Source organism: Enterococcus sp. 4G2_DIV0659 (genome assembly GCF_002140715.2).
GTDB classification, from domain to species: Bacteria; Bacillota; Bacilli; order Lactobacillales; family Enterococcaceae; genus Enterococcus_L; species Enterococcus_L mansonii.
The window spans coordinates 2317672-2375342 of record NZ_NGLE02000001.1 but is presented as its reverse complement, the minus strand read 5'-3'; the positions used below and the strand labels follow the sequence as shown (position 1 = coordinate 2375342).

Genomic DNA, 57671 nt, shown 5'->3' with positions numbered 1-57671 from the left:
ACTGAACCGCCAGCCAAAGTCAAAATCCCATTAGAATACCCCAAACGGTCTCCCCGATCCATATACATATGAGGCATAAATTTATCTTTGGCTAAATTATACGCTAAAACTGGAAACGCTGAAAAACCAGTATTCGCAGCTACAGCCAAAATCAAAGCAGTTGTAAATTGAAGCACATAATACATCACGTTTTGACCAAAAACAGCTTGACCAATTTGAGCTAGCACTGTCATTTCTGTTTTCGGAACAATTCCATACCAGTAATTGATAAAAGTAATTCCTACAAAAAAGAAACCTAAAATCACTGCCATCAATGCTAGAGTACCTGCTGCATTTTTTGCTCTAGGCTTTTTAAAAAAAGGCACCGCATTACTGATTGCTTCAACTCCAGTTAATGAAGAAGAACCAGATGAAAATGCACGTAAAATCAACGCGATCGTAATTCCAGGGACAACAGTTCCTGGTATCGCTGTCGCATGTAGAGGTACAGCTCCGGTAATAATTTTAAACACTCCTGTGACAATCAAAAGAGTAATCACTGCAATAAAACTGTAAACAGGAAACATCAGAAAACTAGCAGACTCTCTTAGTCCCCTCAAATTCATCAGCATGATCAACAAAACAATCCCAATTGAAATGCCTACTTGATGACCATATAAAGCTGGGATTGCTGAAATAATTGCTTGTGCCCCAGCAGAAACAGAAACAGCTACAGTCAACATATAGTCCACTAATAATGAACCTCCAGCAACTAAACCAGCATTTTTCCCTAAATTCTCACTGCTGACGACGTAAGCCCCACCGCCATGAGGATAGGCATGTATAATTTGACGATAAGATAGCGTTAATGAAATAAGTAAAATAATAACAAAAGCAGCGATTGGCAATGAATACCAGATGGCAGCAGCGGATAACGTTACAAGTACAACAACGATTTGTTCTGTCCCATATGCAATTGAAGATAACGCATCCGATGACAATAAAGCCAACGCTGCAAAACGGCTTAATTTATGTTCATCATTTTCAGCCGATTTTAGGGGTTTTCCGATAAACAATCGTTTTAAATAGTCCACTTTTTCATCTCTCCTTTTCAATTATATTTCAGAAAAAAATAGTTTTTTTCTATAAACAATCACATATGCTACGCCTCTAGACTATTATTGTCAATTATTTACCTATGAAACTATTGAAATATTCATTCCTTCCTCTTCAACAATTAAAGAAATTCTCAACTCATTAACTTTCTAACGATTACTAAAAAAAATAAGGATTTAGCAGAAGTGTTCTTGTCACTAAACATTTCTGTTAAATCCTTACTGTTGCTTACTCTAATTTTTTCCACGTACGGTATTCATCAAAATAGGCAGCTTCTTTCTTTGCTTGTTCCACCACACTTTTTGGGTAATTTAGAACATGTAATAGTTCAATAGCATTCCTTGTTACAGACGGCCCTTGTCTTAAGCAGTAATCGAATGTTACACCGTTTTCCTTCGTTACTTGTTCTTCAAAATGGACGTTGGTACAAGAATCTTTCAAAATTTCAGTCAATTCGATATCGTGAGTCGCAACAAACGCTAAAGATGGATAATCCCCTAACCAGTGAACCATGCTTGATGAAGCCGCGATTCGTTCGATTGTATTTGTTCCTTTCAATATTTCATCAATGAAACATAGGCAAGGAACTTTAGTCTCTGTTAAATCAAGTACTCGTTTGACTGATTTTATTTCTGCTACAAAATAACTGTCGCCTTCAAAAATATCATCTTCCACCGCCATTGAAGTCAAAATATGACCAAAAGGCAATTGAAATTTCGTGGCTAAAGCCGTATGAATCGTCGTAGAAAGAAGGCAACTAATTGCTACACTTTTAACATAAGTTGACTTTCCAGAAGCATTGGAGCCTGTAACCAATGTATTCTCGGTCCAGTTCACATCATTTGGCACAGGTTTTGCTAATAAAGGATGGTATACTTGTTCACCAATCACTTCCACTTGTTTTGAAAAAACAGGTTGGCTAGTATCAGGCATTATTTCACGAAAATTCAAGACCGCAGCCCCAACTTCTAATTCCCCTAATAAACGCCATAGTTCCTTTGCCTGCGCTTCATGTTTGGCTAATTTTTTTAATACAAAATTATACGAAATAAATGGCAACATAAAAATCATTGCCAAATAATCAAACATCAATTCCACCTCACTATTGGTTTTCACTCGAAAAGAAATACCAAAAATAGTCATAGAAGCAAGCGGCTTTAGATTCGATGCTATTTCACGTTGAAGCGGGGTTTCTATTTTAGCTAGTTTTTGAGCACACGCTATCGTTTGAACCAAATACCCCATACACGATAACTCTCGTTCTAACTTTTCTTTCTTCACTAAATAGTAAATAACGTTAAATAAAACGGAAGCTAAAAGCAAAGTGATTGTCCATTTTGTTGGAAACACCATAAATAAAATCACCTCTAAAACAGGTAAAAGACTGCAAAATAGGTAAAATTTTCCATTCGCTAATTCCTGCTCTCTCGTTTCAGTCAAATAGCTTTCTACGTAATTATTGTCTTTTTTTCCTAAACAAGCGAATTGATATTGGATTTTTTCTCTAATTTTTGGATTTTCCTTATAAAATCCAATTAATTTTTCAAGTCGTTCATGACTTTCTGTTGAAAAATGAACGTTTCGTAATCGCTGATATAATGCCTCAGAACCAATACTTGAATAGGTTGCATTGATTTGTTGAAATAAAGAGAAACCATCTAGGTCATACCAGGTAATCTCATCAATCTCACTATCATAAGCTCTATACTCTTTCGCCTTTTTCCAAGCCTTTTTTAAACTGTCTTCTTTATCTAAAAAACGATTAGTAGGTAACGTTGCCCAGTTCCTTTTAATTTTTGCTTTTAGTTTTAAGCGGTTATTCATTTCTATTGCAATAATTACTAACATAATACAACCAATAAACCCTAACACAATCCATTGTATACTCATTCAACATGCCTCCTTTTCTTTTTAGTATATGACTTTGAGTGTGAAGCTTCAATACAAACATTTATTCACTCAACAAAAAAACTGACTAGAACGTCTTTCAACAGCCCCGTCAGTTTCTATGATTATACTTCGTAATAATTTTCCTGCATACTCTTTATATTATCTAAATGCCATTCTTGTGCTCCATCTTCTTCCAGAAAAGAACCCGCAGAATATTCTAACCGTTTAGAATATTGGGTATTAGAAGTTAACATATGGGCAATCGTTTCATCTTGCATCTTTATTATATGTTTTAAACGGACACGCTCCAACTTTAAGTTTGTAATTTCCTCTTGTTGCATATCTTTTTTAGCGAGTAAATGCCTTAAAAATTGTTTATCCCTCACCATAACCAACGCTAAAACAACAATCACAACCACTAGAAAATATAGAATAATTAATAAATTTGTTCCCATTTTATAATTCCTCCTAACAATTCATCCTAATGATAACATGTTAGGAAAGGAATTTTTTTCATTTTTTTAGCAAAAACAACTGAATTAATAGATATTTTTGATAAACCCAACTAAATTAATCTTTTTTTAAAATTATTTTAGATATAATTAGAGTAAATAGTTATGATCAAAGATGATTTCAATACTAAATTCTCCCATCTTTCTATACACCTGTTCCTGGATTCGAATCTTTAATTCTTGATCTGACGCCTTGAAGTGATTTGGAACAACTAAATCAAATAAAATACGCGGCTTGTCCCCATGATCAATAAAACGAATATCATGAGCCTTTAATTTACTATTGATTCCTTTAATAATTTTTTTCAGTTCTTGATGGACAAATTGCTGCATCTGATCATGTAAATTGACCGGATCAATATGACAAACCAAGTCCACGCCAAGTTGTTCTTTAAATTGTTTTTCAATTCCATCAATGGTTTCATGTGCATGATTTAAATCCCACCGATCATCTATTTCGATATGCACTGAAGCAAACGTTTTATTGGGTCCATATTGATGGATCAACAAATCATGGTAACCGACTATTTCTGGAACAGATGATAAATACCCCTTCATTTCATCAATCGCTTCCTGATCCGGTCTTAGCCCCATCAATTCATTGACAAATTCTCGAATCAATTGTAATCCGCTAAAAATAATATAACAAGCAATCAACAATCCCACAAAACCATCGATTTTCAAACCAGTAATCCCTTCAACGGTTGCTGAAACTAATACTGCAATCGTTGTGTATACATCGTTTAAACTATCTTTAGCTGTTGCAACCAATGTGTTAGAATCAATTTTTTTAGCTACTCGTTGATAAAAAACACCTTGCCAAATTTTGATCAAAATAGAAACCAATAACACAACCAAAATAATCGGAGTTACATTGATACTTTGCGGATACTTGATTCGATCAATCGAAGTCATGAAAAACTGAAATCCCACAAAGGTAATCAACAACGAAACCAACATCCCACTAATGTATTCAAAGCGCTCATGTCCATAAGGATGTTCTTCATCTGCTGGTTTTCCAGCGATATGAAATCCGACTAATGTCAAAATAGAAGAAATCGTATCTGATAAATTGTTCATCGCATCTGCCATAATTGAGACACTCCCAGACACCAAACCAATCAATAATTTACTAATAAAAAGAACTAAATTCGACAATAATCCGATGATTCCTGCAAACACACCAAAAGCTGTCCTACTATCTGCTTTTCGCCGTTGTTTTCTTTCAAAACGATCAATTAAAAAATTTATCATAATAATCCCTACCTCGTTTTCAGCATATCCTAACACTATAAAATGATTTCAAGTATTTGTATAGTAAAATACTGCTTTTTTTAGCGAGTTTTTATTGTTTAGAATGTCCCAATTTGATTGATGGGGGCTCTTTGTTTTTTTGTTAGGGATGCCTTGAACGATAGAATAAACTCAAAAAGTGGCTGAGACACAACTCTACGAGTCATATCCCAGCCACCTGAAAAAACAATAAACGGTGGGAGCAAAAGTAACTACTACACTTTGCTTTGATCACATAAATTTCTAAGTGTTAAAGTACCAAGAGTTGAATACTTTGTAAATACGCTTTTGTTCCTACCTAGTTTAACAATCCATTATTTTAATGGAAGATATGACTTTCATGAGAAACTTTTGCTAATTTCTTCGTTTTCTCCTCAATATAAGGGTACAAGAATATCCCTAATAGACAGAAAACAATAGTGATCCCTAGCATAATAAGAATTGCTTTCCAAGCATTCGGCCAGAAAATTCCGCCCGCTGATTCTCGTAACAGATTAACCGCGTGCGTGAATGGTAAAAATGGATTAATAAATTGGAAAAATTTTCCAGACACTTGGATTGGATAATTCCCTCCACCTCCAGATATGGAGAGTACCAAGATAATAATCGCAGCACCTTTACCAACATTGCCAAATAATGCTACTAATACATACACCATCATCATAAAGGCTAAGGCGATCAATAACGCAAACAGCACACTATAAAATGGTTGTCTAACGTCAACTCCCAGAAGATAATAATTTCCTAAAGTAACAATCAATGCTTGCGCCAATCCCATTACTAAGAATGTCAACATTCGTGCAGAGAATTGTTCTCGTTTAGTATATTTCCCGCGATCCTTTTCGTCTAAATAGTAATCAGTTGTTGCAACGCTTGAAAATAATACTGCACCAACCCATAAACAAAGAGCTGTATAAAATGGTGTACTGGCAGAACCATTATTAGCAATTGGGTAAATCTGATTTTCTGAGATTTCTATTGGTTTAGTGAAGAAGTCACTTTCTGCGTTAGCATCCAATTTAAGCAATTTTATAACTTGTCCAAGGTCAACATCCTTTTCACCTTTTCGAATCGCTTCAGCGGCCTTATGCAGCCCTGTTTTGATATTCGGCCAGTCGTTTTGAATTAAATCATTCGCTTTATTCAACGCCGCTTCAAGATCTGGCATTTTTTTATTGACTGTATCTAAGGTATTTGTGATGTTGTTTTTAATTCCAGGGTAATCATTTTGGATAAAAGCAGCCGCCAATCCAAGTTTTTCTTCTACAACAGGCAATTCATTTGTATATAAATCGGCACCTTTGTTGATGCCATTTACGATTGTATCCATGTGACTATTCAACATAACGTTCGCATCATGAATTTCTTGCTTAATTGCAGGTAATTCTGCTTGGTATTTTTCCAAAATGCCAATTGCATTGGACACAGTTGCTTCAGTTGCGCTTAACAATGCAGCAAAATCAATTTGTTTCGCTTGATTAAGCAAGCCTTGAGCTGTTGAGATGGTATTGATCAGTTTAGTTAAAATATCATTGACCATTGCTGACACTGCATCTACATCGATACTTCCAGCTGTTGCCGCAATTTGATTGGCTCCATCTTGAATCGCTTGTAGATCAGCATCAGTAATCGCATTGACATCTAAACTATCTACTTTATTTTTCAACGTGGAGATTAGCTGATTTACGGTTGTCAGTTTATCAATCGTTGGTTGTAGCTCTTGATTTCCAGCAGCTTCTTGAATTTGAGTCAAGGTTTGGATCAATTGTTCAATCACTGCTTGTTGACGACCTAAACTTTCGGATAATTGTTGTTTTAACATTTCGCGTTCAGCAGGTGTTAATCGATTGTCTCTGAGTTGCTCAACAACTGATGCTACACTTGAGCTGATTGTTTGAATTGCTTGTAATGTTACTTTCATACTGCTGGTGATTCCAGGCAGTGCTTCTTGTAATTTTGCAGCACCCTCAGAAGTTGCTGTTGCTAAACTATCTGCTTGATCACCTAATTTTTGGATCTCTGGCAATGCTGTTTGAACGCCTTGAATAATTGTCAATCCTTGTTTTGCTTCATTGATTCCTTCATTCATTGTTTGTTCCACAGAAGCAAAATCTTCATCAATCATTGCTAATTGTTTACCAGCATTTTGGATTTCTGGAATTTTTTGTTGCAAAGTTAAAATAACTTTGGCTTGTTCTTTGATAGTCGGCATTTTATCATTTAGCTCAACCAATTTTGTTCCAAGCGCATCTACTTGAGGCAAATACTCTACAAATTCATTTGCTTTAGCTAGTTTTGTTTTCAACTCTGGCATTTTGCCATGAAGTGCGACTACCTCTTGTGTATATTTATCAATTTGATCAATATTTTCATCAGTTGAAAGAATCATATTTTTTACCTTAGTGATGCTAACTAAATTAGAATCTAGATTATAGCCAATCTCATTAAACACTTTGATCAATGTACTACTAGCTGTTTTGGTAAATTGATCTGTGATTTGTGCTTGTAAAGAGGTTGCTCCTTTATCCGCAATTTTTGGCGCAATCGCATTGATTTTTTCATTAATCGAATACTCTATTTTGGGTTTGGTGATTTCTCCTGTCGTAAAGCTTAATAGATCTTTAGAAAAATCTTTCGGCAAATAAATTCCTGCATAATACTTACCAGACTTTACCCCTTTGTCTAATTCTTGTTTTGAATCAACGAATTTCCAGCCTAATTGCTTGTTTTCATGAAGGTTTTTAAGCACTTCATCGCCAATGTTCACTTCTTTGTCTTTGAAACTCGCAGCCTTATCATCGCTATAAACTGCAATGGGTAACTCTCCTGTATTTGCATAAGGATCCCACAGTGCCTTGATATTAAACCATGCATAAAGTGATGGAATAATCATCAGTGCAATAATCAAAAATGTAGCGATTGGGTTTTTAAAAATGCGTTGCCAATCTAATTTAAATAAGTTTAATGTATTTTTTATATGTTTCATCCTGCTCACCTACTCTTTTTAATGACTGATATACTTTAGCATAATTTTTTTATCAATAACAAATGAAAAAATCCGTTTTTGTCTATTTCTACGACAAGTTCTTTGAACTGTCGCACAGATTCACCAGATTTATTTCTTTTACACCTAAAAAAAGACAAACTCATCCAAATGAATCAGCTTGTCTCTCGTCTGTTTCCTTATAGTTTTGCTGAAAACTCTGATACTACTTTTTTCACTTCGTTTACTGAATCAGGATCTAAATAAGAAAGTGCTCTTGGAACCACGCTCATAAGATACATCTTATCAAGTTTATCCGTTGCTCTTCTTTCCATCAATTCTGCCAGCAAATGTTTCATGTCTTCTTGATGAGCAGCGGTAGTCCGATCCATAATGAAGTCATAAAATTGCTTTTCTTCTGCTTTCATTCGCTTTGCCTCCTAGAATTTTATTCTATTATAAGCTTAAATGGAAATAAGTAGAAGTAATTTGCATTTATAAAAAAATAATAACATTTAATCAACATTATACCTATTACTTAGTCTTACGATGTTGTTTTACTTTATACTTTTCAATCAAAAATTCGTAGGCTGTTCGACTGATAATCCCCATAGGTTGATTGATGCTTGGATTAAAATAAAAGTCCATAGTAACCAGTTCTTCTAACGTTGTTCCTTTGTCAATCGCAAGTGACAACGTATTGATTGACTGGGTAATATCTCTTTCAGACATCAGTTGACCACCTACCAATTTATGGCTTCCTTTTTCAAAAACCATCTTGATATATACTTCTTCTTGCAACTCAAGATAGGGCAATTGACAGGGTAACTTCAAAAAAATCCCTTCTACATCGATCCCTTCAAATTTTGCTTCAACTTCAGTTAGTCCTGTACTAGCAACATAATAGCCAAAAATTTTGGTGGCTGTTGTTTTTTGAGTCATATGATAGTTCATCTGATGCCCCACTACATTCATCGCAGCAACTGTCGCACTTCGTACAACGTTATTGACTAAAGGAATAAATGATTTGCGATAACTGTTACGTACAGGGTATGAAATGACATCTCCTATCGCAAAAATATCTGGATCACTTGTCTGCATCTGTTTATTCACTCTAATCGTACCATTCGTATTTAAATCTAAAAAGTCTTTGACAAGCGCAGTATCTGGTCGAGCATTGACCGCAAGGATGACATAATCATTCCTAATTTTTTCACTTGTTGTCTGTGTTATGAACGTTTCTTCTTCCACATCAGAAAAGCCAATTACACTTTCGTTAAGATGGAGGTGCACACCAGAATCCTTAATTTTTTGTTCTATGATTGAAGACATTTCCTTACCTATATACCGAAATAGGAGCGAATCTGCACTTTCGATTAAATGAATTTCTTTGCCTTGTTTTTTTAATGCATCACACAATTCCACACCAATATAGCCTCCACCTACAATTGAAATAGATGCTGACTCTTCCAAACGCTTTAACACTTCTTGTGAGCTAGGATAACTTTTGAACACAGTCACTTTTTCTTTGTCCGGTAAAGTTAAATTAGTAAGAAATTGATTGGATCCAGTTGCAAGCACTAGTTTTTCATAAGTTAATTCATGCTCAAGCTCTTGACTATCCTTATAAACAATTTTTTTCTTGTCTGGATCAACTGCCGTTACTGTTGCATCAAGCAATACAGTGATATCTTTATCGTTTAGCTCCTCCATCGTAATATATCTAGCATGATCTAATTCATTGACCAATTGATTCATTTTCAAAATAATTCCACTTGAAACAAAACTGATCTCACTTCTTTTTTCGATTAAAACAACCTCAATTTGAGGATTTAATTTTTTTATCGTTAATGCCGCATGAAGCCCTCCGTGTGAAGCACCTATAATAATCACTCTCACTGAGGTTCTCCTCCTTTCAATCAATTAAACGAACCGATATCTCGTATATTTCTAAATAAAAAACAGCATTCTTATTTGTTATACATATAATTATAGTTTTTTTAAATATTAATACGTAATAAATTTCTTTTTATAAGTTGCGTATTGCCATTTTGATGTGAATCAAGTATCCTTAAAGTGAGGTGTCTATTATGCTGAAACGAGATTTTTTAGAAAAGCCCTTTGATTATATGAATGATATCTTATTATTTTTATATAACAATCAAGGCAGTGCAACAAAAAACGAGCTAGTTAGTGAATTTCAGATTAGTTTACCAACTTTAAATGAATATTTGTCTTTTCTACAAAGTTTTCTAGAAGAAAATGACGTAGAGGATCAAGTAGAGATAACGCTGCAAGGCGAAAACATTTATTTAAAAAAGCAGCCAACATTTCCATTAAAAAAAATTGTTGTCCTTTTTTTGGAAAAATCAATCAAATTTCAAATGGTCAATCAACTATTTAACAAAGGTGAGCTAAGTTGTGATTATTTTCAGTTGAACTACGCTATTAGTTCAGCAACTTACTATCGTAAGATTACAGAGTTAAATGAATTACTCAAAGAGTTTCGCCTTCAAATAAAACGTGGAAAACTGGTTGGAGAAGAAAAACAAGTCCGCTATTTTTTCTTTAATTTCTTTTGGTTTCTATTTGAAGATAAGTCGAATCTTGAAAAAGAAACGGCGAATCAATATCTTGGTTTTGTAGATATTTTAAAAGAATCCCTTAATTTGACCTTTGATCCAACAGAAGTACTTCAAATTAAATTGTGGATGAAAATCTCTTTTCGACGGCTGACAAATGAATACAACCCAGTCATCAGTCCAAATTACGATTATCCAGATCGACCATTGTTTGAAGAAATCAATTTAGCCTTACATACATATATGAAAAAAATCGACCGTCCATATACTATTTACGAAGCGTACATGTTTTATGACTTCTTTTGTTCCATGCATAATTTTTCACCTAATTCTTCTTTTGCCTTTAGGCTAGCTGAAAAACAACGCAGGGAAAGTTCTTACTTAAATTATATGAATAAAGTGATTTTAAAGTATCTTAAACAACAAGGTTATTTGTCTAGTTATGCTTCATCCGCACGTTTACTATACATTGAAAATTTATTATTCCAACTTCATTCCCAACTTTATTACTTTGATGGTTTTATCTTGCCTTTTGACAGTTGGACGATTAAGTCGATTGTTAATGCGCACCGACATCCATTTTCTGGTAACGAAGTATTTGAATTAATGGATATTGCAACTAAGAAATTTGATCAAGATGGTGAAACAGGGAATTACAAAAATAAATTCACTGAGATTCACTACACAATCATTTTAAATCATATTGCTGAACTGAATGAAGAAAAAATCGCTATAGGTGTCTATCATTCACTAAATCCATTCGTTGGTGAGCTTGTCATACAACATTTAACAAATGTTTTGGGGCATAAATACCCTATTAAAGCCGAAGCGTTCAAAGAAGATAGTCACTACGACATCCTTCTTTCCAATATCTATAGCGAGATAATTTCTGAGAAGCAAGAATTTATCTACATCTTTTCAGATATTGGTAATAGTTATGACATGACAGAAATCGAAAAACTCATTATCGAACTTATTGAAAATAGATAAGAAAAAATCATTCAGTTATCACTAATTGAAATTATAACAGAGAATGCTTCCATCGTGTTCTCTGTTTTCTTTGTCTTTATTAAATTTAATGAGAATATTCATTTATTCCACTAAAAAAAAATCTAAATTCTTTTATTTTTATTCTCCATAATTGTAAAAAAAACAAAGGGAATTGTTAATAAAAAAAGAGTGACTGGGACATAACTCTACGAGTTACACCCCAGTCACATGGAATTGGAATAAACATTGTCTGGTAAAACAACTTCTTTTTAATCTCTTCTCTTACTTTATCCAGCCTATTTGATTAAACGGGGCATAGCGCGCAGAAACGACCCCTTCAATCGCTTTTCCATCAACTAAACCAAATGTTCTACTATCACTTGAATTATTACGATTATCGCCTAAAACAAAATAATGGCCTTTAGGAATTTTTTTCAATTGGGACATTTGAGCTAAACTATCTGCAGAAACATTTATTTTAATCGTTCCATCAGGTAATTCACTCGCCGCTGAAAGTTCAGATGCTTTCGGTAATGATTCCGCTTGAGGGTTTATGAACAAATAATTGTCTTCTGTCCAAACCAAATCCCCTGGCATCCCTATTACACGCTTGACATACTGAAATTCACTCTTTACTGGTGGCTTAAATGTAATAACTTCATATCTTTTAGGCTCTTTTGTTCGCCTAACTATTACTCTGTCCCCATTTTTTAGTGTGGGATTCATAGAATCTCCGTCCACCATATGAGGAGATGTTTTTAAAATAAAGAAAAACACAAAAATAGCAAATAAAACGATAGGAAACATAAATTTGATTATTTCAACAACATTTTCTTTTCTTTTTTTCTTTTTTCTTTTTTCAAATTCTTCTTTTGTTAGTTTCCTTTTTTTCTTTTTTTTGTTCACTAGATCTGTTTTTGGGGCGACTGTCACTTGTGGTCTTGGTCTTTTTTTCCTTTTTTCTTCGACTTGTATCGCTCGTTCTTTTGGGTGGGGACGTTTCTTTTTGGAAACAGATTTTTGTGTTTGTTTATTTCTATTTTTCGATTTTTTAGGTTGATCTAACTTTCTCTTTAACTGTCTTTTTAATCGTCTAAAATATTTTTTTAGTTCATCCATGACACACCTCAATTATACCGATTATGCTCTTAATTAAGAATAACAGACTACTATACATTTTGCCATAGAAAAACAACGTGAATTATCCGTCTGTTTCTTTGTATTTAACTTACTTCGTTTAATCAAAAAAAGTGAGCGAAGCAAAACTAAACAACGTTTTGCTCCCCCCACCTAAATACCACTTTTTGTTACTTATCAAATACTAATTCTTGTCCTTCAACAATGACGCTATTACTAAGTTGATTTTTATTCATTAATGCCTGGATTGATAATCCTGTATCTTGAGCGATTTCCCATAGTGTCTGACCGCTTTTTACGATGTAGACTTCTTTAGGTACCTCATTTTTCTGACTTTCAGTGTTACGCTCAGGTGTTGTTGCATCTGTTTTAGAGTCAGCATCTGTTTTTTGAACATCTGGCGCTGATTCAGGTGTCGACTGTTCTATAACGCTACTTGGCGGAGGCGTTGAAACTACACCACCACCTGCCGATGCGCCTAAAATCAATGAATCAGACATAAAGTAAATAGCAGTACTAAACAATATTACAGAATAAATCAATAACTTAGGCGTTTTTCCATTGATTTGTTTTTTCATATTGTTCTTCCCTTCATTATTTCTTTGATGGATTAGTTTCCTGTTTTATCTAAGCGAGATAATTTGCTTAAGCGTTCTTCCAACTCGCGGTAAATAGTCATTACTTCATTCTTAGACTCTTCAACTTCGTTAGAAATGTTTTTCGCACGATTTCCGATATTTAACATTTCTAGTTCTGCTGAATTGATCATATGTTTCGCTTCTACTTGTGCTTCACTGATAATTCTATTGGCTTCTTTCTTAGCAGAAACCATTACTTCACCAATCTCTTGTTGTGATTTTAACGCTTCTTCTTGCAATGATTGGTTTTTCAGCAATAGATCATTAATTTGTTGTTTTGCTTGCAACAACTCAGCTAATTGATCTCCTTTAGCTTCGCCGGTAGCAGACATGTTACGCATTGTTTCTAGTTCAGCGTTCAATGTTTCTAATTCTTCTTCTTTTTCTTTATAGATGCTTCTTAAACCTGCCAATTCAGATTCAAAGACATTCTTTTGAATAGAGTATTTGTCGTTTAAGCCTTGAATGCGTCCAAGATTTGCTTCTAGCTCACTCTTATCTTTTAGTACATTTTCTAATTCTTTTTTCAATTCCTCAACGCGACCATTATCAACAGAAGAGTCACTGCTTGTTGCTAATGTAATTTCTTTCTCTTTTAGTTCTTGGTTTTCTTTTTGTAATAAGCGCATTTGTTCTTGAAGATCAGCAAGTTTTTGTGTCAACTCTTGTTTTTCTTTATCAGTAGTTTGAAGTGTTTCCTTCAATGATTCTAATTCCATCTTCACCGTCTCCAATGCTTCTTCTTTTTCTCCGATATTTCCTCGGGTAGCTAAATCAGCTTTCAACTGTTGAATCTCTTTGTCTTTTTCAATAATTTGCGTTGTTAATAATTGATCTTTTTCAACGAGCGCTTTCTCTAGGTGAGCAATTTGTTCTTGTCTACTGATCGTTTCTTTTTTCAGTGTTTCGATTTGTGCATTTAATCGAGCGATTTCTTCATCAGATGCAGCAGCTTCATGTGCATCTTCTAATTCAAAAATCTCTGTCTCTTTTTGGTTAAGTTGTGTTGCTAATTCATCGTTTTTCTCTTTTAATAACTCAAGCTCGCTTTGACTGCTTTCAACTTTAATTACCAATTGTTTGTTTTGTTGAGATAAACGGAAATTTTCTTCTTTATTTTGTTCAAAATCAGATTCTTGCAATCTGTATTCTTCAATTAGTTCTCTTAAACGTTTAATCTCTTGTTCTTGTTCTGCAACTAAGCTATTATTATTCGTTGTTGTCTCTGCAACTTTAGGTCGTTCATTTTCCGAACTGAAATCTACATCTTGTGATAATTCTTCTTCGGAAACCTCGTTAATTTTCTTAATTAACCGTCTCTTTGCCATATGTTTTACACCCCGTCTTTTATTTCTCTACTCTATTTTTCTAGTGTTACTTTTTCTAAGTTACCGTCTTTCGGCTCTCTTGAGTAAACGATTGATTGCTTAGATAATTTATTCGTTTCATCTCGATATGTAAAGTTAAAATCCATCATGGTAATTTCTTTTACTGGTTGCAACTCTTTAATAAAGATGTCAATATTTTTTTCAGCTGTCTTAAAATCTTTGAAAGTTAAAGCGGTAGGAAAAGCTGAAACGGTTAGTGTTCCAGTTTTCTGACTGATTATGATCGCTACATTCGCTTCACCAAAAAAGGGTTGCCAATCTCTTAGCAGTTGTAGTTCGTAATTGTCCAATGCTTTTGGATCGCGACTCTCTACGACTTTTTTCCAAGGAAATTCGGCTAGTTTCAATGTGTTTTCTTTATAGCTTTCAATTTCAGTCCCAGCAACTCCTCCTTTGGCATCTTTAATCTCTTCTATCTTCAACTCTAAATCTTTATTATCTTTTCTCAAAGTATCTTGATTGTAAAGTATCCCAAAAAGAATTAAGCAAAAAATAATTGCTGCAATCATTAAAAATAGTAATGATCGGTTGTTTTCTTGGTACTTATAAAAATTAATCTTGCGTTTCATTTTTGGACTGTCAGAATCTAAGCTCTCCAGCTGGAATCGTACATACAACTGATAACTGAAAAAAAGAAACAGTATTACTACTAATACAAACATGAAAATCGTCATCAAATATAAACTCCTTTATCCCTTAATAAAAAAACACTAAATATAGCTATTTTTTGAAAGTTATCCACTTTCCACCCAATTATACATAGTTTATTGTAACATTATGCCGCGCTATTGCCAACTTTTTTTTATAAATACGAATAAAAGTCAATAAAAATAGCCATTAGCAGGATGATTTTTAGTATTTTTTATTATTTTATTCAATCAAAATAATTGATTGATTCTTATTTTTGACGTTATTTTCTTATTATCTTCCTTTTTTTCCATCCATTATTAAAAATTCAAAATAACAGATAGAACATACTTTTGATGCTAAACAAGCAACGTATTTAGAAGATATACTTTATGTTTTTATTAGTAGTATCTGAGTCTTTTAACGATATGTACCTAGATTTTCTTCTTCTAGTTCAGCTTCAAAAATTCCTACACTGACGCCTAATGCCCGATCAACAGAATCCATGATCTCCATGCTTAAATGACAAACTTTCTCCTTCAAACGGATCTTATCAATTGTGCGGATCTGTTCCAATAAAATGACAGAATCACGTTCAATTCCTGTTTCTTCGGAATTAATACCTATATGTGTCGGCAATTTAGGCTTAGCCATTTTTGCTGTGATTGCTGCTACAATAATGGTTGGACTAAAATGATTTCCTAAATTATTTTGCACGACTAGTACTGGACGTACGCCCCCTTGTTCGGATCCTACAACAGGGGATAAGTCTGCAAAATATATGTCACCCCTTTTGACCATTTGGAACCTCCTCTTTTATTTATACTCTCTTGGCATACGTTGTGAGAAAGTACATGCTACTTCATAATGAATCGTCTCTAACTTATCTGCCACCATCTGCATCGAGATTTCTGTGCCCTGTTCCTGACCAATGAGTGTCACTTTTGTTCCTACAGCAGTTTCCTCTGGTAGACGAATCATACACTGATCCATACAAATTCTACCGACAATTTCACATTTTTTGCCATTCACTAATACTGAAAATCCTTGTAAATGACGCAACCAACCATCTGCATAACCGATGGGTACTGTACCAATCCATTCTGTTTCAGTTGTAGTATAAGTATTTCCATAGCCGATTCCTTCATTAGCAGGAAGTTCTTTTACCTGAATCAACTTAGACTCTAAACTTAAAGCTGGTTTTAATGGATATACTTCTGGCAAATGGTTCCCTGATGGATTCAGCCCATACATTGCTATACCGAATCGAATCATGTTTCCTATACTGTCAGGGTGCCAAAGTGCTGCAGCGCTATTGCTTACATGAACATATTTTGGTAGTTCAGCAAATTCTGCTACGACCTCTTTAAATCGACTGTTTTGTTTCTCAAAATAGCGATCATCTTTTTCATCCGCTGTGGAAAAGTGGGTAAACAGACCTTCCCAAATTAATCCCTCAGTTGATTGCACTAATGCAACTGCTTGCTTCGTAGCTATCGGAGTAGTAAAGCCAATTCGTCCCATACCTGTATCAACTTTTATATGTATTTTTAATGGTAATTCTGCTTTTATAACACTTAATTGCTTAATTGCTTTTTCTAACCATTCTTGAGTTGCGGCTGTTACTGATAAGTCATATTTAAGCAGCAAATCTATGTAAGAAACATCTACAACACTCAAAATCAAGATTGGTTCGACAATCCCAGCTTCACGTAGCTCTATCGCTTCATCTAACATAGCTACACAAAAACCTGTCGCTCCTGCCATACGAGCTGCTTTTGCCGTCTGAACTGCTCCGTGTCCGTAACCATTTGCTTTTACGACCGCAAATAGTTCCGTTCCTTGGGGCATTCGTTTTATTTCATTAGAAACGTTATCCATAATTGCCTGTGTGTCAATTACTAACTTCGTGGGACGATGCCATCCTACAGCCATATAATACAGATCCTTCTTTCTTTTAAGGCTCAGACAAAAATATGCTATTTTCTTCTTTATTTGTTACTACTTCATGGTTTGTTACTTTTAATTTTATTGATGAGTAATCCCATAGAGTTATAATAGTTATTTCTGTTTTGCCTGTTATTAGAATTTAATAGATAAAACACTTCTATTTCCTTCTATTTTAGTTAACTTCCAAGATGATTTGAGCCACTGCAAAAGTATCTGTATGAGAAATCGATACAAATACAGTACCATTGTGAGGTGATTTAGTCACTTTTGGTGCCCCAGTATCTTCCTTCAAAATTTCAACATCTTGTAACCCAAGACTACCAATCCCGGTTCCCCAGGCTTTAGAAAAAGCTTCTTTACAAGCGAAACGTCCAGCTAAAAACTCTACTTGTCGTTTATGTGGCAATTGTTCGAATAGAGAATACTCTTTATCTGTAAGTACTCTTTCTACAAAAGAAGACTTATTTAAAATAATTTTTTCAATTCTTGAAAGTTCTACCATATCTATACCAATTCCTTTGATCATTCTTCCAAGCCCTCTTTTTTTTATTTTATAAATTACTCTTATTCTATCAAATTTTAGCAATTTTTCCACATAATAATTGAAAAATTAATAAAAAGGAGGAGGAATTTGTTCCATCCCAATTCAAACATGCATAAAATGTGCCTTTTATGTCATTTAGGCTTAACTTTTTCTAAACGATTCCTTCATGAAATCGAAGACTACATAAAAAAGAAGCGTCTGAGAGACAACTCTTTGAGTATCTCCCTAGACTCTTCTTAAAATCCAGATATTCAGTAGACTTGAAACAACGCTTTTAATGAATGAATTGTTTCTTCCTTCTGTTATTTATCGCTAGTGATTAGTTTGAGTTGTCTCTAATAACGAAACTACGTTTTTTATCGTTATGACGTTTTGCTGAACGATTATCTTTATTTTTGTTATAGCCGCCGTTTCCAGAACCGCCGCTTTTATTATTTTTGTTTCCGCGGTAAGAGCCTCCGCCATTTTTATTACGGTTACGGTTGTTCCCACCACCGCCGCCTCGATTGTTTTTGTTAAAGCCTTTTTTAGTAGACGGTAACGGACGTTCTGGTGTGATTTTAACTGGAACAGCATCGGATGGATCTTTAGAGATTGTTTTTAATAAGAGAGCAGCTAAATCTTCAGCAGAGTATTTTTCCAAAAGACTTTCAGCAGATGGTAAGTAGTTTTCTAAGCCATTTTCTGCTAATTTTTCTTCAACTGTTTCGATTGCAGCACCTAATTGTCCTTTGAACGCTTCTTTTTCACTTGGTGGACGTAGTGGTGTCATACGTTTTTTCGTTAATTCTTCAATGACATGTAAATAACCCATTTCATTTGGTGTAACGAAAGTCACTGACATTCCACCTTTACCGGCACGACCAGTACGGCCAATACGGTGAACATAGCTTTCAGGATCTTGTGGGATATCGTAGTTATATACGTGGGTCACACCTGAAATATCTAAGCCACGTGCAGCGACGTCTGTTGCAACTAAAATGTCTAAGTTGCCATTTTTAAATGAACGTAATACGCTCATACGTTTTTGTTGTGATAAATCTCCGTGAATACCTTCAGCTTTATAGCCACGAGCTTCTAACCCACGAGCTAATTCGTCTACACGACGTTTCGTACGTCCAAAGACAATGGTTAATTCTGGTGTTTGAACATCTAATAAACGAGTCATGATATCGAATTTTTCGAAATCTTTCGAGCGCACGTAATATTGATCAATCAAATCAGCCGTCATTTCTTTTGCTTTGATTTTCACGTGTTCAGGGTCTTTCATGAATTTCACGCCGATATTTTTGATTGCTGGCGGCATTGTTGCTGAAAATAGTAATGTTTGACGTTTAGCTGGTATTTTAGAAATGATTTTTTCAATGTCTTCTAAAAAGCCCATATTTAACATTTCATCTGCTTCGTCTAAAACCAGTGTTTCAATTGTCTCTAATTTTAGTGTGCGACGGTTGATATGATCTAGTAAACGTCCTGGTGTACCTACAACGATATGTGGGTTTTCTTTTAGTCCACGAATTTGGCGACCAATATCTGCCCCACCATATACTGCTTGTACACGGATTTTTTTATCACGGCCTAAACGGTATAATTCTTCTTGTGTTTGAATCGCCAACTCACGAGTTGGTGCAATAACGATTCCTTGCAATACACGGTTTGATGTATCGATTTTTTGTAGCATAGGTAGCCCAAAAGCAGCTGTTTTACCAGTCCCTGTTTGTGCTTGTCCGATGACGTCTTTACCTTCTAATGCTAGAGGAATTGTTTCCTCTTGAATGGGTGTTGCTTCTTCAAATCCTGAACGCTCGATCGATGCCAATAATTCTGTTTCTAAGCCAAGTTCTTTAAATTTCAAATGATATCCTCCTAAATAATGTTTGTTGCAGAAGAAACGATTTCCTCTTAGTTGTGTTACAGGTGATTTGACTTTCACTAACGTTAAAAATGTTCATGGAATCTTCAGACCCTCAACATGGGTCTGTTTTATTTTCTAGTTAGTGTTACCGAAAAATCCACCTTATGAAGCTACAGGCACTAGAAAAGCCAAACGAGTTCGTTCAGCTTTTTTAATCTTTATATGATAGAAAAGTATCTTCAATAGGTACTTTTGTTATATCTACTTCGATCTTTCGGCAATTAGGTTATTTTAGCATAGTTTTATATTTTCAGCAAGTTTTATGAAAGCTTGCTACATTTCAAGTAGTTTAGTGACTACTTCATTTAAGCCCATCCCGTTACTCGCTTTTAAAACAACCATATCCTCTGGTTTAAGGATTGCTTGGAGCTCACTGATTAGTAATGATTTTTCTTCTTTGGCAAAATGATGAATTTGTGATTTTGGATAGTTCTCCTTTAATACTGTATACAATGCCGCCATTTCTTCTCCATAAAGAAAAACTTCTTCAACTTCTTTTGGATTTAGATGATTCTTCACTGATGCGTGCATTTTTGCAGAATCAGGTCCTAACTCAAGCATATCTCCTAAAACAGCTACCCGTTTACCTTTTGTAGGCATTTGGCTAAAACTATCTAAAACTAGATTCATAGCCGTCGGGTTTGCATTGTAGACGTCACTTAAAATTTCCACACCGTCATCTGTTTTCAGCCATTCCGTACGATTCTTCGTCAACTTAAAATCAGCTAAACCAATGCTTATTTGCTCTTTTGAAAGGCCAAGAAACTGACCAATACTAATAGCAATCAATGCATTGCCGACATTGTAATTGCCAGGAACAGGAATTGTAAATACCGTATCTGAGCCATTGATTTTAAATAAGGTTTGTTCTTTTTGGTTTTCAATAATCGTTGCTTGGCAATCGGCATGGTTCATACCAAATGTTTTGACCGTTTGGGTAAGCTTGGCAGTTAAAGGCGGCAATAGTGGCTCTTCTGCTGGAATCAACAATATTCCTTTATCAGCTAAGCCTGAAGTGATTTCCATCTTTGCTTTAGCAATTCCTTCTCTTGAGCCTAAATTTTCAATATGCGCTTCACCAATCATCGTGATTGCAGCAATTTGAGGTTGAGCAAGTTTTGATAAAAAGGCAATTTCACCCGCATGATCCATGCCCATTTCTAAGATCAATTTTTCTGTTTCATCCGGCATATGCAAAATCGTATAAGGCAAACCAATGTCATTATTATAGTTTCCTTGAGTCTTATAAGTCTTAAATTGTTGAGCTAATACTGATTCAGTCATGTCTTTTGTGGTCGTTTTGCCATTGCTTCCTGTAATTGCAATTACTGTTGGGGTCATTTTTTGTAAGTAATAGGACGCTAAAGTTTGCATAGCTGTCAAAGTATCTGTTACGTGTAGGGTGGGAAAATTATCTGGTGTTGCCGTAGACGAGCTCCAAAAAGCTGCACTCGCACCATTTTTCATTGCGCTTTCGATAAATGAATGGCCATCATTTTCTCCCTTTAGTGGAACAAACAGATTATTTTTTTGGATCAAACGACTATCAAATTCAATCCCAGTCAAATCAAAATCCGGCCATTTTTTCCAATTATTCGTGGCTTTCGTCGCTTCTGCTACTTCCCAAAAAGTTAATTTCATCGATTTTCTCCTTCTTAACCGTAGTATCAATTCTTGTTTTTCTAGCGCATCCAACATCATAAAAGGGCTGAGACAAAACGGATATCATTTTGTCTCCTCCCTTTTTTTATCTATCAAAAAAACTTTGTCTTTGTTTGAAACGATTTAATGCTAATTGGATCAATTCTTCAATTAAATCACTATATTTTAACCCCATATTTTCCCACAAGAGCGGATACATACTGAATTGAGTAAAACCAGGCATCGTGTTTAACTCATTTAAAAAGAGTTCATTCTTACTGGTTAAAAAGAAATCACATCGGCTCAATCCGCTACCGTCTAGTATCGTATAGGCTTTTTTAGCATATTCTTGGGCCTTTTGGTGGACTTCATCAGGTACTTCTGCTGGAATTTGCATGGTAATTTGGTTATCAATATATTTTGAGTTGTAGTCATAAAAATCTACATCTTTGACGATTTCACCAGGTTGAGTTGTACGGACATCTTCATTGCCTAAAATCGCCACTTCGATCTCACGAGCTTCAATTCCTTGTTCAACGATTGCTCTAGAATCATAACGATAGGCTTCTTCCAAAGCATTTTGTAATTCTTCACGATTTTCCGCTTTGCTGATCCCAACACTTGAACCCATGTTAGCTGGTTTGACAAAGACTGGATAAATCAACGAGCCTTCACACTGTTCAAAAACTTTTTTAGGGTTTTCTTTCCAATTGCTTTTCAAGACAGGAACGTAAGGTACTTGAGGAATACCTGCAGTTTGAAGCAGATATTTGGTCATGATTTTATCCATTGCATTCGCACTAGCTAATACCCCTGCTCCAACATAGGGCATACCGATCGTTTCTAAAAAGCCTTGGATTGTTCCATCTTCACCATTTGGTCCATGCAAGACAGGAAAAACAATCGTATCTTCTTCTTGAATATCACATGGCTGAATCACTTTCCCGGTAAATTCGCCCCATTTATCTATTTCACCATCATCAGACCACGTTAAGTTAAGGATATCCTTACTTTCAGGTTTTTCCGACAATAGTGGTCCTTTAACCCATTGTCCATCTTTACTAATAAAGACTAACTGCACTTGATAGTAGTTATAATAAATCGCATTTAAAACAGAATAGGCAGATAATATCGAAACATCGTGTTCTTCACTTCTCCCACCATATAGCAAAGTAATCTTCAAATGCTTTTCCTCCTAATTTTTAAAGCTAAATAGATTTGCCTAGCAGATACAGAATCAAAGAAAATATGGACGCAAGTATTTTACTGCAATCAAATTGAACTTTTTTCTGAGTAGCTAGTCTATAAAGCCAACTAATTTTTAAAGTAGAATGAGCTCATTTATATTTCTCAATCGAAATTAGCCCATGAAACTAAATCGTACAGCGGTATTCTTGTTATGTTCAACAAAGAAATTCAAAATAGCTCTTCCATATTTTAGCATAAAAGCGTTAGTCCGAATAGAAACAAATCGCCAATTTAAGGAAAAAGTTTTGTATCACTGTTCTATCAAAGCAGAATCTAATTTTTTAACCGCTAAATCTCAATAAAAATAAACGGTTTAAAACTACAAAAGAGTCTTAATCCGTTTTTTTTACTTTTGTATTCTATCTCCAAAAATTGTATTACATACTTTCTTCAATTAGCGAAATAAGTTTTTCCCTAAATTTTTCTCGATCAGCTTCAGTAAAGGGTTTCGGTCCTTTTGTGTGTCCACCGCTTTTTCGTACTTTTGCACTAAAATAACGTTGTTCCAACAAACCATCAATCGTTTCACTTGTGTACTCATACCCAAGTTGATGCAACACACGAACCCCTTTTGGCAACACCAACGAAGCTAAGCCGTAATCTTGCGTTATTAAAAAATCCCCCGTTTTGATTAGTTGAACGATTTTATAATCCGCAGCATCTGCTCCTTTATCAACATATACAAAAGAAACGTTGTTTGGATATTCTTTTAAAGAATAATGGTCAATGCTAGTAACGATCACAACCTCAAGGGAATACGATAAGGCAACATCAATCGTTGTCTCTTTTACTGGTGAGCCATCACCATCGATAAAAATAGTCATAATCAGTCCCTTTCAACTCTCTAAAGTTAATTTGAATACCAAGACGGATGGCGTTTCAAAAAGATTGAAACATCATCAAAAACGGCTTTTTTCACAATTTTATACAGCTCTGGATTTCTAATTTTCTTTTTAATAGCGCCTGTATACCTAGGGCGTTTGACTTTGATAGAAAGCACAATATCAAAACGCTCAGAAAAATTCTCTGTGGTTAAATACTTTAAGCGATTGGTCTCTTCTAAAAATTGATTAATGGCGTCTACTGTCCCTTGTACAAAGCCATCTAAATGTGTTCCGCCATCTGCCGGCAAGTGCCCGTTCACAAAGCTATCTTTGATACTAGTAGAACCATTTTTAGAAATTACCGCTTGAATAGTCACGCCCTCACTGATCGTATTGATTACTAATGGTTGACCAATGCGAGTAATACTATCATCTTTTTGTAGAATATATTCCACAAGCCCTTGCTCATAATGAAAATAATTTTTCTGCTTGTTTCCATCTGTCAACGAAATAGTCAATCCGCTGTTTAACATCGCTAGTTCCTGACAACGATTAAATAAAATAAAATAAGATAATGGCTGTTGACCAAATAAAGTCTGGTCAGGTGTAAATGCTAACTCGATACGCTGCCCTTCATCTTCTGAGGGAATAAAAGCTTTTTTATTCAATTGCCCGTCTTGATAAATTTGAATAATTCGTTTGCCTTGTTTCTCCACACCAAAACCTAACTGTTCTGATAATGCATTCACTACTGACAAAAAAAGATACGGTGGAGTGTACTGATCTTCTTGTTGTTTATCTAAATACAATCCTTTTTTACTAAAGAAAGAAAAAATAAATTGTTTCTCTGAAAGTTCAATTGAAAGTTCGGTCTGTTTTATGTCAACGGCTAACTGTAACAAGTGATCAAGTACTTGCAAGACCATGCTTTCCAATCCAGTTGGACCAATCGCCCCAATGTACATACTTGGTCGTTTTCGAATACTATCTTTCAAAACATCATCATCTAGCGCTTTCCAAATATTTTCATCGGTCATGTTGATCTCCTCCTATTTAAACAGACTTTTTTCTCTATTATAAAAATAACGAATAATGTCATTTGTGTTCTTTCCTAAGCATAACAATTTATCTCACTTACGTAAATGGTTTAGCCTAAATCCCTGCATTTGTTTTCTCTTTTATTATAGTGAAAAAAAGAGGAGAACGAAAGTATGTTTGTATTGAAAGTTGGTTGATTTACAAAAGTTCGGCAAAATGGTCGAAAAAAACGGTATTAGTGATTCCTTACGCACTAATACCTTACACAGTAACTTTATATTATCACCTGAATTTATTGCACATTTTAAAAGACTAGAAAAGTCCGTTGATGCTTTGTATAATATATACAGTTAGATTTTTGATAGCTAGTAGCAACTTGAATAGTGAGTTTAGACCTTACTAGTCAAGGATTAGGATTTGTCATTTTATTGATTATTCTGGATCTTGCTCTGTTGTTTTTTTCATGTAGTCATGATAGGGATCTTCTATATTATCCCCAACATCTTCAATAGCATCCCTTATTTCTTCAAGTATTTCTGAAGATATATTTGTAGTATCTTTAATAGATTCTTTCATTTTATTGTAAGTCTTTTTTAACCCTAAATTTATTAGTAATGATGTAATTATATCTACATCATCATAATTTTCTGTATTCCATAAACTGCATAAAACATTATCTAGTTCACTTCTTAGAGGTTCTTTTAAATTTTCGTAAGTATCTCCTTGTCTCATCATCAATTCGTCTAAAATATCAAAAAATTCTTTCTTAGTTAATTTTTTGTTTTTAAAGTCCGCAATAGCTTGCTCAAATAATAAATATAATTTATCTGCAGACTGCCATGGTAGTTCAGAATAATCTTCTTTTTTCATAACTTTTTCCATTCTATTACCTCCCTTGAATTGGAACATGAACTTCATTAGTTTTGCTTTTTTGTCCATAATCCGTCAATAGTCACTTGTTTATTTCCTATCTTAATTTGAGCAGTCCATCTTGAACCTGATGCCGAATCTGGAAATTTGGCTGCTGCAATTGGGTCAGGTTCATGCCATCTAACAATAGCTTTCGGACTGTCAGATAATTGGAATTCATGTTTCGCACCATTTTTCATTGTTTCTGTAGTCTTAAAAGTGTTTGGAGTACCTTCTGGAATCATATTTTGTAAATCTTTCAAGCTTATTGCTCCGTTGTCTAAAAGATTTTCAACTAATATTCTAGTTTGGTCTCTATTTAAAGTTTCTACAGAATGTTTTCCAATCTCTGTTCCAGCCTCACGAGCTTTCTCGGTGCTGAAGACTGACTCCCAATAAGTACAGAAAAAGAAACGATAGAGTTAAATCGTTCCTTTTTCGATATTGAATTTTTGTACAATAAATACAGTTAGCTTTTTGTTAGCTATTGGCAACTTGATTAGTGAGTGCATCCTTACTATTCAAGGCTTTATCACTTGATTACCAGTCTCGTGATAAAGTGCCTTTTTTCTATGAATAATCTTTATTTACTAAAATCTTTCTTAATATCTTCTAAACCTTTCATTAGAGCATCTTGTATAACATCAACAGTCGTTTGATACTTAGAATCTTTAGACTTAACGATGTTGACAAACTCTTTTAGCATACCATCTATCATAATTGTAACACCTTCAACTTTTTCTCCGGTTTGCTCATTTTCAAATTCTTCTGTCATTATTGAAATAGTTTTTTTCATTTTAAAACATTCCTTCCTAACTAATCATTAAATAAATTGTCACCAGCATGACTAAGCCAATATTTTTTCGAACTCGGGAATTCATTTTCAAAATCCTTATATTTAGAATCCCAAAATTCAGGAGCATAGTCTTCATATGAAGATGGTTCCGAGTAATTTGAATACAACATTTTTTTGTCAAAATCTACATACAAACTAGGTCTATAATCATATTTCCAGCTATCATCTACATTACAATAAAGGTTCTCTTAATTCTTCAACAGTTGCTATATTTTCTTTTATTAAGTTAAGAACAGCCAAAGCATTAGAAGTATCTAAAACCAAGTTATTTTTTCTACTTTCATCAATATAGTCAGTATTAATACTATATCCTTTATTTTTAAATGCTTCAATACGTTTCTGATAATCTAAGAACCAAATTTCTTTATCAGAAACATACCATAACAAATTTCCTTCTAAAACAACTGCTACAATTATATTTTCCGTATAGTCTGGCATCAAATTCATTATTTCCCACCTTTTATTACTTTAACACTAATAGCATGTTCTTCAATTCATTCAGACCACAGTGGAGGAAACTCAACGCTTACTCCTGGAGTAGTTGGGTCAGTTAGTTTTGGTGCAGTTCCTCCTTGATTTGCTGGATTAGTTTTTGAACCAGCTTGAGGAATCATATTTTCTTGTACAAAGTCATCAAACCACTTTGGCACCTCAATCTCTATCAAGTCTGCACCTGGTCTATTGTTTTCAATAAAATGTTTCGCATGTTCTCCACTATCAATACTTATATTTAAATCTCTGTCTTTTTTGTTGATAAAAATATTTCCATCTACATCTACAACAATTCTATCTTGACTAGATTTAGTCCCTTGTCCACCTTGAGCCCTACGATAAGTAACTGTTTCTTCTGCTACATCAAGTCCACTGGCTTTCTTTGGGCGGAGAACCTATCTTTTTTATGTAGGTAAAACATTGCTACAACAACATTTTACCATCTTTCCTTAATTACTCCATTTCTCTCTCTTCGTATTCCAGTGCATCTTTTTTATTCTTCAGTAAAAAAATAAAATCTTCAAGTGAAAATTCTATTCGAGTAGAGTCCTTGTCCACTCCGTGTTCTTCACTAATTGAGTCAATTATCATAACTTCATGATTGGAGCTAGAAATCAAATATTGATTTCCTTCTATAAATAAACCTGAATACCTTTCACCATCATACATAATATCTTGGAACTTACTCTTTTTTTCTTGATTACTACTTTTTACAAAATCAATTGTTTCTTCTATATTGTCTGAATCTATTTCAGATAATAGAAAATCTTTAATTTTAACCACTTGTTGTATGTTGTATTTAGACATGATACTGTCTATATTATTCATTTTAATTTCCGCCTTCTTTATGGTGCAGGAACTGGGTATACAGTCCACACATTATTTAATTCGTCATATACAATTTTAATATGAGTCTCACCTTTTGTTCCGACAACTTTTCCCGTATCTATTATTGCAGAATGAGATTTTTGTCCTTGACTTCCTATACCATTATCGTCAATTTTTTTGACTTTACCATTTTTTAATGCATCTTGAACTATTAAATTAGCTTCTTCTGGCGTATCTACATCAAACTTTCTTGCACGTTTTGCTGTAGAATTACGTAAATGCTTGTTTTTCACTACAAAATCTTTAATATTAATATTCTTCAGAAAATCAAGTCCACTGGCTTTCTTACGCTTTAAATTCCCCTTACTCTTATTCTTATCTAGCGTATAATTCTTTCCACCTTTACTCCCTTTTAAAACAGTCTGCTTCGGTGTTTCTCCTGCTTTGGCCACAAATCCATTTTTACCATAATACGCACCTACTGCTAATACGGCGATTGCACTTGCTACAGCCGACCAACGTTGGGCTTTTTCTAAAGCCGTTAATGGTTTGCCCGTCTTTTGATTGATCCCTGTTCGTAATTCTTCTGCCATTGTTTTAAAATAATCATCAGCGAAGTTTTCTTCTGGTTTCATCAGGATTGCTAAGTAGTCTTTGTACGTTTGATTAAATTGAAAATCGGCTTGCGTTACTTTTGTGGGATCTTTTACCCACATCCATTCGTAGGCTCCTGTTGCTAGTTGAACCCGACAATATTGCCGTCCCTTCATCCCTTTAGCAAATTCCTCTGAGCGTTTGTTTTCAAGCTGTTTTGCTCGGTCTTCCCATCGGTCATTTATCGAGGTTGCCCAGGTCATATCTAATTTTCCTAAATCAAATGTTCCTGTCGCCCCATTCCAAGCTTTACAGCCAGTTACTTGGGCTATGCCACGAGCTAATTCTTGTTCACAAGATTGGTATTCTGAAAAGAAGTTTGCAGAAGAGCTATTATAGTTTCTCAGTTTCTCCAAGAGTTCTTTTCTTTTAGCGATACAATCGCAGGCGTTACGATGCCGACGTTCTAAACTTGGTCGTAAGTCTTTCGATGCTTCTATCTGGTGCTCTAACTGCTGCTTCAATTGTTCAAGGCGGTTAAGCTGACTCTGAATTTGGTCTTCATCTGTATCTGTACTTGAAACAGAACTTTGGTATTCACTGATTAATCGCTTGTGTCCTCTTGCCATCGCCTCTCCTGTCATAATAACAGAACGACAGATTGGTGTATAGACTACACTAAAATAACGCTTGGCCGAGTTATAGGCTTGACCAGATAAGGGGGCAAGTAAGAATTGTGCAATGCTTTTTTCCAGCGAAGCAATTGCTTGGCTGGCTTCTTGGTTCATTCGTGAAGCGGCATTTGCTTGTGCTTGTATTTCACCAACATAAAATTTCAACCCCATTTATTCCTTCTCCTTTTCTTTCTCCCGTAGAGCATTTCGGTGCTTTTGATAGGTTTCTTCTTCCGCTTCCAGCAATTGTTTTTTTGTTTTCATTAATGCGGCTTCTTGTTCTGCTAAAATGTGCTGGGCTTTTCTCCCTTGTTCTAAGCTATCAAGTTCTCTATCTTGAAAAAAAGTGCGTTCTTCTGGTGGGGATGTGGCAATTATTTCTGAATACAGCCGTTGTTCTTCTTGATTTAGATAGAAAATTGCTTCTTGTTGTTCCTCAATTGAACGCAGTTCTGATTTTACTAAATCTTGTTCTGTTTGAATGGTTCTGAGTGTTTCTTGGTAATTTGCTTCTGTCATTTGAACCACCTGTCCATTGGTGAAGCGTTCAGTTGAAATTGTTTGGCCGCGTTTAAATCAATTTCTGAAAAATCTTTTGCGACAGAGTGGATATTTTTACCGGCTGAAACAATGCTGGTTGCGAGTTGTTTTAGATCTTTTTCAAATGTCGTTACGGTTTCTTTCGCTATCTCATTACCAGAGACATTGGTTCTAGTAGCAATATTCGTTGCTCTTTTTACATTATTTAAAGCATTAGCGGATTGACTAAAAGATGTGGAGACATTTCCAGCGACAGACAGACTGCTCTTTACGCCCATAGTGTTTCTCCTCTCGTTATTATATTTTTATTCTATAAAAGTATAACAAATCAAACACTTAGAGACAATTGTATTTTTCACATTAAGTTTATTTTATAAAAATATACTTTCTTTATTCACTAGAATCTAGCAAAAATAAAGCATAAAGCAAAACGGTTTTTCGTTTTGCTTTATGCTTTATGACAAATAAAATAGTTGAACTAATCGTTCTTGTATTAACGAATCAAATTGACTGTTGGCTGTTCTATGATGTGCTTGACTTGTTTACGCGTAGTTAGTGGAACATCGCCTTGAATTGTATGCGCTAAAACACCATTTACAGTAGCGAATTCTACTGTTTCACTCAAAGACCACTTTTCAATAAATCCAAGTAAAACCCCTGCGGCGTAACCATCACCTGCGCCGATTCGATCTAACTGAATGATTTCTCTTGGAGCCGCTTGAACGCAAGACACAGCATCACATAAAAAGCCTGTCAAATACGACTTTTCTTTTTCTGTTTGCCGAATCGTTCCGGCAAACAATTCTAGACTATATTCCTTCATAAAACGGTGCACCAATTCATCAAACTGCTTCGTCGACTCAAGTGTTTCATCTAGCGTCATCCCTAATAAATCAGTCAAATCCCGCTGACTTCCAAAGACCAAATCGCAATAAGGTAATATTTTTTGGTATTGTTCACGCATAAATGTATCACTATGCTCTTCGTTTAAACTCGGACGAAAATTAAAATCAAAACAGACTTTTTTCCCATGTTTATGCGCTTTTTCAGCTAAAGAAAAAGCGGCATCACGCGTTGCATCTGTCAGGCTCAATGAAATCCCACAAATATGCACCAAATCAACCTCATCTAAAAAACGATCGAACTCATAATTTGATGCATCACTTACACCAAACGAACTACTGCGACGATTTTGATAAGTCACTTGCGTAGGTCTTGGTCCAAACCCCATTTCAGCAAAGTAAGAACCGATATGATTGCCTTTGGTTCCAATCCAACGGTCTTGAATACCTAGTTGACGAACGCTTGCTTTGGCCGCTTCACCTAAACGATTATCAGGAAGATTCGTTATCATGGTTGTTTCATGGCCAAAATGCGCTAAATTGCTTAAAATATTAACCCCTGTACCTGTAAAATCTAAACGTACTTCCTTCGTTTGTTCCAGCAGTAGATATTCCGGTGGAGTCAAACGCATCATAATTTCACCAAAAGCTGCAATTCTCATCTTGATCCCTGCCTATTTTCTTGCTTCTCGAACATCGAATTCGATCTGCTTTATTTGTTCTAGCTTCTCGAGCTTGCACTTCGGAAAAAAGATAAAACCTGAAAGAGGCAAAAAACGCCTCTGTCATGTTTTCCTATTTTTCTGTCTGTGCTAAACGAGCTCGGTCAGCTTTATTTATTCCAGCTTCTCGAGCTTGCACTTCGGAAAAAAGATAAAACCTGAAAGAGGCAAAAAACGCCTCAATCATGTTTTCCTATTTTTCTGTCTGTGCTAAACGAGCTCGAGAGGCTTTATTTATTCAAAGTATTTTTCATCATATCAAGTAATATTTTCACATCTTCTGGTTTTGTATCGCCTGTTGTTGAATCAATAATTGAGCTGTATACATGAGGAATAATTTTTTTCACGCCAGCATCAACAGCGATTTGAACGATTTCTTCAAAGTTTTCTAAATCAATGCCACCTGTAGGTTCTAGATAAAAATCATATTTCGCACAAGCTTCAGCTACTGCTTTGTACTCATCAAGATGGGCTAACCCTTTCATCGGGAAAAATTTGATTGAGCTACCGCCCATATCTTGTAGTAAACGAATGGCTGTTTCTATCGTTACTTCTCCAACTGGCGCTTTAGAACTTAGCGGACCTGTTGCGATGTTAACGATTCCTACTTTTCCTGTCGGTGATACTAAGCCATTGACAATGGTTTCATCTTGTCCTAATAAAGCACGAGATGTACCAACGCCTGTAAATACTTGGTTTACGTGTTGTGGCTGTAACTCTTTTGAAATTCTTGAAACCATTTGGCTTTGGTTGGGATCTCCTGCACCCAAACCTACAGACAACGCATTGTTCGTTGCTGCCGCATATTTTTTCATATCTTCGATCGCTGCTTCATCTGTTGGATAATTTTTAGATAGCACACCTAACACAATGTGACCTTCAGCCGCTTCGTAGCACTCTTTTGCGTTTTCTACTGAGTTTGCTAAAACATTTAAACAAATACGATTTTCTAAATAGTTTGGTGTTAATGACATAATTTTTTCACTCCTGTTTATTGTTTTTTTTAGTTCATGATTGCAGTTAAACGAGTCACAATTTTATTCATTTCAACTTCATTTACCGAACGGATATCAAATTCGATAATGCCATTGTTGGCTTGATATTCTCTGGTGTAGATTGCTGGGCTTTCAGCTTTTAATTCTTTGATTACTTCTTTTGCTGATTTCCCTCCGCTGACTTTGATGCTCGCTCGGTAGATGTCTCTGCCCGCACCATCTTGCACGATTTTAGCTTCGATCCTTGGAATCTTATTTAATCCATCAATAAAGGATGCTAAACGTTGTTGCATCGACTCCCCAGACTCACTGCCATTTTTCACGTAATCTTCCACAGCTTGTGTAAATCCTAGAATATTGTCTTTGCCAATCTTCATTGCACGACCAATTCCTTTACCTTGAAGACGAATCCATTCAACATATTCCTTTTTACCAATTACAAGGCCTGCACTTGGACCTTCAATCGCTTTAGCGCCACTGTATATGACTAGGTCAGCACCTGCTTCAATATACTGGAATAAGTCCTCTTCCGCTGCTGCATCAACAATTAACGGTATATTGTGCGCTTTTGCTACAGCTGAGGCTTCTGCTACGCTTAACATACTTTTTTGAACGGTATGATGGCTTTTAATATACAAAATGGCTGCTGTTTGATCTGTAATCATCATTTCAATATGTTCTGGTGAACACATATTGGCGTATCCTGCTTCGACGATTTTTCCTCCGCCTTGTTCTACCATCACTTCAACGGGTGTACCGTAATCGACATTATGGCCTTTTGGCAAGATAATTTCACGTTTGCTGATTTTATCTGTGTACGGATGGTACGCATGATACACAGAACCTTCTCCAATTAACGCCGCAACACTTTGAGCAATTCCTGCCGATGCACTAGAGACGATTTGGGCATCTTCAACCTTAAGTAATTTTGCTAAATAGGCACCTGTCTGAATGCTTAATTCACTCATTTCAAAGAAATGTTCACCGCCGAATTTTTGAGCAGCTAAAACATTTTCTGACACTTTTGATACACCTAAAATGGTCATTCTACCTGAGGCATTGATGACTTCTTTTAAGTTGAATTTTTCATAGCTAATTGTCATAAACAATTCCTCCTATAATGGTTTTAACAGGTTTTATCACTTCTTTTGCTTCTCTGGTAAAACCGTTTGAGTCAGTCAATGTCTTTTGTCCTGCCTCAATTTGAAAAATGGTGATATCTCCATCATAGCCTTCTTTCAACTGTCCTTTTGTTTTAAAATGGAAATTTTCAGCAGGAGCAACGGTCACTTTGTCGATGATCTCAGCCCATTCATAGCCTACCACACGTAATTTTTCCATTGTTGTGGCCAAATCATGAACAGGGCCTTTTTCACGGTTACGAATATAAATATCTGTGCTGATCGAGGTTGCTTTCATTCCTTCTTTCAGCGCTGTTTCAGCAACCTGAAAGTTAAAGCTATCCGTCCCGTGACCAATATCAAACACAACCCCTTTATCATAGGCAGCCCAGACAAAATCTTTAATCTGATTAGTGTCTTTATTCAAAATACCATTAGGTTTACCATTAAAACAATGGGTTAACACATCTCCTTTAGACATGTGTGCCAAAATCTCGTCTAATTCAGGAGGTGCCGAACCGATATGCACCATCAATGGCAGATCGTTATTTTCTTTTTGAATTTTTTTGGCCATCTCTAATGGTGTAATACCATTTTCTCCAATTACCGTCTTACTCATACGTGCTTTGATTCCCACCACAAAATCTGGTAATTCAGTCAAGGCTTGATGCACTAATTCTTCTTTGACTTTACTTAAATCAGCAAGCTCATCTTGCTCAACAATTCCCCATTTTGAAATATTCACTAATGCGTAAACATTTGTTTTGGCTTGTTTCGCTAATGCATAAAATTCGTGGATATTTTCAGCACCTGTTGTGCCCGCATCAATAACTGTGGTTACGCCTTTTTTCACACCAATTTCATCTGGAAAATCATAGTAAAGTGTCATTTTTTCAAAACAATGAACATGATCGTCGATCCAACCAGCAGATACATAAGTACCCGCGTCCAGCTCAATCAACTGTTTGCTACTTGCTTCAATTTTATCTGAAATTTCTACAATTTTGCCAGCTTTGATTGCTACTTCTATTGGCTTACCTTCAATGGTTTGTCCATTTTTTATAATTAAGTCGTAACTCATTTTATCCCCTACTTTTCTTTAAATCTAAATTTTGTCCAGGGTTTTACAAAATCTAACAACAACAACTCTTTCTCTGTTATTTGACCTACCTTGTTTTTACGGTCATCTGTATGCGGCTGTAAAACAATTTGTAGCTCATTTTTGTATTTCCCAAACGCATCGTTGCCGATCACAACATCACCGACTTGAAATGGTTCTGTATTATCATGTGCTGGATTGGCTTCATTTTTATATTTTTTACGAACTTCGGTTGAACGAACGACTTGGTCTGTGATATCACCACGACGGAAGTGCTGTTCAGTTAAAGCAATTTCTTTTTCAACCTCGCTTGCCTCTTTTGTAAATTCAATCCCTAGTTCTAATTGGTAACGATTCAACTGCCCTAATAACTCTAACTCTTCGTCGGATGCATACGCATTCCCTATGATTACATCATCAATCAACCCTGTAGCAAACAAATGTTTCGCTTGTACAGCCACAGGCAAATGACGATGCATTTCCAGTGTAGGTAATCCATCATTCACATCCCAAGGTCCAATTATCCCTGCTTGTGAATTGATAAATGCTGCTGTGCGAATGCCATGTTTTTTAAACCGAACACTACAACGTTCAAAAAAATCATACGGAAGTGCGGTGCCTTCTTGAGGATAAAAGTTGTGACAGCCATACAAAAACGGAACGTTTGCTTCATACGTCAAAATATTATCCAAATAGGCCACATCATTGCTCATATTTAACTCAATCGCTAAATCAAATGGATTAAAGGTCAACTTCGCTTCTTTATTCCCATCAAAACCAGCATCTAAACGGATTCCATCAGCACCTGTTTCATAGAAGAATGTTAAATCATCATATGAAATTTGCAACTCATCAAAAATATTTGGCGCTACATCTAAAATCGTTTCAAACCCTAACTCTTTCGCATAAGCGATTAGCGATTTGAACTTCTCTTTGACAACGTCTTTTCCTTCTGTTACCTCTAACATGCTCATAAAAATTCTTGAAAAACCACATTCACTGGCTTTTTTCAAATACGCCTTATCTTTTTCTATATCACTATGATCGGGATAAACGGATACTCCTAATGCTCTTTTCATTGATTTTGCCCTCGCTTTATATGATCAAATTTGTTTCTATATTTCCATGAGATGACTGAACTGCAAAAAATTGTTACACTTCCTACTATAAATAGAGGTTGTTTGATTAAAATGCCCACTATAATTGCTAAAGTGATCAGACCAATCGAAACAACACATAGATGGAACAATCGCAAATCAAGAAATGTTCTCGGCACCCAGTTTTTTTCAATCCCTACTTGACTAACAATAAAAACTACTATAAACCAAATCAACATCTTCCTAATCACCAAAGAGGATAGTAACCTTACTACCCTCCCTCTCTTTTCTTAATTAAGCTACATCTGCTGTTTTTTGTTCAGCGGCTAATTCTTCTGCTTCTTTGTCTAGTTGTTGTTTTTCATACACTTTGAAGAACGGGTAGTAGATCGCCAAAGTAATCAAGAAATTCACACAGACAAGCAATGCTGCTGGAACACTCCAGTTTGTACTCATCCAAGCAGCGACTGGCGCTGGTATGGCAAATGGTAAGCGAGCAGCCATCATAGGTATCACATTTGTAACTGTTAAGAAATAAGAAAATGTTGTTGTAATCAGCGGCGCAACAATAAATGGAATCCCTAAGATTGGATTCATTACAATCGGTGCACCAAAAATCACAGGTTCATTAATATTAAATAGTCCAGGTAGGAAAGACAAACGCCCTAAACTTTTCAAGTAAGTTGATTTAGAAAACATCATTAAAACGACTAAAGCTAAAGTAGTTCCGGCACCGCCGATCCAGATAAACCATTGTAAAAATTGCTCAGTAAAAATATTTGGTAAATTGTGAACATTTGCTCCTTCTTGAAACGCCAACGTGTTTTCAGCAATCGACATATCCCAAAACGGTCTGATAACAGGCCCCATAATAGCAGGTCCATGAATTCCCAAAACCCAGAAGAAACAGATTAAGAAGACTGTTAATAATCCACCAAACAAACTATTTCCTGCCAATGTATCTTTCAACGGCATCAATAACGTACTCAAGAAACCATTTAAATCAAATCCAATAACATGGCGAATCACCCAAAATAGTAATAAAATCACCGCACCTGGAATCAACGCAATAAATGAGTTTGAAACCTCAGGCGGAACGCCATCCGGCATTTTTATTGTAATATCTTTTTGAATAAAGAAACGATAAATCTCTACAGAAACTAAGGCTGTAACAATTGCGCCGAATAAAGAAGCTGAGCCAATATTAGCCAAATTGATATAACGCCCTGCGCCAATAACATCTTTTACATCTTCAAACACTCTTGTAGGAGGAGCCGCTGTGACTAAAAAAGCCATGACTGCTAAAATCCCACAGGTTAAAGAGTCTAGTTTATAGCTAGTTGCCAAAGAAGAGGCAATACCAAACGTTGCATATAAAGCTAAAATCCCCATTGTATAACGTGATGGAATATCCAAAACTGCCTGATAAGGTTCAATAAACTTCGTATAGGCATCAATTGGGATATTCTGAAAAACGGTGAAAAAGGCTCCGACAATTGTTAAAGGCATAGTCGCAATAAGTCCCTTTCTAATCGCCGTCATATGTCTTTGCGAGCCAAATTTATTGGCAACAGGCATCAATTTTACTTCCATCCACTGCACAAAACCATTCATTTCTTTTGTCCTCCGTTCAAAAAGTTAGTATGAATAAATACGAAATATTTCCAATTCATAATAACATAGTAACATTATAATGTAAACGTTTTTCAAAAGAATAGTGCAATTAAAAGTTCTGTTATTGAGGTAAATCCACTGGGAATATTGCACCAAAGATCATCGCGCCTAAAATAGCTCCTCCAGCAATAGGTTTTTTCCATACATAGAAAATCACTGCGCCGATGATAGAACCAATCCCAATAGGAGCAGAAGCACCACATGCACTAATAATAATCAACGGACCTAAGAATCGACCAGAAGCATTCCCAGCCCCCATCATTACATCCGCACCAAAAGTCGAATTTGACTGATTGATTGTAAACTTACGAATCATAATAATGATTCCGCCAATAATCAGTCCAAGAATCATCCCAGTCACTAAAGACAGACCAAAGTTTTCAACAGGTGCTGTAATGCCCATACTCAAAAGAATTGCAGGAACACCAATTCCTACTCCCGTTAAAATCGCACCACCGATGTCCAAAATCCCAACCAATGAACCTTCTAAAATACGAGCGAATAAGAAACTAGCTCCAAAAGCTGCTGCAGCACCATAGGAACCGCCATCCATTCCAGCTTTTAACATTGCAACGATCGCTACCTCATTAAACGCTCCTACACCATGTTCAAAATACATATGTGTTCCAGCAAAAACGCCCGCTGACAACAGCCCAACTAAAATCGGAAATGACCAGTCAGCAAACCAAAAATTCTTTTTTTCTAACTCTACGATTTCATCCATTCCAATACCCTCTCTTTCTATTTACCAACACTGAAAACATCATGCATGTTTTGTAGCCAACCAGGAATTTGTAAACGGAAACTTTCGATCATTTGTAAGTCAAATCCGCGGAAAAAGGCACTGAATACAAATAATAAAATTACTGCTGCCATCATACTTTTAGTCACTTTATTCCAACCGATTTCATCTACGCCTTTACCAATCAAAATTCCTAAAACAACACCAGGAACGGCATTACCCATAATCATTGTTGCAAGACCTCCAAAAATCGTTGCCCAAAGACCTGAACGTTTCCCCGCATCAATTGCAGCTAACCAGAATAATACTGGCATTACTGTATTGATCAATAAATTTGCTGCCGGTACTAACACAGCAACTGCTGTTACTTGCAATGACTCAGGGATTGCTGAGGCGGTTGTGTTTAGAAAAGCAACCACTAACATACCGACAAGTGCTCCTGAGATACCCATTTTCTTAGGATTATGCATGGTTTCCGCAACGTTTTTATTTTTTACTAATAGCGCTGCTGCTGCCCAGTTAGGAATTACTCGGTGATCGACATCTTGTGTAAATGCTCCAGCTCCAACCGTTGACGCCCAAGCATTAAAGAAAAAACCTAATCCAAATGAAAAGTGACTAGCTGCATCTCCTTCACAAGCATTCATTTCTCCTAAGGTTCTAAACGCACCTAACCCTTGTGTACTTGGCGCATGGAACATTCTTGCTGCTCCAGCTCCTGCTGCAAAGCCAACAATTCCCCCAATCAATAAAGACTTGAGTAAAACTACTACTACATCCATTTAATTTGCCTCCTTCTGTATTCTTTTTTTCCGACCAAACGGAAGAAGAAAACCATTTGGATCGGTTACTTTTTTCTCAACAAATGCGATTGAGTCCATCTCAATGAGTGTAATTTCCACTTCAACATCCAATAAGACACGAAAATCAGCACGTGTACGCGGTAAAAAGAAAAATAAGAATCGTTCAGTAAATGTTTCTTGCTCTGCTTTAACCACCTGAATATCCAATGGTTCAATACGTACGATTACGTCACTTTTTTCTTTTAATACGCGATTATGAATTTGATTCAATGCATTAGCAAACGCCAGATTTTTTTCTTTTCCGGTACCTTCAACTTGAATGACCTGGCGTTGCTTCGTTGTTCCTGTTTCCATTAGATTTTCCTCCCCGTAATTTAAAAGCTGAATGGGCGCGTTTAGACTCGAATGAAAAATAGAAAAACATGACTGTGACGCTTTTCGTCTCATTCAGGTTTTATCTTTTTTCCGAGAGACTCGCCCATGAAGCTAGCTACCTTAAAAGCTGAATGGGCGCGTTTAGGCTCGAATGAAAAATAGAAAAACATAACTGTGACGCTTTTCATCTCATTCAGGTTTTATCTTTTTTCCGAGAGACTCGCCCATGAAGCTAGCTACCTTAAAAGCTGAATGGGCGCGTTTAGACCCGAATGAAAAATAGAAAAACATGACTGTGACGCTTTTCGTCTCATTCAGGTTTTATCTTTTTTCCGAGAGACTCGCCCATGAAGCTAGCTACCTTAAAAGCTGAATGGGCGCGTTTAGGCTCGAATGAAAAATAGAAAAACATAACTGTGACGCTTTTCGTCTCATTCAGGTTTTATCTTTTTTCCGAGAGACTCGCCCATGAAGCTAGATATTAACCGTTTTTTTTCATATAAGCTTCAACAATGCGTTTGCCTAATTCTTCTTGATCCATAAAACCAAAGCCTAAAACTGTTTTCCCATCGTTGATTGCAGTAACGCCTTCATCAATTGAGCGCATACCATGACGTTCTGGGTAGCCATATTTAGTAGCAGCCGTTAATGCCCCTGCACCACCACTTCCGCAAAATGAAATACCTAGATCCGCATTTTCCTGTTGCATCACATCACCTAAGCGCATATCCGCCCCCATACCTGGAACTACAACAGCTTTTCCTCCTGCTGCTTCTACTCCTTTTGCGACATTTTGTCCTTTACCTAAACGATCTGCGATTACTACTGTTACCATAAATAATTCCTCCAATTTTTTATTTAAAAGCTGATAATTAAAGTTTCAGCTTCTCTTTCTTACACTTCATTTTGTCTCGCTGCTTCAAAATGAATCGACAAAACATACATCTCATCTTGCGGTAAATTGCCAATATGTTGAACAACTTTGTCCGCAATTGTTAAGGCTTCTTTCGATACCTCTTCAAACATCACTGGATCAACACCAGACATTTTTTCTCCAGCCTTCGATCGTTTAATCATTTCATTGACATGATTGATCAAGATAGTCCATTGTAATTCTGTTGGTACAATGGCTTGTTCTGTTAACAACGCTGTGATTTTTTCCAATGAAGCTTCTAATTCAACTTTATTTGGACTCTCGTCAATTATTTTTAGAGCATCATCATTTAACTTCATATGTGCTCCCCCTCTCTTATATAATTCAATAAAGCAGTGATTTCTGCTTGATTAACCATTAAATCGTTTTTGGCAAAAATCTGTTCGATTTTCTCCACTAACTCATGTTGGGTCAATAACGTCTCTTTTACGATATTTCCTTCATTCTCATATTGACTATCAAACGTAATCCGATGAACCATCAACATCACATGCAACAAAAATGCTTCTTTATATTCCTTAGTCAGCTTTTCAGCAAATGCTTTAAGTAACTCTTCATAGATTACATAGGTGCGCACAAGAATATCTCGACTTTCTGTTTCAATTCCTTGTTTCTCTTTGATTTGCTGTCGAGGGACTAATCGAGGAACTTTTCCTGTTTTAGTATGAGATAAAATTTTATTCACTTCTTCTTGAACACTATGAAGATCGGCTTCAGTCGGTAGCGGATTCACTTTGATAAAAGGACGATTCACTATTTCAATAGGAAAAATGCTCAAAACCAAATCTGGATTCTTCTCCTCTATGACATCAGCTGCATTCAAAACAGAGGCAAATCCCGCAATTTCAACATTAGAAACTTCCTCCATGATTTTTTGTTCAATCAAACTAGTCACGCCAAGACCTGTCGAACAAACATAAACAATCCTAACCACATTAACTTCATGTAAATTTTTTTCGTAAGCAACTAAAAAATGTAAGGCAATATATGCAATAAACGAATCATTAATCAACAATGCCGAGCCAACAATATCGCTTTGGCTGGCAAGTTGAATCGCAGAAAACAATTGTGGATACTTCGCCTTGATATCATCAACAAACGGATTATACTCATTGATAAAAAGATGTTTTTTCGTTAAACGCAATGACAAATGAGCAAAAAGATTCGTAAATAACTGTCGATCTCGATAAAATGGAAAGCTGATTTCTTCTGATACATCTTTGATCAACTCTTCTGTCAATCCGACAATATCTTGTTGATTGTTTGCGACAAATACATCGCTATAGATATAGAAGTATTCGTCTGCTAAAAGAGGCAGTTCATAATGATCAAACACTTTTTTCATTAATAAAAACGGCAACTCTTGTTTTTGTTCCAATACTTTTTGGTTGGTCAGCATTTTGTAAGCTCCCACAGTATGATGCAATTGCATTCTAGAAGCCGCAATAGCAACACGTAAGGTAATCGATAGAATCTCAGCATAATTAAATTGATCAAATAATGAAGGATCTAAAAGACTTGTCATTTCTTTTAAAGCTACTTGATAAATAGTTTGAAAAATCGTATTGACACCAACATGAACTTCTTGCATTTTTTTCTGCTGACCAGATTGAACAAAATAGCTCATGATCTGATAAATATCGTATTCCGTTATTTCTTTTTGTGTGATGTATTCCATCAATAAGCGAATCTTATTTTCTTCGCCGTTAATTGAGAACCCTTGACGGCTTTGTCGGTTCAATGTAAGACCGTACGTTTGAATTAATTCATCTACACGATCTAAGTCACTGACAATGGTATTTCGACTAACTTGCAGATCATCTGCTAATTCTTGAGAAGTTAAACAGTCTGGTGCTAATAACAAACGAAAAATCAATTGATTGACTCGTAATTCTTGGTCCGGATACGTTTCGAATCGTTCCACTTCAATTATTTCATTTTTCAACGTCAAGCGTTCTGAATCTGGTATGTCCAGCCAAATCCCTTTATTACGACGTGCTTGAAGTATCACATTTTGTTCTTTGAACCACTCCCGTACATTGTCTAAATCATATTTAATCGTCCGCACACTAACCTGAAAGGTTTCTGCTAATTCTTTTGTTGTAACGCTATCTTCTAAATCCAGCAACAACAACAAGATTTTTATTTCTCTTTTTGATAAGTGCAGTGACATCCTACTCACCAACTTTCTTTCCCTTACAATGGAACTATAGCTTTATTTTTATTTCATAACAATACAAAAAAGTTGCACTTACACAAGTGCAACTTCCTTAGTATACTATTTTATTTAGAAATTTTGTATGTCGAAAGCGTTATTTTATATACCTTTTTATAAAAAAATAGCCCATAAATAGAGGCTTTACCACCAATTTTATTTAGTGCAACAAAACCGATTTATTATTAAATCACATTTGCACCAATGAGACTGTTCATTTACTTATTAGAAATATATAACAACGTAATACTCTTTATTTGTGACCATCCACCATTTTTTTGCTTCCTTGTAATATTGCCTAAGTAATTAAAAACAAAAAAGAAGACCGAAGTCTTCTTTTTTGCCACAGTATTTATTAAAAATAAATAGATAAAATCTTCTCCACAAAAATATTTATCCGACACGCCTACATCCGGTAGGTATGATTTAACATATGTGCCTCTGTTGTTTTGTCAATCACTAGCCGTCAAAACGGAACAGTCGAAACTGTCTGATTGAGTCAACTCGTCGCATGAGAATTACTTTAACACACACAGACTTTGATTGCAACCTTTACTATTTTTTAATTGTCTTCCTCCAGCCATTCTGTATATAGCTGATCAATCAGGCATACCGTATCTACTGTCCGTTCTCTTGTCATTACAGGACTCTCTATTATCCCTTTTTGAATACATTCATTGACATGATTTATCTCAAAAACAAACTCGCTCTCAAAACCACCAACTAATTTTTCTACTGTTCCTGTTTCATTATAGATAACAGCCTGCTTAGCTTTCCAAAAATAAGGAATTTCTATGCGTCCTTTTTCACCATAAATCGTCAGCTTACTCGGAATATCTAAAGCCACAGAAATAAAAATACTCCCCAATACTTGCTTGTCAAATTGCACGGCCATGTTTACTTGTGTATCTGTCTTCCCTTTTTTTCTTGTTGCGTCACCATGGTATTTTTTAATTGGTTGATCCAATAGGAATTGCATGTATTGTAAAGGATAACTGCCAGATCCATGCAATGTTCCACCACCTGCATCTAGCGAATCAAACCAACGAATATGTTCTACATTTGGATAGGTCGTAACAGACTGAATCCAATGTACTCTGCCTATTTTTTGTTGTTCAATCGCTTGTTTCACTTGTAAACTAATTGGTAAAAAAACCGATTTTTGTGCTTCCATCAAGAAACAATTATTTTGTGCCGCTAGCTCAAAAAGTTCTTTTGCATGTGGGACTTTCAATGTAAAAGGTTTCTCAACTAAAACATGCTTATGATGCATTAATGCTAACTTTGCAGCTTCATAATGCCCTTTATTATAAGTGGCAACATAAACGACATCTACCTCTTCATCTTGGCATAATTCTGTATAGCTACCATAGGCTTTTGTTATGTCCAACTCATCCGCCACACTCTCAGCCTTCTTCAAATCTCGTGATGCAATTGCTATAACTTCACCCACATCACTTTGGTTTACCCCTTCGACAAACCGAGGCACAATTTGTGCCGTGCTTAAAATGCCATAACGTACCTTCTCCATTAGTATCAGCTCCCTAATTCATTATAATAACTATAAACCTAAAAAGTGCAAAAAGCGATTTCAAAAAAAAGGAAGCCAAATAAAGTGACCGAAAGTTGCCGCTTTGAGCTTTATTCCAATCACTTAAAACTAAAAAAATATTTCTAATAAACTTATACGACACCGTTTACCTTACGTTTTTTTCTCTGATCTCATTCATAAAAGCACATCCGTAATTATCCAAACTTATAATCTACGAATATTTATGTATAGCTCTACCTATGTACTACTCCCATTTACCGAATACCAATACTTATTTTCAGTGCCTGATTAACTTTCATCATATCTTCTTCTGGCAACTGACAAATTTTATGCAAAATCCGCTCTTTATCTAGTGTTCTAATTTGTTCTAACAATACCAAAGACGGTGTCATCATCTCGTCATGAGGTATGTCTACCTTAACTTGCGTTGGTTGCATTTTTTTATTGACGTTCCTAGTAATAGGAGCAACAATCAACGTTGGGCTAAATAAATTTCCCTTGTTATTTTGAATAATCAATACAGGTCTAATTCCCCCTTGTTCAGAACCAACAACAGGCGAGAGATTTGCATAAAAGATTTCTCCCCTTCGCATCATAATACTTTATCACCCCTTAGTAACAAAAACTTATTCAGTGTAAATTATATCATGCTTTTATAGTAAAATTTTTCAATATTTTATACTTACCTATTAAAACTTTGATAATCTTACGTAAAAAGAGGATTCCATGAGAAAAAAAAACACTGTCGCTTTACTATATAAAAAACAAATATTATTAACGAATAATTGTCACTTACTTCAATAAACTTTCCATATTTTTCCCAATAAAAAAAATTGACCATTAAAATAATCGTTATCAACGTCGTAATTCCTTGTTTATTATGAAAAAAAACAGAAAAAAATAACAGATTCATCTACACTTATTTTATTATTTACATTTATCTTTATTATAATAATAAGATTTATATATGAATAAATTTAGTATAAAAAAAATTGAGCATTTTATTTCTGATTTTCCGAAAACAATTCTTCTCACCAAACTTTTATTAAAAAAGACCTTCTATTTTAGAAAAATAAGGAAATCAGCAGAAATATTCCACTGATTTCCTTATTTTTCGTAAACTCACATTACTTATTTTTTTACACTTGCTTCTTCTTCACCTTTTTCAGAAGATTTAGGGTTGAAATTTGATGCTCCCGCTAAGTTCCCTAAACTAATATCCAAATCAACCGTATATTCTAACGGGACAAATATATTATAAGCGCTCATTCCAACAACTGTCCCCTTTGGTTCTGCAGAGTCAACATACCTGACATTATACTGAATAGTTGCACCTTTTGATTGAAACTCATCATAAAATTGTTTCTGTAAGTCTCCTTCTAACGTATTTCCTCTCAAATCTTTTAAATATGGCTGACCAGCAGAGTAATACACTTTGACTTTCAGTTCATCTTTACTTGTCAACTGAGTGCCAGCTTCAACACTTTGTGAAATTAACTGACCGTAAGGAATAGTACTATTATAAACACTTTTTTATTTTTTGGGCTCCGACTCATTCCATTTTCCGTCAAAATAAAATAACAAAAAATGTTAGCTGATATGTTCTAAAAAATCGAACATATCAGCTAACATTAGAATAAACATGACTATATTTTTTTATAAATCATTCAAAATACTTGCTACTTTTGTTGTAATCAAGTCAATGGCAACATGATTTTCTCCGCCTTCTGGAACAATTACATCAGCATAGCGCTTCGTTGGCTCGATAAATTGATGATACATTGGTTTGACAACCGTCAAATATTGTTCAATAACAGAATCTAGCGTTCTACCTCTTTCTTCCATATCACGTTTGATTCTGCGAATAATGCGAATATCGTCATCTGTATCTACGTATAACTTGATATCCATCAACTCTCTTAAGCGAACATCTTCTAAAATCAAAATTCCTTCTAAAATAATGACTTCCTTTGGTTCTTGAACAACAATATCCGAGCTTCTTGTATGAGCAACATAGTCATATACAGGCTTTTCAATCGTTTTATAATTTATCAGTTGTTGTAAATGATCAATCAACAAATCCGTGTCAAACGCAAAAGGATGGTCATAGTTGGTCGTAAGCCTTTCTTCAAAACTCAAATGGCTTTGATCTTTATAATACGAATCTTGTTCCAACATCATAATAGAATGGTTAGGAAAATGATTAAATATTGCTCGACTGACACTCGTTTTACCACTGCCAGAGCCACCAGTAACACCAATGACGATCGGTTGATTGTTTTTCATTCAACGAAACCTCTTTCTTATCTGTAATAGTCATAATAACCTTTTTCTATTATAATAGAAACGAGAAAGAATGCCACCGTTTTAATCATTATTTTTTTAAAATCACTTTATTTATCTATTCTCTTCTAGAAAGGAAAATAACCCATGACGATTCAAGAAGTCTCAAATTTGCAAGCGGCACACCATGCTCTATTATTATCAGCTGACCCAGATAAGCATTTAGTTAATGATTATGTTGCACGCGGCATTTGCTTTGAATTGATTGTTAATCATCGTATAACAGGCATTTTAGTGTTACTGCCAACCCGACCCAAAACACTTGAAATCGTAAATATCTCTGTGTATGAAAGTAATCAAGGCCAAGGTTTTGGGGAAAAATTACTAATGTTTGCACTGGCATATGCTAAAAATAAGCAATATCAAACAGTTGAAATCGGTACTGGAAGTACTAGCTTTGGTCAATTGTATCTCTATCAAAAATGCGGATTTCGTATGACCCATATTGATCGTGATTTTTTTCTTCGCCACTATGAAGATGAAATCGTTGAAAATAAACTGGTGTTAAAAGATATGGTTCGTTTAAGCATCGATCTTTAAATAAAAAACAGACAAGAGTGGTTTATCCATGCCTCTTGTCTGTTCTTTTTTATCAATCTAACAATGTAAATATGTCATCCAACTGACTAATTTCATGAGTTGGTTGAATGTTCGATACATTCGTTTGTTGAGTGGGGTTTAGCCAAAGCGTTTGAATCTCAGCCTGATTCCCTCCTTGAATATCTGAAACTAACGAATCGCCAATGATCATTGTTTTTGCTCGATCAAATTCGGGAATTCGTTCAAAAACATGGTCAAAGTATTCTTTCATCGGTTTTTGATACCCTACTTCTTCTGAAACAAATATATCTTCAAAAAAAGGGGTTAATTGCGCATCATTTAATCGTTGATACTGTGTTTTGGCCACTCCATTTGTCACAATATATAACTCATAATCTGGTTGAAGTCGTTCAATGATTTCTTTACTATTTCCTAACAAGTCATGACCTTGACTTAAGTGGTATCGATAGTGTTCACCCATTCTTTTTCCATCGACTTTTCTATTGAACCGCTCAAATAATAAACGAAAACGTGTATCTGTAACCGTATGTTTATCTATTTTTCCTTGTTCAAATTCCCGCCACAAGCGGCTATTAATTTTTTTATATGCTTCTTCAATCTCTGGTGTTAAAGCTAAATCTTCTTCTTGAAAAAGAGCTTGTAGAGCCTTTTTTTCTGTTAATTGAAAATCTAATAATGTATCATCTACATCGAATAGCAATGTTTTAAATTTCATGATTCACACTCTTTCTTTTTTATGACTAACAAAATAGGGTAACAAAGATTGCAGTTCTTCTTTTTGTAACATACGATACTGTCCGACCTCAAGTGTTTTATCTAGCTGAATTGGTCCCATTGACAACCGCTTCAAATAGGTCACTTTTTTGCCAACAGATAAAAACATTTTTTTTACCTGATGAAATTTGCCTTCCGTAATATCAAGGTAAGCATGGCTACTTGTTTGGCTCGAAGCTAAAACAGTTAGTTCCGCTGATTTACACTGTTTCCCATCAGCAAACACGATTCCCTCAGCAAAGGCTTTACAATCAAGTGCTGTTAATTGTTCATTTACAAAAACTTCGTAGCGTTTCCCTACTTTTTTATGCGGCTGCAATAGCTGGTAACCCAATTGTCCATTATCCGTAATCAACAGCAAACCTTCTGTATCACGATCTAGACGTCCGATTGGATAAAGTCCAGGTCTTTGATCTTGTCTTTCAATCAAGTCAATAACCGTTTGGTGGTCACGATCTTTGACAGCAGTGACCACTCCTTGAGGTTTATTTAACATATAATAAACATGAGTCTTTTGTTTAATTTTCTGCTTGCCAACGCTAATTTCTTGTAGTGCAGCATCGACATTTTGACTTTCATCCATACAGATTACTCCGTCAATGGAGACTTGCTTGCTACGAATCAACGCTTTCACTTTTCTTCTTGAACCTAATTTTTCTTGTTCTAATAGTTTATCTAAACGCATTTCTTTTCCCCATTTCAAGTAACATTTTAGTATAAATGAAATCGAATGAAAAGCAAATCGTTTTTTCACTTTCCTTGACTTAACAAATTATTAGGGGTATGGTGAATATAGAAAGTGAATACGGTTTCTCAAAAACAGCGTAATGACCTGGGAGAGAAGTAAGGAATTTCCTAGGATAATTGTGCACAATTATTCGGGATTTTTTGTTTTTGCTGCCTGTTTTGTAGAAGCTCCTTGTTCGTTTCAATCTATGAACAGGAAAATCTTAGCTAGGTTTTAGCTTTTACATGTTTATCGTGTCAGTGTCATTCCTTTTCCACATTGTTACATTTTGCAGATAACCAAATATGAATTCACTTGATTTATTTAGCTTTATGGGTTAGTTTTCGAACAATCGAGACTTAACGAGTCCATATCGCTTTAAATCGTCTAGCTTCACGAGCTGATCTCTTGGAAAAAAGATAAACGTTCATTGTGACAAAAAACGTCACCCTTAATTTTCTCTATTTTTCATTCGAGATTAAATAAGCTTGTTCAGCGTTAAATTTAAGGAGGAATTTAGGTTATGTCAGTATCATTAGAAGTAAAAGAAAGAGCTGTCCGTCCACGTTCCCTAAGAAACCAATTACGTCACTCTGGTCAAGTTCCCGCTGTCGTTTATGGATTTGAAATGGAAAGTACTCCTGTTTCAGTTGATGAAAAAGAATTAACAAAAGTGTTGCGTGATAATGGTGTCAATGCTGTTATTACAATGTCAATTGGTGGTAAAAAAATCAACACATTGATGTCTAAAGCGCAATTAGATACGTTTACAAATAAAATAAAACACGTTGAGTTTTTAGCCGTAAATATGAAAGAAGCTACAGAAGTTGAAGCAGAAATCGTGCTTGTCGGTGAATCCGAAGGGGTGAAAGCCGGTGGTGTTTTAGCCCAAAACTTATATAATGTTTTAGTTTCAGCAACTCCAGATAAATTACCTGAACGTGTTGAAGTGGATATCACTAAATTAGCGATTGGTGATGCAATTACGATTGCTGATCTACCAAAAGCTAAAGATTACGATATAATCACGGACAGTGAAGAACAAATCGCAGCAATTGTTGAAGCCCAATCCGGCGTTGAAGAAAGTTCAGACGAAGCTGCTGAACCTACAGTGATTGGTGAAAAAACGGAATAATATGTTTAGATATATTGAATATTAGACTGTGGGAAAAAGAGTTACTTTTTCTCCCTTCTCTATTCGTTTTATAGGTGATTGGTGTGTGACTTATAGAGTCATTCTCCAATCACTTTTTTATGTAGCCTATCCATTTTTTAAGCATTATAGTTGCATTTTTCTTGAAACATGACAGAAGCGAGTTTAAAAAAAATGAGGTATACTATCTTTAGTAGATAGCTAAAGGAGGTCAAGTATATGGTTGAAAGTTTTGATAGTGAACGTAGTCGTTATGCTTCTGTTGGTGTGGTTGAACGTTTACCAGGAGCTTTAATCGACAGTATCTGGTTGATTATTGACTTGGATTTAAAAGGTGTTATTCCGTTAACCAATATGCTTTATTTTGATTTAATTGATAATGGTGGAAACGTGACAGTCCATTTCTCTCAAGAAATGAACGATGTGCAAATGGCTATTGACTTACCTATTCCATACTCAGATGACTATCCTTCCCAAGTTTTCGCATTTGATGATGGAACGAAAGAAACGATTTTGTTACCAGCGGAAATGTTGGGTTAAATAATAATGCAACTCTAAAAAAATAAAAAAAGAGCAGGTTACGACATTGCCGAAGAACCTGACTTTTGGCTATCGTTTATTAAGTTTTAGAGTGTGAAACGAAACTGTTTCACACTCTAAAACTCGAATAAACGGCGAGAAAAAGCCACTCCTTCACATTTTTCAAAGCTAATCGCTTTCGTGAGGGACATCCTCTAACGTCCAAACCAAGTCCCCTTGAAAAGAACCTATTTTCATATCTGGTGTTGCTTCGAAAAATAAACCTGTATCATTTTCAAAATTTATATTAAATTCATTTTTGTCAATTTCGGCTTGAGTGCTGCCTTTATAAACAGGAATAGCCTGATTATTCACAAGTCTCTCCATCTCAGAATCTGCATCTTTTTTAAAAAATAATCTGTCACTTAACTGATTATTTTGGGATCGATCAACAAACATTACCTTTAATTGAAAATGCTTATTAGCGCCTCTATAGTCACCGACTTGAAAAGCTTGCATTTGCTTAGGTTTCAACCATTCTTTTTTTGAAGGAATTTTAATGACACCAAACTCCGAATCTACAGGTAATGAATTAAATTTCAGCGAACCGACTACATCAATAGATAAGTTAACAACCGTTGATTTACGCCCAAATTCATCCAAAGCATATACCTTAGCGTCCAACTTACCTGCATTTATATCCGTCAATTTTACTGTCACGTCAAAATCCTTTCCTTCACTATTGGTCTCAGCGCTAACAATCTCTTGCTTGTTTTTATTATATTCTAAAAAGATTGAATATCCATAAAATTCTAGTCCATCTAATTTAACATTCCCTTTAAGATGCAATAAGCTATCGGATAGATTTACAGTGAGAGCAGTATCAGCTATCGATAGTATTGGGATATCTAATCGACGATAATTTAATGTAACTTCCGATGTTGTTTTTTCCATCAGATAGTTATCTAAATCACCTGTATTAGGTATATAAGAAACTAGTTGATATCCCTTTAATTTAGTAGGTATTTTTGTCTTTTGCGTAAGGAATTTGTTTACTACAAAGTTTGAAGTACCTGGAATCAGTTTTCCGTCTAAAGTATGCTTAGCCGTTAATTGACTATTAAAATTGACACTTACATTCGATTCTGCGGAGGTTATTACGCCATTTAAATTTCTTTTAGCACTAGTTCTCAAATGATAATAACCAGACGCATCTAATTTTGAAGGAGCAATTTCTTTTGAAAAGTCAATTTTATATTTTAGTTTAAACATATAGGCATTATCATAAAAACTGGACTTTTTCAATTCTTCACCTAGTGCAGATACACTTAATTCCGTCCCTGTTTTTTTTATATCAAATTTTTTAGAGACATCATTTCCCTCCCTATCCCTGATCTCCAACGAATCATACATCATATGGTTGTTTTCTAAAGGGATAGTAAGACTAAAATTTTTATAATAATAATTTGCGTTATATTTATATGGAACTAGTTGCATATATTCCGCCTCAGCAATTGAATTTTTATCTTCGACAGCATCTAATTTTGTATCAATACCGTCTAAGTCGCTTGTCTCAATATCTGTATCGGCAGCTCCATTATAATATACACCAACATGTCTCTGATAATTGGATGGTTTCGTTAAATCTATCGTTACAGATGTTGTTGGTTTCAACAATGCCACAAACCCATAAGCTGGATCATCTCTACTAGATGATTCTTGGCTTCCTGTAGCATATAAGCCATTTGTAATTGATTTATCATACGTTGTATATGTTGGCGTTACGGAAAGAATTTTGGACAAGGACGAATTAGGAATAAATATGCTTACATTCACATCTATATTCGTATAATTTGTGTATTGTCCAATAGCTATCGGTGTATTTGTATTAGTGATAAAATACTCATATTTAACATGAGCCACTCTATTTTTAGGCGTATCAAAAATGATATTTAAGAACGTATTCTTTTTAAATCCTATAAGAAACTCTTTAGAACTTTCACTAGTCACCGACACTTTTACATCAATTGATTTTCCCCCATAAAAGCCAACATTGGTTAGTCTGACACTTCCAGTAGATGTAATTTTTGAAAAATCAATGTACTCTCCACTAATTTTAGCACCGCCAGTCAGATCAATTGCCTTCGTATCATTCGTATGTTTCATAAAAAAATTATGTTCCTTAGGTATAGTTGTTTTACGTATGTTAGACCATTTAGGATGTTTATCTATCCACCCCAATTCAAACCTTGGTGAGCTACTAGCACTTTCTGCTATCGAAGTATTTATCTCTATTACAAAAGAGAACAATATAAGTACTATTGAAAAAAATAACTTTTTTTTGATTAACTTCACTAGAATAATCTCTCCCTTCGTTCATTTCCACAGTAATTCTTTACAAATATGATGGCTTTTGCTATCTATCATCTATACTAAGCATCCTTCTCTATGATAATTCATATTTTAATTGTCTAGTAGCACTTTTTTTATCCTTTTATTTCATTTTATTACACAAAATAAGATAATGAATCATAATATTCATTATCTTATAATCTCAAATAGTTCTATATTAATTTTCATACTAAAAAAGTGATAGAGAGTCCACTATGAAAGCTGCCTCTCTATCACCAAAAAATAGTCATTTTTAGCTATCTTTATCTGTAATTAAGCCATTCGTTTAACAATAAACGAATAGATCGCAATACAAATGATGGCTCCAATCAACGCTGAAATAATTGGAAATCCACCAATGATCGGACCAAAGTTGCCTAAAAGCATCGTACCGATCCAACTACCGATGAAACCAACAATAATATTACCGACAATACCACCTGGCACATCTTTTCCTAAAATCGCTCCAGCAATTGCTCCTAGCACACCGCCGACAATTAATGACCAAATAAAGCTTAACATACTGATCTTCCTCCTCTAAATAAATGCTGGTTACTAATTATTGTAAGGTACGTGTATTGTTTTCTTGTACTTTATCATTTTGATTCTCGTCTTTTTTCTTGTTTTCAAATTTTTCTTCGTACTGCTCTTTTGACATAACATCATCTACATTCATATTAAATTCGATGACATCTAAACCGGTCATATTTTTGACTTGATCAGATACTTTTTTTGTCGCTTCATCAAAGACTTGAGCAATATTTTTGCCATATTCTCCGATAACATCTAAATCGATTGCCACTTGTTTTGTGCCCACTTCTGCACTAATTCCTTTTGTTGGATTATTCCCATTGGTGAAACGATCGGTCAAGTTGGTAAGGGCATTTCCGCTCAATCCTAAAATACCAGGGATTTCTGAAACGGCGATACCAGCAATTTTTTTCACGACTTGATCGTCAAATGTTAATTTTGTTTTGATGCCATTTTCATTTGTTCCTTCAGTTGTGTTTCCATTTGCTTTGTTGTCCATTTTCTCTCAACCTTTCTAATTTTGATTCAATTTATTTTATCTTTCAAAAAAAGCTTGTAAAGAAGCTAAAATTGAAGAGATAGAGCGTTTTTCATCTTTCATTGTGCCAATAAAAAAGCCGATTCCAGTCATAAAAAGGATTAACATGGTCTTCCAAAAACCAATCGTCATAAACAAAATAGCGACGAAAAAGAATAGACTGGTAAAGAACCATTGATTTTTGTAAGGAGCCAACATCATGAATTTTTTCATTTTAGTTCCTCCTTTAAATCACACGTGACTCTCTTTTCGTACTTGAAAGAATAGGTGTATCTGACTTTTTCTTTTTGAAAACGATGTTGATTTTATTTGTTTTAACCATCGCCATTTGTTGTAATGAGTAGGTAATTTGTTCTTGAATTTGATGGCCACAACTTAAAAATTGTTGCTTTTCGTCAGTCACCCTTACTTCTACATTTGCTAATTGTTTTTTCGTTAACCTGACTTTTACTTGAATATCCTCTTTATTCACAATCCCTTGTAATGAAGATTTAGCAATAGCCTCCAATGTAGTTAGCGGTAAATTAATTTGCCCGACTTCTTTTTTTATGTGTATTATTTTTTGGGAGATTGGTTTGAATAGAATCACAATAAAAGCTAACAATAATAAAAACAGCACTACAAGAAGAACTCCTGGATAAAAATAAACGAAGAAATCAAATTGGCGCCACAATCCATGGAAAAAGGAGGTAACAACGCCTAAGTCTTCCATTTGAGAATATAAACCAACGATACCCAAGATTCCTGCTACCAAAACTAAAGCAATAAGAGCTTTGATCACTCGCATAGATTTCCCCTCCAACGTTGTTTTAACTTTTGCAAAAGTTTTTTCCTGTTTCTGTAATCAATGGTAAACGCATTGTTGAACAATTACAAAAGATACGCATAAGACTTTGTCCTCAATTTAAATAATTTATCTACTTTTTTAGTAATTAATAGCACTATATTCGATTTTCATACAAAAAAAGCCTAAAACAAAACGAATTTTTCGTTTTATTTTAGGCTTTAAATGCAATTAAACAAATTACTCTACATGCGCTAAGCGATAAGAGACTGTTCTTCCAAATGGAAATACTTGTAAATCTTTCAACTGGTCTGCTTTCAAGTAACCAATTGCTCCTTGGTACAGCGGCAGCACAGCCGCGTCTTTTTCAACTAATGTATTTTCTAACGAAAGTAATTCTTTCCAACGTTTTTCAGGATCGTTAGCTAATGTAATTCTTGCTTCGTTCAATCCTTTATCATAGTCTGGATTATTGTATCCCGCTGTATTCAACCCACTTTTTGAGTCATAAAACTCTAAGAAATTGATTGGATCTGCGTAATCAGGAGTCCATGTTCCAAAAACTAAATCAAAGTTTCCGGCTGTTTGAAGATCTAAACGATTTTGTAATGGTACAGATTTTAAGGTGATTTTTAACCCCGGTAAATTCTGTTGTAATTGACCTTGAACATATTCAATCGTTTTTTTCGCAAGAGCAGAATCAGCCGAAAGTAGCTCTAATTCAATTTCTTCTTTTCCTAGTTCTTTCTTAGCTGTTTCCCAGCTTTTTTGAGCAGCTTTTAAGTCATATGGAAGTAAGTTACCACTTTCTTTTCTAAAATCTTCGCCACTTTCAGGATTTTTAGCAAAATCCTTTGGCACAAAACCATTAATAGCCGTTGAACCATCACCTAAAATATCCTTAGCAAATGTCTCTTTATCAATTCCTTGCAGTATGGCTTTACGAACATTGATATTTCCAGTTACTTCACGTTTATGGTTGGGACTCAAATAACCAACCATCGCTTTAGGAACGAAATGGGCTTGGGGAGAGTCCTTATATTGTAAAGCATACGTATCGGCCAATACAGTATAATCAAGATCACCAGCATCAAAAAGGTTCGTTCCTGTCCCAATTTCTTTTACGACTTGAACATTGATTTTGTCTAATTTGACATTTTTTTGATCCCAATATCCTTTGTTTTTTGTTAGCGTCCACGTTTCTGTATTGCCATCCCAACCAGAGATCACAAATGGACCATTTCCAACAAAATTATCAGCTGATGTACCATATGCATCGCCTTTTTCTTTGACAAATTTTTCATTTTTCGGCATAAACGGTGTTCCAACTAAAACTTGCGCTAAATAAGGAATAGGATATTCCAACGTTAATTCCAGGGTTTTGTCATCAATCGCTTTCACACCAAGCTCATCTAAACTTGCTTGACCTTCACGAATTTTACGTCCATTTTTAAAAATATCCATTTGGTTACTACTACTTGAACCAAAAGCAGGATCAACTACGTTTTTAAATGCTGAAACAAAGTCGCCTGCTACAACAGGATCACCATTCGTCCATTTTGTCTCTTTTAATTTGAACGTATAAACTAAACCATCTTCACTGACAGTCGGTTCACTTTGAGCGATTGCTAATTCTGGATCTTGTTTTTTATTCATTCGATAAAGACCTTCTACTACTTGCCCGATCATATCAGAGCTGTATACATCTGTGTAATGAGCACTATCCAATGTTGACAATTCACCACCAGAAGCCACTTTGATTACTTGTTCCTGAGCATCATTTTTACTCGATTCTTTTTTCCCTGATGAATCCGTTGCACTGTTTCCCCCATTGCAGGCTGCTAAAAGCAAACTTGCTGCCAAAATAAACACACTAAGCTGTTTCTTCATTTTTCAAATCCTCCTCTTTATAATTCTTTTACAACATAACGAAAAATATCCATCTCCTGCTTTAAATGAGTATAAGCAAAATCAGGATGCCACTGCACACCAAGAAAAGTCAGCTTTTCTTGGTTACTTTCGATCCCTTCAATAATGCCGTCTTCACTGAATGCCGTTGCGCTCAAATAAGGTGCTAATTTTTTGACCGCTTGAAAATGAAAAGAATTGACACTTGCTTCTTCCCCATAAATACCACGTAATATACTGCCATCTTTTGTTTGAATTCTATGGGTAGGAATCTCTCTAGAAATTGGCACTTGCATATGAGAAACTTTCTTACCACCCAGATGACTAATTTCCTGATACAAGCTACCACCTAAAGCAACATTTGCTAGCTGCATGCCTCTGCATACGGCGAAAATTGGCTTTTCCTGTAAAAAAGCCTCGTAAATCAACGCCAATTCAAACTGATCACGCTCGTTTGCTAAAGCAGCTTCTTTAACTAAAGGTTCTTCACCGTACAAATCAGGTGCAACATTTTGTCCACCGGCTAAAATCAATTTATCGATTTGTTTCACATATTCTTTCGCAGTAATAGGTATGCCAATTGGTAATAGCATTGGCAAGCCACCAGCCTTTTGAACAGCTTTGACATAGCCAGCAGGCGTATAACTGATTGGTAAATGATACAATCGTTGACCTGCATCAGCAATCTCATTCGCTGCAATCCCAATAATTGGTCGCTTCATACCTATCACTCCTTTTTCTGATAATAATTGTACTTAGTTTATCAGATTTAAATGTGAAAAGGTAGTACAAATAAAGTTGGTGCGATAGTTTTTGGCTATCACTATCCACTTACTTTTTGATAGGAAACTACTAGTTCCAGTTTAACCTAAATTTCTCTATTCTGTAACTTTTATGCTTAAAATCTTTTTTTATTTTAAATTTTCTAATCCCATTCTATTGACAGAAGAAAATTCTGATGGTAAAGTTATGCTAATAAAAAAACAAAGAACAGAAGAGTACCTTTATTCTTTTATTTAAGAGAGTCTTTGGTTGGTGAAAAAAGACATAAAGATAAAGCGAACCACATCTGGGAGTTGACTTTTTGAATTTACATGTAGGAAAGTTCGGGAGTGCCCGTTACAGCATTAGGAGTCTATGACTTCTTGAGGTTATCATTGTGAAATGATAATAAATAAAGGTGGAACCACGATTTTACGTCCTTTGGCTAATAGCCAAAGGACTTTTTTATTGCTCATTATTTCTCTGCTTATCCATACGTACTGTTTAGTCAATAAAATAAAGAAAAAACACATAAACAGAACAAGTAATTACAGTTCATTTCCTGACAGAGACTTTTTTATTCGCTGAGAGAAAAAGCTGGAAACCTGTGATGAACACATCTGTTTTCGTCATCTTCTGAATGCAGTAAGAAGATGCGGTATTCTCCGTTATCAGAAAAAATCTTTAGCATAGTAAGGATTTTATGAGGTTAGTGCTGTGAGGCACTAACAAATTGAGGTGGAACCACGATTTTTTCGTCCTCTTGGCAATACGCCAAGAGGGCTTTTTTCTTTTAAACAATTAAATCTGTTTAAAAAGTAAAATAGCTACATCAAAAACAAATTGGAGGAAACAATATGGACTATATTTTAGAAATTTTACCCGCATTATTAGACGGGGCTATCATGACATTCAAAGTTTTTATTTTTACCCTACTAGGCTCGATTCCTTTGGGGATCTTAGTTGCTTTTGCTTTACAAACACAGTTCAAACCATTAACTTTTTTAATCAACATCTATATTTGGCTTATGCGAGGAACCCCATTATTATTGCAACTTATCTTTGTCTTTTATGGATTGCCATTGGTTGGAATTGTTTTTGAGCGTTACGACGCAGCATTATTTGCCTTTATTTTGAACTATGCTGCTTATTTTGCCGAAATCTTTCGCGGCGGGATTCAGTCAATTCCGGAAGGTCAATATGAAGCAGCCAAAGTATTACGCCTGACTAAATTTCAAACTGTCACAAGAATCATTTTACCCCAAGTGGTTAAAATCGTTTTACCTTCAATCGGAAATGAAGTAATCAACTTAGTCAAAGA

General features: G+C 35.2%; 57 protein-coding genes, 1 pseudogene and 2 other annotated features (2 of these 60 only partly in view). Of the genes and pseudogenes, 5 read left to right on the top strand and 53 right to left on the bottom strand.

All coding sequences use genetic code 11. From position 1 onward, the window contains the following. The 7 genes from A5880_RS11050 to A5880_RS11020 all read right to left on the bottom strand — a co-directional run. Positions 1 to 1073, bottom strand: partial view of an APC family permease gene (locus A5880_RS11050; RefSeq protein WP_086329096.1) — the 5' portion only. The gene continues 751 nt to the left of window position 1, outside the view; only the first 1073 of its 1824 coding nucleotides appear in the window; it begins with the start codon at positions 1071 to 1073; its stop codon lies off the left edge, out of view. 250 nt (positions 1074 to 1323) lie between these two features. Further along, positions 1324 to 2985, bottom strand: a complete 1662-nt coding sequence (locus tag A5880_RS11045; RefSeq protein WP_086329095.1) for a MutS-related protein — start codon at positions 2983 to 2985, stop codon at positions 1324 to 1326. A gap of 122 nt (positions 2986 to 3107) precedes the next feature. Next, on the bottom strand, positions 3108 to 3440 hold the full coding sequence (locus A5880_RS11040) for a hypothetical protein (protein ID WP_086329094.1): 333 nt from the start codon (positions 3438 to 3440) through the stop codon (positions 3108 to 3110). A 147-nt stretch (positions 3441 to 3587) separates the two neighbouring features. After that, positions 3588 to 4751 (bottom strand): cation diffusion facilitator family transporter, encoded by a 1164-nt coding sequence (locus tag A5880_RS11035; protein ID WP_179190324.1) that lies wholly within the window; start codon positions 4749 to 4751, stop codon positions 3588 to 3590. 358 nt (positions 4752 to 5109) lie between these two features. Further along, the gene (locus A5880_RS11030; protein ID WP_086329093.1) at positions 5110 to 7776 is read right to left on the bottom strand and encodes a YhgE/Pip domain-containing protein; all 2667 of its coding nucleotides are present in this window, start codon (positions 7774 to 7776) and stop codon (positions 5110 to 5112) included. Between the two features lie 197 nt (positions 7777 to 7973). Further along, entirely contained in the window at positions 7974 to 8201 is a 228-nt protein-coding gene (locus A5880_RS11025; protein ID WP_086329092.1) for a hypothetical protein, read from the bottom strand. Positions 8202 to 8307: 106 nt separating this feature from the next. Beyond that, positions 8308 to 9672, bottom strand: a complete 1365-nt coding sequence (locus tag A5880_RS11020; RefSeq protein WP_086329091.1) for an FAD-dependent oxidoreductase — start codon at positions 9670 to 9672, stop codon at positions 8308 to 8310. Between the two features lie 191 nt (positions 9673 to 9863). On the opposite strand from A5880_RS11020, the gene A5880_RS11015 reads away from it, so the two are divergent. Next, the gene (locus tag A5880_RS11015) at positions 9864 to 11345 is read left to right on the top strand and encodes an AcpB/EbpR/MafR family transcriptional regulator (protein ID WP_086329090.1); all 1482 of its coding nucleotides are present in this window, start codon (positions 9864 to 9866) and stop codon (positions 11343 to 11345) included. 282 nt (positions 11346 to 11627) lie between these two features. Here the strand turns inward: A5880_RS11015 and lepB are convergent, their stop codons facing one another. From lepB to udk, 37 genes and pseudogenes are all read right to left on the bottom strand, one after another. Next, complete coding sequence (lepB, locus tag A5880_RS11010; RefSeq protein ID WP_086329089.1) at positions 11628 to 12464, bottom strand: signal peptidase I; 837 nt, start codon at positions 12462 to 12464, stop codon at positions 11628 to 11630. 188 nt (positions 12465 to 12652) lie between these two features. After that, a complete protein-coding gene (locus tag A5880_RS11005; protein ID WP_086329088.1) occupies positions 12653 to 13060 on the bottom strand; it encodes a LysM peptidoglycan-binding domain-containing protein in 408 nt (135 codons plus the stop codon). A 32-nt stretch (positions 13061 to 13092) separates the two neighbouring features. Beyond that, on the bottom strand, positions 13093 to 14448 hold the full coding sequence (locus tag A5880_RS11000) for a coiled-coil domain-containing protein (RefSeq protein ID WP_086329087.1): 1356 nt from the start codon (positions 14446 to 14448) through the stop codon (positions 13093 to 13095). A 32-nt stretch (positions 14449 to 14480) separates the two neighbouring features. Then, positions 14481 to 15182 carry a hypothetical protein gene (locus A5880_RS10995; protein ID WP_336577139.1) on the bottom strand — a complete coding sequence of 234 codons (702 nt, stop codon included), beginning with the start codon at positions 15180 to 15182 and terminating at the stop codon, positions 14481 to 14483. Positions 15183 to 15555: 373 nt separating this feature from the next. Next, positions 15556 to 15936 (bottom strand): type II toxin-antitoxin system PemK/MazF family toxin, encoded by a 381-nt coding sequence (locus A5880_RS10990; RefSeq protein WP_086329085.1) that lies wholly within the window; start codon positions 15934 to 15936, stop codon positions 15556 to 15558. A 15-nt stretch (positions 15937 to 15951) separates the two neighbouring features. Then, positions 15952 to 17070, bottom strand: coding sequence for an alanine racemase (gene alr / locus A5880_RS10985; protein WP_086329084.1), 1119 nt, complete (start codon positions 17068 to 17070; stop codon positions 15952 to 15954). 187 nt (positions 17071 to 17257) lie between these two features. Next, on the bottom strand, positions 17258 to 17611 hold the full coding sequence (acpS, locus tag A5880_RS10980; RefSeq protein WP_086329083.1) for a holo-ACP synthase: 354 nt from the start codon (positions 17609 to 17611) through the stop codon (positions 17258 to 17260). 337 nt (positions 17612 to 17948) lie between these two features. Further along, the gene (cshA, locus tag A5880_RS10975; RefSeq protein WP_086329082.1) at positions 17949 to 19484 is read right to left on the bottom strand and encodes a degradosome RNA helicase CshA; all 1536 of its coding nucleotides are present in this window, start codon (positions 19482 to 19484) and stop codon (positions 17949 to 17951) included. A 333-nt stretch (positions 19485 to 19817) separates the two neighbouring features. Next, on the bottom strand, positions 19818 to 21185 hold the full coding sequence (locus tag A5880_RS10970; RefSeq protein WP_086329081.1) for a UDP-N-acetylmuramoyl-tripeptide--D-alanyl-D-alanine ligase: 1368 nt from the start codon (positions 21183 to 21185) through the stop codon (positions 19818 to 19820). Between the two features lie 106 nt (positions 21186 to 21291). Beyond that, positions 21292 to 22368 carry a D-alanine--D-alanine ligase gene (locus A5880_RS10965; protein ID WP_086329080.1) on the bottom strand — a complete coding sequence of 359 codons (1077 nt, stop codon included), beginning with the start codon at positions 22366 to 22368 and terminating at the stop codon, positions 21292 to 21294. Between the two features lie 442 nt (positions 22369 to 22810). Further along, positions 22811 to 23257 carry a YaiI/YqxD family protein gene (locus tag A5880_RS10960; RefSeq protein ID WP_086329079.1) on the bottom strand — a complete coding sequence of 149 codons (447 nt, stop codon included), beginning with the start codon at positions 23255 to 23257 and terminating at the stop codon, positions 22811 to 22813. Between the two features lie 26 nt (positions 23258 to 23283). Further along, positions 23284 to 24294, bottom strand: a complete 1011-nt coding sequence (locus tag A5880_RS10955) for a DNA topoisomerase subunit B (RefSeq protein WP_086329078.1) — start codon at positions 24292 to 24294, stop codon at positions 23284 to 23286. Positions 24295 to 24727: 433 nt separating this feature from the next. Beyond that, entirely contained in the window at positions 24728 to 25177 is a 450-nt protein-coding gene (locus A5880_RS10950; RefSeq protein ID WP_086329077.1) for a hypothetical protein, read from the bottom strand. 35 nt (positions 25178 to 25212) lie between these two features. Continuing rightward, positions 25213 to 25467 (bottom strand): hypothetical protein, encoded by a 255-nt coding sequence (locus tag A5880_RS10945; RefSeq protein WP_218776199.1) that lies wholly within the window; start codon positions 25465 to 25467, stop codon positions 25213 to 25215. 320 nt (positions 25468 to 25787) lie between these two features. Beyond that, positions 25788 to 26000, bottom strand: a complete 213-nt coding sequence (locus tag A5880_RS10940; RefSeq protein ID WP_086329076.1) for a hypothetical protein — start codon at positions 25998 to 26000, stop codon at positions 25788 to 25790. A 231-nt stretch (positions 26001 to 26231) separates the two neighbouring features. Beyond that, positions 26232 to 26507, bottom strand: a complete 276-nt coding sequence (locus A5880_RS10935; RefSeq protein ID WP_336577136.1) for a hypothetical protein — start codon at positions 26505 to 26507, stop codon at positions 26232 to 26234. A 47-nt stretch (positions 26508 to 26554) separates the two neighbouring features. After that, positions 26555 to 26710 carry a hypothetical protein gene (locus A5880_RS10930; RefSeq protein ID WP_336577135.1) on the bottom strand — a complete coding sequence of 52 codons (156 nt, stop codon included), beginning with the start codon at positions 26708 to 26710 and terminating at the stop codon, positions 26555 to 26557. A 295-nt stretch (positions 26711 to 27005) separates the two neighbouring features. Continuing rightward, entirely contained in the window at positions 27006 to 27380 is a 375-nt protein-coding gene (locus tag A5880_RS10925; RefSeq protein WP_086329073.1) for a hypothetical protein, read from the bottom strand. A gap of 17 nt (positions 27381 to 27397) precedes the next feature. Then, entirely contained in the window at positions 27398 to 28819 is a 1422-nt protein-coding gene (locus A5880_RS10920) for a T7SS effector LXG polymorphic toxin (protein ID WP_086329072.1), read from the bottom strand. After that, positions 28820 to 29167: a DUF3958 family protein gene (locus A5880_RS10915; protein WP_086329071.1), complete on the bottom strand. Its 348-nt coding sequence runs from the start codon at positions 29165 to 29167 to the stop codon at positions 28820 to 28822. Then, the gene (locus A5880_RS10910) at positions 29164 to 29466 is read right to left on the bottom strand and encodes a TIGR04197 family type VII secretion effector (protein ID WP_086329070.1); all 303 of its coding nucleotides are present in this window, start codon (positions 29464 to 29466) and stop codon (positions 29164 to 29166) included. The genes A5880_RS10915 and A5880_RS10910 overlap by 4 nt, the downstream gene beginning before the upstream one ends. Before the next feature lie 215 nt (positions 29467 to 29681). Beyond that, positions 29682 to 30692 (bottom strand): sugar kinase, encoded by a 1011-nt coding sequence (locus A5880_RS10905; RefSeq protein WP_086329069.1) that lies wholly within the window; start codon positions 30690 to 30692, stop codon positions 29682 to 29684. Between the two features lie 290 nt (positions 30693 to 30982). Further along, positions 30983 to 31726: a 2-dehydro-3-deoxy-phosphogluconate aldolase gene (dagF, locus tag A5880_RS10900; protein WP_086329068.1), complete on the bottom strand. Its 744-nt coding sequence runs from the start codon at positions 31724 to 31726 to the stop codon at positions 30983 to 30985. 29 nt (positions 31727 to 31755) lie between these two features. Then, on the bottom strand, positions 31756 to 32850 hold the full coding sequence (locus A5880_RS10895) for a DgaE family pyridoxal phosphate-dependent ammonia lyase (protein WP_086329067.1): 1095 nt from the start codon (positions 32848 to 32850) through the stop codon (positions 31756 to 31758). Further along, positions 32840 to 33949 carry an amidohydrolase/deacetylase family metallohydrolase gene (locus A5880_RS10890; RefSeq protein ID WP_086329066.1) on the bottom strand — a complete coding sequence of 370 codons (1110 nt, stop codon included), beginning with the start codon at positions 33947 to 33949 and terminating at the stop codon, positions 32840 to 32842. Before A5880_RS10890 ends, A5880_RS10895 begins: the two co-directional genes overlap by 11 nt. Positions 33950 to 33957: 8 nt before the next feature. After that, positions 33958 to 35046 carry a DUF871 domain-containing protein gene (locus A5880_RS10885; protein WP_086329065.1) on the bottom strand — a complete coding sequence of 363 codons (1089 nt, stop codon included), beginning with the start codon at positions 35044 to 35046 and terminating at the stop codon, positions 33958 to 33960. A 312-nt stretch (positions 35047 to 35358) separates the two neighbouring features. Further along, positions 35359 to 36678, bottom strand: coding sequence for a PTS sugar transporter subunit IIC (locus A5880_RS10880; protein ID WP_086329063.1), 1320 nt, complete (start codon positions 36676 to 36678; stop codon positions 35359 to 35361). Between the two features lie 121 nt (positions 36679 to 36799). Further along, a complete protein-coding gene (locus A5880_RS10875; protein ID WP_086329062.1) occupies positions 36800 to 37462 on the bottom strand; it encodes a DUF4310 family protein in 663 nt (220 codons plus the stop codon). A 17-nt stretch (positions 37463 to 37479) separates the two neighbouring features. Further along, positions 37480 to 38262, bottom strand: coding sequence for a DUF4311 domain-containing protein (locus tag A5880_RS10870; RefSeq protein ID WP_086329061.1), 783 nt, complete (start codon positions 38260 to 38262; stop codon positions 37480 to 37482). Beyond that, the gene (locus tag A5880_RS10865) at positions 38263 to 38637 is read right to left on the bottom strand and encodes a DUF4312 family protein (RefSeq protein WP_086329060.1); all 375 of its coding nucleotides are present in this window, start codon (positions 38635 to 38637) and stop codon (positions 38263 to 38265) included. Between the two features lie 502 nt (positions 38638 to 39139). Continuing rightward, positions 39140 to 39493 (bottom strand): glycine-rich SFCGS family protein, encoded by a 354-nt coding sequence (locus A5880_RS10860; RefSeq protein WP_069634184.1) that lies wholly within the window; start codon positions 39491 to 39493, stop codon positions 39140 to 39142. Positions 39494 to 39552: 59 nt separating this feature from the next. Continuing rightward, complete coding sequence (locus tag A5880_RS10855) at positions 39553 to 39891, bottom strand: PRD domain-containing protein (protein WP_086329059.1); 339 nt, start codon at positions 39889 to 39891, stop codon at positions 39553 to 39555. Further along, complete coding sequence (locus A5880_RS10850) at positions 39888 to 41765, bottom strand: BglG family transcription antiterminator (RefSeq protein WP_086329058.1); 1878 nt, start codon at positions 41763 to 41765, stop codon at positions 39888 to 39890. Before A5880_RS10850 ends, A5880_RS10855 begins: the two co-directional genes overlap by 4 nt. Before the next feature lie 604 nt (positions 41766 to 42369). Beyond that, positions 42370 to 43338 (bottom strand): Gfo/Idh/MocA family protein, encoded by a 969-nt coding sequence (locus A5880_RS10845; protein ID WP_086329057.1) that lies wholly within the window; start codon positions 43336 to 43338, stop codon positions 42370 to 42372. Positions 43339 to 43613: 275 nt separating this feature from the next. Then, entirely contained in the window at positions 43614 to 43955 is a 342-nt protein-coding gene (locus A5880_RS10840; RefSeq protein WP_086329056.1) for a type II toxin-antitoxin system PemK/MazF family toxin, read from the bottom strand. Between the two features lie 535 nt (positions 43956 to 44490). Further along, positions 44491 to 44874: pseudogene (locus A5880_RS10835) on the bottom strand (PASTA domain-containing protein); the annotation flags it as partial. Positions 44875 to 45015: 141 nt separating this feature from the next. Continuing rightward, positions 45016 to 45645: a uridine kinase gene (gene udk, locus A5880_RS10830; protein WP_086329054.1), complete on the bottom strand. Its 630-nt coding sequence runs from the start codon at positions 45643 to 45645 to the stop codon at positions 45016 to 45018. A gap of 144 nt (positions 45646 to 45789) precedes the next feature. Here udk and A5880_RS10825 point away from each other — a divergent pair, with 144 nt between their 5' ends. Beyond that, the gene (locus A5880_RS10825) at positions 45790 to 46242 is read left to right on the top strand and encodes a GNAT family N-acetyltransferase (RefSeq protein ID WP_086329053.1); all 453 of its coding nucleotides are present in this window, start codon (positions 45790 to 45792) and stop codon (positions 46240 to 46242) included. A gap of 52 nt (positions 46243 to 46294) precedes the next feature. On the opposite strand, the gene A5880_RS10820 is transcribed toward A5880_RS10825, so the two are convergent. Together A5880_RS10820 and A5880_RS10815 are read right to left on the bottom strand one after the other, a co-directional pair. Then, complete coding sequence (locus A5880_RS10820) at positions 46295 to 46978, bottom strand: YjjG family noncanonical pyrimidine nucleotidase (RefSeq protein WP_086329052.1); 684 nt, start codon at positions 46976 to 46978, stop codon at positions 46295 to 46297. A 3-nt stretch (positions 46979 to 46981) separates the two neighbouring features. Then, positions 46982 to 47722, bottom strand: a complete 741-nt coding sequence (locus tag A5880_RS10815; protein ID WP_086329051.1) for a 16S rRNA pseudouridine(516) synthase — start codon at positions 47720 to 47722, stop codon at positions 46982 to 46984. A 565-nt stretch (positions 47723 to 48287) separates the two neighbouring features. Between A5880_RS10815 and A5880_RS10810 the strand changes: the two genes are divergently transcribed. Together A5880_RS10810 and A5880_RS10805 are read left to right on the top strand one after the other, a co-directional pair. Beyond that, positions 48288 to 48899, top strand: coding sequence for a 50S ribosomal protein L25/general stress protein Ctc (locus A5880_RS10810; RefSeq protein ID WP_086329050.1), 612 nt, complete (start codon positions 48288 to 48290; stop codon positions 48897 to 48899). 237 nt (positions 48900 to 49136) lie between these two features. Next, positions 49137 to 49457, top strand: a complete 321-nt coding sequence (locus A5880_RS10805) for a DUF960 domain-containing protein (protein ID WP_086329049.1) — start codon at positions 49137 to 49139, stop codon at positions 49455 to 49457. A 168-nt stretch (positions 49458 to 49625) separates the two neighbouring features. Here A5880_RS10805 and A5880_RS10800 read toward each other — a convergent pair whose 3' ends face one another. The 7 genes from A5880_RS10800 to A5880_RS10770 all read right to left on the bottom strand — a co-directional run bounded on the left by A5880_RS10800 (position 49626) and on the right by A5880_RS10770 (position 56310). After that, a complete protein-coding gene (locus A5880_RS10800) occupies positions 49626 to 51791 on the bottom strand; it encodes a hypothetical protein (protein ID WP_143353610.1) in 2166 nt (721 codons plus the stop codon). Between the two features lie 309 nt (positions 51792 to 52100). Further along, complete coding sequence (locus A5880_RS10795) at positions 52101 to 52349, bottom strand: GlsB/YeaQ/YmgE family stress response membrane protein (RefSeq protein ID WP_086329047.1); 249 nt, start codon at positions 52347 to 52349, stop codon at positions 52101 to 52103. Between the two features lie 37 nt (positions 52350 to 52386). After that, complete coding sequence (locus A5880_RS10790; protein WP_086329046.1) at positions 52387 to 52857, bottom strand: Asp23/Gls24 family envelope stress response protein; 471 nt, start codon at positions 52855 to 52857, stop codon at positions 52387 to 52389. A gap of 36 nt (positions 52858 to 52893) precedes the next feature. Then, positions 52894 to 53109 carry a DUF2273 domain-containing protein gene (locus A5880_RS10785; protein WP_086329045.1) on the bottom strand — a complete coding sequence of 72 codons (216 nt, stop codon included), beginning with the start codon at positions 53107 to 53109 and terminating at the stop codon, positions 52894 to 52896. Between the two features lie 13 nt (positions 53110 to 53122). Further along, positions 53123 to 53683 carry an alkaline shock response membrane anchor protein AmaP gene (amaP, locus tag A5880_RS10780; protein WP_086329044.1) on the bottom strand — a complete coding sequence of 187 codons (561 nt, stop codon included), beginning with the start codon at positions 53681 to 53683 and terminating at the stop codon, positions 53123 to 53125. 237 nt (positions 53684 to 53920) lie between these two features. Continuing rightward, complete coding sequence (locus tag A5880_RS10775) at positions 53921 to 55570, bottom strand: peptide ABC transporter substrate-binding protein (RefSeq protein ID WP_086329043.1); 1650 nt, start codon at positions 55568 to 55570, stop codon at positions 53921 to 53923. Between the two features lie 17 nt (positions 55571 to 55587). Then, the gene (locus tag A5880_RS10770; protein WP_086329042.1) at positions 55588 to 56310 is read right to left on the bottom strand and encodes a gamma-glutamyl-gamma-aminobutyrate hydrolase family protein; all 723 of its coding nucleotides are present in this window, start codon (positions 56308 to 56310) and stop codon (positions 55588 to 55590) included. A 255-nt stretch (positions 56311 to 56565) separates the two neighbouring features. Continuing rightward, positions 56566 to 56795 (top strand) — a binding site (T-box leader). A gap of 77 nt (positions 56796 to 56872) precedes the next feature. Continuing rightward, positions 56873 to 57116 (top strand) — a binding site (T-box leader). Between the two features lie 91 nt (positions 57117 to 57207). Here A5880_RS10770 and A5880_RS10765 point away from each other — a divergent pair. Further along, positions 57208 to 57671 carry the 5' portion of an amino acid ABC transporter permease gene (locus tag A5880_RS10765; protein ID WP_086329041.1) on the top strand. 178 nt of this gene lie beyond the right edge of the window, so only the first 464 of its 642 coding nucleotides appear in the window; its start codon is at positions 57208 to 57210; its stop codon lies off the right edge, out of view.

Bases quoted from the DNA above. Each gene is read 5' to 3' on its own strand.
- A5880_RS11045 (WP_086329095.1), bottom strand. From the start codon at position 2,985: ATGAGTATACAATGGATTGTGTTAGGGTTTATTGGTTGTATTATGTTA.
- A5880_RS11040 (WP_086329094.1), bottom strand. From the start codon at position 3,440: ATGGGAACAAATTTATTAATTATTCTATATTTTCTAGTGGTTGTGATT.
- A5880_RS11035 (WP_179190324.1), bottom strand. From the start codon at position 4,751: ATGATAAATTTTTTAATTGATCGTTTTGAAAGAAAACAACGGCGAAAA.
- A5880_RS11030 (WP_086329093.1), bottom strand. From the start codon at position 7,776: ATGAAACATATAAAAAATACATTAAACTTATTTAAATTAGATTGGCAA.
- A5880_RS11025 (WP_086329092.1), bottom strand. From the start codon at position 8,201: ATGAAAGCAGAAGAAAAGCAATTTTATGACTTCATTATGGATCGGACT.
- A5880_RS11015 (WP_086329090.1), top strand. From the start codon at position 9,864: ATGCTGAAACGAGATTTTTTAGAAAAGCCCTTTGATTATATGAATGAT.
- lepB (WP_086329089.1), bottom strand. From the start codon at position 12,464: ATGGATGAACTAAAAAAATATTTTAGACGATTAAAAAGACAGTTAAAG.
- A5880_RS11005 (WP_086329088.1), bottom strand. From the start codon at position 13,060: ATGAAAAAACAAATCAATGGAAAAACGCCTAAGTTATTGATTTATTCT.
- A5880_RS11000 (WP_086329087.1), bottom strand. From the start codon at position 14,448: ATGGCAAAGAGACGGTTAATTAAGAAAATTAACGAGGTTTCCGAAGAA.
- A5880_RS10995 (WP_336577139.1), bottom strand. From the start codon at position 15,182: ATGACGATTTTCATGTTTGTATTAGTAGTAATACTGTTTCTTTTTTTC.
- A5880_RS10990 (WP_086329085.1), bottom strand. From the start codon at position 15,936: ATGGTCAAAAGGGGTGACATATATTTTGCAGACTTATCCCCTGTTGTA.
- alr (WP_086329084.1), bottom strand. From the start codon at position 17,070: ATGGCTGTAGGATGGCATCGTCCCACGAAGTTAGTAATTGACACACAG.
- acpS (WP_086329083.1), bottom strand. From the start codon at position 17,611: ATGATCAAAGGAATTGGTATAGATATGGTAGAACTTTCAAGAATTGAA.
- A5880_RS10970 (WP_086329081.1), bottom strand. From the start codon at position 21,185: ATGAAATTAACTTTTTGGGAAGTAGCAGAAGCGACGAAAGCCACGAAT.
- A5880_RS10960 (WP_086329079.1), bottom strand. From the start codon at position 23,257: ATGACTATTTTTATCGATGGTGATGGCTCACCAGTAAAAGAGACAACG.
- A5880_RS10955 (WP_086329078.1), bottom strand. From the start codon at position 24,294: ATGACCGATGAAAATATTTGGAAAGCGCTAGATGATGATGTTTTGAAA.
- A5880_RS10950 (WP_086329077.1), bottom strand. From the start codon at position 25,177: ATGGAAAAAGTTATGAAAAAAGAAGATTATTCTGAACTACCATGGCAG.
- A5880_RS10940 (WP_086329076.1), bottom strand. From the start codon at position 26,000: ATGAAAAAAACTATTTCAATAATGACAGAAGAATTTGAAAATGAGCAA.
- A5880_RS10935 (WP_336577136.1), bottom strand. From the start codon at position 26,507: ATGAATTTGATGCCAGACTATACGGAAAATATAATTGTAGCAGTTGTT.
- A5880_RS10925 (WP_086329073.1), bottom strand. From the start codon at position 27,380: ATGAATAATATAGACAGTATCATGTCTAAATACAACATACAACAAGTG.
- A5880_RS10920 (WP_086329072.1), bottom strand. From the start codon at position 28,819: ATGGGGTTGAAATTTTATGTTGGTGAAATACAAGCACAAGCAAATGCC.
- A5880_RS10915 (WP_086329071.1), bottom strand. From the start codon at position 29,167: ATGACAGAAGCAAATTACCAAGAAACACTCAGAACCATTCAAACAGAA.
- A5880_RS10910 (WP_086329070.1), bottom strand. From the start codon at position 29,466: ATGGGCGTAAAGAGCAGTCTGTCTGTCGCTGGAAATGTCTCCACATCT.
- A5880_RS10905 (WP_086329069.1), bottom strand. From the start codon at position 30,692: ATGAGAATTGCAGCTTTTGGTGAAATTATGATGCGTTTGACTCCACCG.
- dagF (WP_086329068.1), bottom strand. From the start codon at position 31,726: ATGTCATTAACACCAAACTATTTAGAAAATCGTATTTGTTTAAATGTT.
- A5880_RS10895 (WP_086329067.1), bottom strand. From the start codon at position 32,850: ATGACAATTAGCTATGAAAAATTCAACTTAAAAGAAGTCATCAATGCC.
- A5880_RS10890 (WP_086329066.1), bottom strand. From the start codon at position 33,949: ATGAGTTACGACTTAATTATAAAAAATGGACAAACCATTGAAGGTAAG.
- A5880_RS10885 (WP_086329065.1), bottom strand. From the start codon at position 35,046: ATGAAAAGAGCATTAGGAGTATCCGTTTATCCCGATCATAGTGATATA.
- A5880_RS10880 (WP_086329063.1), bottom strand. From the start codon at position 36,678: ATGAATGGTTTTGTGCAGTGGATGGAAGTAAAATTGATGCCTGTTGCC.
- A5880_RS10875 (WP_086329062.1), bottom strand. From the start codon at position 37,462: ATGGATGAAATCGTAGAGTTAGAAAAAAAGAATTTTTGGTTTGCTGAC.
- A5880_RS10870 (WP_086329061.1), bottom strand. From the start codon at position 38,262: ATGGATGTAGTAGTAGTTTTACTCAAGTCTTTATTGATTGGGGGAATT.
- A5880_RS10865 (WP_086329060.1), bottom strand. From the start codon at position 38,637: ATGGAAACAGGAACAACGAAGCAACGCCAGGTCATTCAAGTTGAAGGT.
- A5880_RS10860 (WP_069634184.1), bottom strand. From the start codon at position 39,493: ATGGTAACAGTAGTAATCGCAGATCGTTTAGGTAAAGGACAAAATGTC.
- A5880_RS10855 (WP_086329059.1), bottom strand. From the start codon at position 39,891: ATGAAGTTAAATGATGATGCTCTAAAAATAATTGACGAGAGTCCAAAT.
- A5880_RS10850 (WP_086329058.1), bottom strand. From the start codon at position 41,765: ATGTCACTGCACTTATCAAAAAGAGAAATAAAAATCTTGTTGTTGTTG.
- A5880_RS10845 (WP_086329057.1), bottom strand. From the start codon at position 43,338: ATGGAGAAGGTACGTTATGGCATTTTAAGCACGGCACAAATTGTGCCT.
- A5880_RS10840 (WP_086329056.1), bottom strand. From the start codon at position 43,955: ATGATGCGAAGGGGAGAAATCTTTTATGCAAATCTCTCGCCTGTTGTT.
- udk (WP_086329054.1), bottom strand. From the start codon at position 45,645: ATGAAAAACAATCAACCGATCGTCATTGGTGTTACTGGTGGCTCTGGC.
- A5880_RS10825 (WP_086329053.1), top strand. From the start codon at position 45,790: ATGACGATTCAAGAAGTCTCAAATTTGCAAGCGGCACACCATGCTCTA.
- A5880_RS10820 (WP_086329052.1), bottom strand. From the start codon at position 46,978: ATGAAATTTAAAACATTGCTATTCGATGTAGATGATACATTATTAGAT.
- A5880_RS10815 (WP_086329051.1), bottom strand. From the start codon at position 47,722: ATGCGTTTAGATAAACTATTAGAACAAGAAAAATTAGGTTCAAGAAGA.
- A5880_RS10810 (WP_086329050.1), top strand. From the start codon at position 48,288: ATGTCAGTATCATTAGAAGTAAAAGAAAGAGCTGTCCGTCCACGTTCC.
- A5880_RS10805 (WP_086329049.1), top strand. From the start codon at position 49,137: ATGGTTGAAAGTTTTGATAGTGAACGTAGTCGTTATGCTTCTGTTGGT.
- A5880_RS10795 (WP_086329047.1), bottom strand. From the start codon at position 52,349: ATGTTAAGCTTTATTTGGTCATTAATTGTCGGCGGTGTGCTAGGAGCA.
- A5880_RS10790 (WP_086329046.1), bottom strand. From the start codon at position 52,857: ATGGACAACAAAGCAAATGGAAACACAACTGAAGGAACAAATGAAAAT.
- A5880_RS10785 (WP_086329045.1), bottom strand. From the start codon at position 53,109: ATGAAAAAATTCATGATGTTGGCTCCTTACAAAAATCAATGGTTCTTT.
- amaP (WP_086329044.1), bottom strand. From the start codon at position 53,683: ATGCGAGTGATCAAAGCTCTTATTGCTTTAGTTTTGGTAGCAGGAATC.
- A5880_RS10775 (WP_086329043.1), bottom strand. From the start codon at position 55,570: ATGAAGAAACAGCTTAGTGTGTTTATTTTGGCAGCAAGTTTGCTTTTA.
- A5880_RS10770 (WP_086329042.1), bottom strand. From the start codon at position 56,310: ATGAAGCGACCAATTATTGGGATTGCAGCGAATGAGATTGCTGATGCA.